This window comes from Citrobacter sp. KH_055_1, from assembly GCF_057838705.1.
Genome location: NZ_CM174473.1, coordinates 4654951 through 4712621 on the forward strand (window position 1 = coordinate 4654951; position 57671 = coordinate 4712621).

Sequence of the window (57671 nt, forward strand, 5' to 3'; positions counted from 1 at the left end):
AAGAAACGCATTTCATCCGGGCGATGGCGGTTCATAAACCACTCATCGTCGCGATACACGTTGGTCACGATATCCGGGTTCGCATTCACCACACCAAACAGATCGCTGGCAATGTCGCGATCCAGGTTATGCGAGAACACAAGATTCCCGTCAGTATCATGTACGCGCGCACCGTTGGAGGTGATCATGTAGGACTTAATGCCGAGATTGTCGCGAATTTGCCCTACATCAATATGATGACGGCCGGTCGCAAACACAAAATTCACACCACGAGCCGTCAGCAGTTTCAGCGTCTCTTTGGCATACGGGGACAGGGTATGGTCGGGGGAAAGCAGCGTACCGTCTAAATCAGATGCAACTACCTGATACATAAAAAATTAAACCTCTAAGCAAAGCGGTGTCCGCTGGATGAGTTATGCCTGTCGAAAAATTCAACAATGGCGTTGAGCGCGACTGAGCGCATTGCGTCCTTTTCAAAAAGGATCTCATGGTAGGCGCCTTTTATGACCAGCGGTTGACCTCCTTCTACAGGATGGCCCGCTGCAGCGCGGAGTTCACAAAAACGATAGTGCATGCGGTTATCCACCACACGCTCTTCTTCAGCCTGAATAAGCAACGTCGGGGTCGCATCATCTCCGGCCCCGGCCAACACCTGCTCCCCCGCCAGAATGCCTTCACGCACCCAATGATAGGTCGGACCGCCTACGCGCAACTGCGGATCATCAGCATAGAAGCGCAGATTACGCCGATAGCGCTGTCGGCTATGGGTGAGCGCATTCATCCCAAACGGCAACGCCCGCCAGCGACCGGTCCCCATGGCATAGCCTTCGCGAATGCGCGGATACCCTTCAGCCCAGTCAAGAATATGGCGCACCATCCAGTCAGGAAAGCGCATCACGATCCCGAACATCGGGGCGCTGAGGGCAATAGCATCACACTGATTAGGGTGGCGCTGCAGGAACAGCGTGGCAATAGCGCCTCCCATGGAATGCGCCAGTATATAGCGTTTTCTCCATGGACCTGGCTGCACTTCCTGCTGCCAGAAGGCGGTCAAATCGTCGACATAGTCATTAAAGTTATCCACATGGCCACGGTGCGGATCCGAGAGCATCCGCCCGGAACGCCCTTGGCCACGATGGTCGATAATGAGGACGTCAAAACCAGAATAAAACAGGTCATACGCCAGTTCAGCGTATTTTACGTAGCTTTCTATACGCCCGGGACAAACGACGATGACGCGATCGTTTTTTTCTGCACGAAAGCGAACAAAGCGTACGGGAACATTATCTACGCCAGTGAATTCCGCTTCCTCCCGCTGACGCCAGAAATCTGTCAGTGGCCCCATGGAAAAAGCGGCAAACGCGTTTTCTCTTGTTTCCCAGTCTTTTTGCTGCTGAAACATCGGGTATCCAGCCTCGTTGACCAAGTAAAATCGTTTTTTTTGCCGAGCCTGTTACAACGCATCGGCAGTAGCGTATTGTGGCATAAAAATAGACAAGTCGGGAGTTTCTCATGACCTTTGAATGGTGGTTCGCCTACCTGCTGACGTCCATTGTTTTGAGCTTGTCGCCAGGTTCAGGGGCGATCAACACCATGACAACCGCCATCAGCCATGGTTATCGGGGAGCAGCGGCGTCGATTGCCGGTTTGCAGACCGGGCTTGGCATTCATATCGTGCTGGTCGGTGTTGGGCTAGGAACGCTATTCTCACGGTCAGTGATCGCCTTTGAGGTACTGAAGTGGGCGGGGGCAGCCTATCTTATCTGGTTGGGCATTCAGCAATGGCGCGCGGCGGGTGCCATCGACCTGAACACCATCGCCAATACGCAATCACGCAGTCGCCTGTTCAAGCGCGCCGTCTTCGTCAACCTGACCAACCCAAAGAGCATTGTATTTCTCGCCGCCCTGTTCCCGCAGTTCATCATGCCGCAGGAGCCGCAGTTGATGCAGTACGTGGTGCTGGGCGTGACCACCATCGTGGTCGATATTATTGTGATGATCGGTTATGCGACGCTGGCTACCCGCATTGCGGGCTGGATTAAAGGGCCAAAGCAAATGAAGGCGCTGAACAAAGTGTTTGGTTCGCTGTTTATGCTGATAGGTGCCCTGCTGGCGTCAGCACGGCATGCCTGAGATCAGTGCCGGATGACGCTACCGCTTATCCGGCCTACTGGTAAGTTAACGCGAAATAATCAGATGAATGCCGAAGCCCGCGAATAACGCGCCGGCAAAGCCGTCAATCCACTTCGCCAGACGCTGATAGCCACGACGCATTTTCGGCAGCGCAAACAGGCTGGCGACCACGGTAAACCACGCCAGCGTCTCGACGATAATCAGCGCGAAAATACCCCAACGGGCAGCGGTACCGACGTTGTCGCCGACAAACAGCGAAAAGACGGAGCCAAAATAGATAATGGCTTTGGGATTCGCCAGGTTGGTCAGCAGACCTTTTAAAAAACTGCGACCGCTCTGCGCCAGCTCAACCTGCGGCGCAGGTGCCGCAACGTCCTGTTTTTTAAACGCGCCGCGCAGCATCTGATACCCCATCCAGCACAGATACAGACCACCGCCGACCATAATAATAGTGTGCAGCCAGGCCATTTTTTCGATGATCAGATGCAGACCGAGCAGTGCCACGCCCGCCCAGACCATGACGCCGCAGGTAATACCCAGCACACCCATCATCGCCTCTTTGCGCGAGCGGCTAACGGCCGTTTGCGAAACAAAGAAAAAATCGGGGCCAGGACTCATCAGCGCTACGATGTGTACCAACGCAACGGTAAAAAATAGCGTTAACATAAAAATGACTCGCGGGGAAATAGTTCAGAGAGTCACCATCCTGGCACTTTTTTGCCTGGCTGACTACTCTTCGTCGTCACCATCAACATGTGCGCGGATAAGTGCCATAAACTCTTTGCCAAAACGCTCAAGTTTACGCATTCCCACGCCGTTGACGCTCAGCATTTCGCTCGGTGACACCGGCATTTGCTCGGCCATTTCAATCAGCGTGGCGTCGTTAAAGACCACATACGGCGGGATATTCTCTTCATCGGCAATGGCTTTACGCAGCTTACGCAGTTTGGCAAACAGCTTACGATCGTAGTTACCGCCAAAGGATTTCTGCATTGCTCGTGGTTTAAGCGCCACAATACGCGGCACGGCAAGCTGTAGCGGCACAACGCCGCGCAGTACCGGACGCGCAGCTTCGGTTAACTGCAACGCGGAGTGGTGGGCAATATTCTGCGTCACCAGTCCGAGGTGAATCAGCTGGCGAATGACGCTCACCCAATGTTCGTGGCTCTGTTCACGACCAATACCGTAGACCGGCAGCTTGTCATGCGCCATCTCACGAATGCGCTGGTTATTCGCCCCGCGCAAAACCTCGACGACATAGCCCATACCAAAACGTTGGTTAACGCGGTAGATCGTCGACAGCGCTTTACGCGCATCCATTAAGCCGTCGTACTGTTTTGGCGGATCGAGACAAATATCGCAGTTGCCGCACGGCTCCTGACGCCCTTCGCCAAAATAGTTCAGCAGCACCAGACGACGACAGGTTTGCGCCTCGGCAAAGGCCCCCATCGCATTGAGCTTGTGACGCTCGATATCCAGCAGCTGTCCGGCGGGTTTCTCTTCGAGACAACGGCGGAGCCACGCCATATCGGCCGGATCGTAAAACAGCATCGCTTCCGCGGGCAGGCCATCACGCCCGGCACGCCCGGTTTCCTGATAGTAGGACTCGATATTACGCGGGATATCAAAATGCACCACGAAGCGCACGTTGGGTTTGTTAATTCCCATGCCAAACGCCACGGTCGCGACAACGATTTGCAGGTCGTCGCGCTGGAATTTCTCCTGCACGTCGGCGCGCACGTTGTTGTCCAACCCGGCATGATAGGCCCCGGCGCTGATCCCGCGGCTTTGCAGACGCGCCGCGGTGTCTTCAACCTTCGCGCGGCTGTTACAGTAAATAATGCCGGACTTTCCGCGTTGTTCCTGCACGTAGCGCATCAGCTGATCGAGCGGCTTAAACTTCTCCATTAGCATGTAGCGGATATTGGGACGGTCAAAGCTGCTGATCTGAATGAGGGGATCGTTAAGCCCGAGCAGACGCACAATATCCAGCCGGGTGGTGTCATCGGCGGTGGCCGTGAGCGCCACAAACGGCAGCGCAGGGAAACGCTGACGCAGCTGACCCAGCGCGGCATATTCCGGGCGGAAATCATGCCCCCACTGGGAAATACAGTGCGCTTCATCTACCGCCAGCAGTACCGGGTTCCAGTGCGCCAGATTATCAAGGAAGTTATCCAGCATCAGGCGCTCGGGCGCAATGTACAGCAGGCGGATTTGCCCGCTACGGCAGCCTGCCATCACCTCTTGCTGCTGTTCACGGCTCTGGGTGGAGTTCAGACACGCCGCCGCTACACCGTTTGCCAGCAGCTGATCGACCTGGTCTTTCATCAGGGAAATCAGCGGTGAGACAACAACGGTGAGGCCGTTCAGCAATAATGCGGGAATTTGATAACACAGGGATTTACCACCACCGGTTGGCATAACGACCAGGCAGTCGCGGCCAGAGAGCACGGTGTCGATGATTTCTTCCTGACCAGGGCGAAACTGTTGGTAGCCAAAGGTTTCCTGCAAAACCTGTTTAGCGCCCATTTCCAGATTCAACACTTCCGCCTGCGCCACATTAACCCCGTTAACCTTAAATAAAAACAGGCGCTATTTTCAGCGCCTGAGAGAGAAACTGCAATGATTAAAATACTCTCAATGCCGATCAGAAGATATCGTTGAGCATTACGCCCACGCCAACGCGCGTCTGATTAAAGTTATAGTCAATCAGCGACTCGCCATAACCACTGTAGACCTGGGTATAAAGACGAACATGTTTGGTGATGGGGTAGCTGACACCCAACTCAGCGCCGCCGTAGCCGGTATTCCAGTTGTACTGACCTTTCGCGCTTAACACGGCGTCACCGAGGTGGTAACCCAGTTTGAGCTGATAGTAGCCCATATATTTAGTGATATCAGGGTTATCGCCAGTGCTGCCGATGACGTACCACGGCTTCACTTCTACCAGCCAGTTACCGTTTTCTGCCATCAGGCGGGTATACAGGCGGTTCCAGCTGCGCGAGGTCGGTTCGGAACGACCGTTAGAGTCGTGGTTGTATCCCATTTCCACATCACGTAGCGTCCAGCCGGCAACGCGGTAATCGGTGGCGAAACCGAGGAATAGTTGTGGTTCGTAGTTAGTTTCGCGAAACGGTGCCGATTCTTCGCTATTAGAAAGCTGCCACCAGGATTTCTGGGTATAGGAACCACCAAGCACGGAGTTCGGGCCTAAAATCCCGCGCCACAGCGGAAACGCCAGGCTCAGCTGAAACTTCACCTCATCTTTACGCGCATTTTCAGACCAGCTATAGCTGCTGATGGCCTCTTTATTCATGTCGCTGGTATTGGTGTAGATGAGGTAGTTGGTGTCATAAGGGTAAAGCGTGAAAGGATTGTCATGCTCTTGCAGCATGTTGGCAATAATACTGCCGCGCACAGCGGGTGCATCATGAATCTCTTTCACCGTCGCTTCCTGCGCATACACGGTCAACGGCAGCATAACTGCTGGTAGTAACCATCCCAGAATCGCCCGCATCGGTCATGTTCTCCTGAACTAAAATATTGATGAATTGTAAGATTTTATTGATAGCATTTTACATACTTAGTGCGCTCTTCGTTAGTTATCCCGTCCCAAAGTAGAAAACAACAATTAAGAAGCATAATATCAACACCTCATTAACCATCGAGAGTTAGGGATTGTATGTCTGCCGTACTGACTGCTGAGCAAGCACTGAAATTAGTGGGCGAAATGTTTGTCTACCATATGCCGTTTAACCGGGCGCTGGGGCTGGAGCTGGAACGTTACGAAAAAGAGTTTGCCCAACTGGCCTTTAATAACCAACCGATGATGGTCGGCAACTGGGCGCAAAGCATCCTGCATGGTGGCGTGATTGCCTCAGCATTGGACGTAGCAGCCGGACTGGTGTGCGTGGGCAGTACGCTGACCCGTCATGAAACCATCAGCGAGGACGAGCTGCGCCAGCGGATGTCGCGCATGGGAACCATCGATCTCCGCGTCGATTATCTGCGCCCAGGCAGGGGGAATCGCTTCACAGCTACCAGCAGTTTGCTGCGGGCAGGCAATAAAGTTGCCGTTGCACGCGTGGAGCTGCATAACGAAGAGCAGCTTTATATCGCCAGCGCCACCGCAACGTATATGGTGGGGTAAGCGCCTGAAACAAGGTAAACTGCCGTTACATTTCTGAAATGAGTTTTCCCGATGGATGCTAAGCAAACGCGGCAGGGCGTATTACTCGCTCTTGCTGCCTATTTTATTTGGGGCATTGCACCCGCATATTTCAAGTTGATTTACTACGTCCCCGCAGACGAGATCCTGACGCACCGTGTGATTTGGTCATTTTTCTTTATGGTGGTGCTGATGAGCATCAGCCGCCAATGGTCAGGGGTCAAAACGCTGCTGCAAACGCCAAAGAAGGTTTTCCTGCTGGCGCTTTCCGCGGTGCTCATCGGCGGAAACTGGCTGCTATTCATTTGGGCGGTCAACAACCACCATATGCTGGAAGCCAGCCTCGGCTACTTTATTAACCCCCTGGTGAATATTGTATTGGGCATGATTTTCCTCGGTGAGCGCTTTCGCCGCATGCAGTGGCTGGCCGTGCTGCTCGCCGCCTGCGGCGTGCTGGTACAGTTGTGGACGTTTGGATCACTGCCAATCATTGCGCTAGGACTGGCTTTCAGCTTTGCTTTTTATGGCCTGGTGCGTAAGAAGATCGCCGTCGAGGCACAAACCGGCATGCTGATCGAAACCTTGTGGCTGTTACCGATTGCGGCAATCTATCTGTTTGGTATTGCCGACAGCCCAACCAGCCATATGGGACAGAACCCCATGTCGCTCAATCTGTTGCTGATTGCAGCAGGGGTCGTGACCACCATTCCACTACTGTGCTTTACCGGTGCAGCGACCCGTCTGCGTCTGTCCACGCTGGGCTTTTTCCAGTATATCGGGCCGACGCTGATGTTCCTGCTGGCGGTAACATTCTACGGCGAAGTACCGGGCGCAGATAAGATGGTGACGTTCGCCTTTATCTGGGTCGCGCTGGCGATATTCGTGATGGATGCGATTTATACCCTACGCAGAACGCGAAGGGGGTTGTGATTGCGCCTGATGGCACTGATTTTGTAGGCCGGATAAGACGGTTACGTCGCCATCCGGCATCTTTCTGCCTGATGGCGCTGCGCTTATCAGGCCTACGGGAGCGTTAATAATTCTCTGCTACAGCCAGTTCTTGCGCTTAAAGTACAAATACGGCGCCAGGCCCGCGAGCATCATAAAGACAATCGCTCCGGGATAACCGAAGCTCCAGTGCAGTTCCGGCATGAACTCAAAGTTCATGCCGTAGCTGGATGCCACCAGCGTCGGCGGCAGGAACACGACGGAAACCACCGAGAAGATCTTGATGATGCGGTTCTGTTCGATGTTGATAAAGCCCATCGCCGCCTGCATCAGGAAGTTAACCTTCTGGAACAGGGATTCATTGTGCGGCAGCAGGGATTCGATATCTCGCAGGATCTCGCGCGCCTGCTCCAGTTGACCGCCCGGCAGTCGCGCCTTACGCACCAGGAAGTTTAATGCGCGCTGGGTATCCATCAGACACAGACGAACTTTCCAGCCGATATCTTCCAGTTCCGCCAGCGTGGAGAGCGCTTCGTCATATTCATCGCCCTGACGCCCTTCCATAATCACGCGGCTGAGTTTTTCCAGATCGCTGTAGATATTTTCTATTTCATCCGCCAGCTGTTCAATTTTCGTTTCGAACAGATCGAGTAGCAACTCGTAAGCGTTGCCGTCGACCATCGACTGGCTGCGCGCACGCATACGGTACAGGCGAAACGCTGGCAGTTCGCGCTCGCGCAGGGTAAACAGACGACCTTCGCGAATGGTGAATGCCACGGTTGAGTTGCCCGCATGATCGTCGGCATCTTCATAGAAGAAGAAGGAGTGGATGTGCAGGCCGTCTTCGTCTTCAAAAAAACGTGCGGATGCTTCGATGTCTTCCAGTTCAGGGCGCGTAGCCAGGTTCTGGCCCAAGTCCTTTTGCACACGGTTTCGTTCATCGTCATCCGGCTCGACTAAATCGACCCAAACCGAACTGGCGAGATGATCAATTTCATCCGCCTCAAGACGTATTAAACGATTGTTTTCCAGTTGAAATGCGCTCAGCATGACCGGGACTCCCAATGCAAAAAATTATCGGACAGTTCGGTGGGCACACAGAAACAAATTGGGTTTCAGACCATTAAACAGCCTGACTCGGCGCGACGAGAAAAAACAGAAGGTCGCTGACAACCGCGAAGGCTATCAGCAAAAAGGGATAGCCTTAGGAGTTGATCCTGGATGACAGGATAATGAGCCAGTATCTACTGGGTGTGTCCAAGGCGAATGTCCTCTTAGCGTAATCGTGCGCGCATGTTACGCCAGCAAAATTTTGACGTCAACACGCAACAGATGGCGAAAAAGTAATAATTTCCCCTCATGCTGCAAGGTTAGCAGAACGGGGGGATTTATCTATGATTTCAGAATATTAACCGAAAGATTGCCGGATGGTGGCTTCGCCTTATCCGGCCTACAAATCATAATATTAAGCGACATGCAGGCCTGATAAGCGTAGCGCCATCAGGCGATCAAACGGTTTCTAGCCTGGCGTAGGCGGCAACCAGCCATTTGATCCCCTGCCCCTGGAACGCGACCTGCAAACGACTGTGTTCACCGCTACCTTCCAGGTTGACGATGGTGCCCTCGCCAAATTTGGCGTGACGCACACGCTGACCGAGCTTATAGCCGGTGTCGTTCTCCGCCATCGGCGTACCCATCCGTTGATGACTTACCGGACGGCTGACCGTGGCGCGCAGGCGAACCTCTTCCACGCAGGTCTCTGGTAATTCACCAATAAACCGGGATGGACGGTGGTAAACCTCTTTGCCGTACAGGCGACGCGTTTCGGCGTAGGTCAACGTCAGTTTCTGCATCGCACGGGTAACACCCACATAGGCCAGGCGGCGTTCCTCTTCGAGGCGCCCGCCTTCATCGAGTGACATCTGGCTGGGGAACATGCCCTCTTCCATTCCGACGATAAACACCTGCGGAAACTCCAGACCTTTGGCCGAGTGCAAGGTCATTAGCTGGACCGCATCCTGCCAGGTATCCGCCTGCCCTTCGCCCGCTTCCAGCGCTGCGTGGGAGAGGAACGCCTGTAGCGGCATCAAGTCTTCGTCTTCTTCGTTGTAGCTGAACTGGCGCGTTGCCGTCACCAGTTCCTCTAAGTTTTCGATACGCGTCTGGCCCTTCTCACCTTTTTCCTGCTCGTACATCATGCGCAGGCCGGAGTCTTTTATTACCCGGTCGGTCTGCACGTGCAGCGGCATATCGGCGGTTTCCTGCGCCAGTGCGTCGATAAGTTCCATAAAGCGCTGTAGTGCGCTGGCGGCACGCCCGGCCAGGGCTTTTTCCTGCAGCAGTTCACGACACGCCTGCCACATTGTCAGCTGGCGGTCGCGCGAGGTCTGCCGCACCACGTCCAGCGTACGATCGCCGATACCGCGCGTGGGGGTATTCACCACACGCTCGAACGCGGCGTCGTCGTTACGATTAGCTATCAGACGCAGGTAAGAGAGCGCGTCTTTGATTTCCTGACGCTCGAAGAAGCGCATTCCACCGTAAATACGGTACGGCATACTAGCCTGCAACAGCGCTTCTTCCAGCACGCGCGACTGGGCGTTGCTGCGATAAAGAATGGCGCACTGTGTCAACTGACCGCCATTGTCCTGCCAGGCTTTGATTCGGTTAACCACAAAACGCGCTTCATCGAGTTCGTTGAACGCGCAATAGAGTGAGATCGGCTCACCGTCGACGCCCTCGGTCCACAGCTTTTTGCCCAAACGCCCGTTATTGTTTTCAATCAGGGCGTTAGCCGCGCTAAGGATATTATTGGTCGAGCGGTAGTTCTGCTCCAGACGAATAGTTTCGGCACCGGGGAAGTCGTTGAGGAAGCGCTGGATGTTTTCCACCTGCGCCCCGCGCCAACCGTAGATTGACTGATCATCATCGCCGACGATCATCACCTTGCCGGTGTCACCCGCCAGCAGGCGGATCCAGGCGTACTGGATATTGTTCGTATCCTGGAATTCGTCCACCAGGATGTTGGTAAAACGTTCGCGGTAGTGCTGCAGAATGTGCGGTTTGTTGAGCCACAGTTCATGCGCGCGCAGCAGCAGCTCGGCGAAATCCACCAGCCCGGCGCGATCGCACGCTTCCTGGTAGGCCTGGTAAACCTTCTGCCAGGTTTGCTCGACCGGATTGCCGTAGCTCTGCAAATGGTGCGGGCGCAGCCCTTCGTCTTTCTGGCTGTTGATAAACCACATTGCCTGGCGCGCTGGCCACTGCTTCTCATCGAGGTTCATCGCTTTGATCAGACGCTTCAGCAGGCGCAGCTGGTCTTCGCTGTCGAGGATCTGGAAATCCTGCGGCAGGTTGGCATCCATATGGTGCGCACGCAGCAGGCGGTGTGCCAGACCGTGGAAGGTACCGACCCACATACCGCCCTGGCTGGTTCCCATGATTTGACCAATACGGTGGCGCATTTCTGCCGCCGCTTTGTTGGTAAAAGTCACCGCCATAATCGAGTATGGCGAGTTGTTTTCAACCGTCAGTAACCAGGCGATGCGGTGTACCAGCACGCGCGTTTTACCACTCCCCGCGCCTGCCAGAACCAGCATGTTGCTGCGTGGCGCAGCCACAGCCTGGCGCTGTTCGTCATTGAGGCTATCGAGCAGGTAAGAAACGTCCATTGGCACCGCCGGAATCAACAGGGCCCAGCCGGACCCCTGGGAATTTATACAGAGTTGTTGATGATTATATCAGTGAGGTCAGAGATGCCAACTGTGAAATTTCGATATGCGGCAGTAAACGGCTGTCAGCGGTTTGCATCAGGTCGGCATTTTCCGGCTTGATCCAGCAGGCCTGCATGCCACAGCGGATGGCCCCGGCGACATCTGTCGTCAGGTCGTCACCGACGTGCAGGATCTCACCCATGGGCATATTCAGTTTTTCCGCCGCCAGCAAATACATGTCGCTGAACGGTTTTGATCGCCCATCGGGGCCGGCACGCAGCACAAACTCAAAATATTCGCCCAGACCAAACAGCTCCGGCTGCGCGTTACCGTTGGTGATCGCCACCAGCGGCCACTTGCGGGCCAGTACCTTCAACGTGTCATGCGTAGATTGCGGGACGTCGATGCGGCTGCGCCATTTGGCGAAGTTCATCATCGCCGCGTTTGCCCCCATTTTCGCCTCTGCCGCCGACAGGCCAGCCTCCAGCATAGCGCGCTCTACGGCACGATGACGCCATTGGGTGACGTCATGGTAAATATCCGGCTCGGCGTCGCGCACAGCCTGGCGCAGGCGCTGCAGGTCGGTATTTTGTAAGGAGCTCAGCGCCGGGTGATAATTTTGCACAAACGCGAGCGCTTCCTGCTCGGTGCGCGTGATAACGGGACGGTTATCGTAAAGGGTGTCATCAAGGTCAAAGGTGAGCGCAGAAATACGCCCCAAAGGCCGGTAAAAACGCATTATTTCCCCCGTTTGGCGCGCGGATGCGCCGCATCGTACACTGAAGCCAGGTGTTGAAAATCAAGATGGGTATAGATTTGCGTGGTAGAGAGGTTGGCGTGTCCCAACAGCTCTTGTACCCCGCGCAGGTCGCCGCTCGACTCCAGCATATGCGTCGCAAACGAGTGGCGCAGTTTATGGGGATGCACATGGCTATTCAGCCCCTGCTTGATACCCCATTCGGCAAAACGTTTCTGCACGTTACGCGCGGAGATACGTTTGCCCAGTTTTGACAGAAAAAGCGCGTCTTCGTCACTGCCGAAAAGCCCGCGCAGATCCAGCCAGTGTTCAATCCAAGCCACCGCATTGCGGCCAATTGGCAGGCGGCGCTCTTTGCTGCCTTTACCCATCACCCACACTTCGCCGGTGTCGAGATCGAGATGTTTAATATCCAGGCCAACCAGTTCCGACAAACGCAGTCCCGCGCCGTACATCACCTCCAGCATAGCCCGGTCGCGCACGGCGAGGGGATCGTTGAGATCGATATCCAGCAGTCGGTTAACGTCATCCACATCAATATTTTTCGGCAGATGCCGCGGTGCCTTCGGCGCAGAAATACCTTTTGCCGGGTTGGCTTTCAGCTCACCCTGATTCACCAGCCAGTCGAAGAAACTGCGTAAGGCGGAGAGGCGCAATGCCAGGCTCGCCGGTCCCAGACCGTTGCGGCGACTGCGCACAGCAACACTGCGCACCCTTGCTGCATCACATTGTTGCCAGCTTTGCAGGCCGGTTTCTTCGGCTATCGCGATGATGGCATCCAGCTGACGCCGATAATTGAGTAACGTGATGGGACTAAGCTGACGCTCCACGCCCAGATAGCGTAAGAAGCGTGCAACGTCCTGAGAAAGCGGTGAGTCGGTCATACGCGTTCAATCCAGCGCTCCAGCAGTTCCGGCAACATCAGCGAGATTTCCTGCAATAGCTGCGTGCCTTGCCCTTGCTGGTAATGATTAACATCACGGCTGCTGAACAGCATGACGCCAAGGGAACCATCTTGCCCCAACATCGACATGGCTACCGAACCAATCGCTTTCGCCTCCGGCATCATCACCAGCAGTTCCGGGCCATTGAGCGGACCCAGATAGTGCTGTGACTGCCCGAGACGCTGAATACGCAGCGGCTCGAAGGCCTGACGACTTAATGCCAGATGGGTAAACTTTGAAGGGGCGCCAAGCCGCCAGCGATCCGGGAACAGACGAACCGTCGCGCCAGCCAGCCCCAGCTCACGTGCCCAGCGATGAAATCGCATCAGCATATCGTCGAGGCTGCTGGCCGCCGCCAGCCGTCCTTGCAGATTTAACAGGCGATAAAACAGACTTTCGTTGGCGTTAGCCTGTTCCATCAATAGCGTCATGTTCTCTTCAAGCACGTTGATGTGATTACGCGCTCGAGCCATATGCCATTCAACTAAAGAGATCGTACCCCGCACCGGGTGCGGGACGCGCATCGCTTCAACCGCTTGCGCATTACGGATAAAAAACTCAGGGTGACGTTGTAGATATTCGACGACCGCCCGATCGTCAAGCTCCATGAGCGTTTCCTGTAGTTCTTCCCCTGGTTGCTTCATAGATGAATAAATCCGTCGTAGACATGTGCCGCCGGGCCAGTCATATACAACGGATGACCCGGGCCTTTCCAGGCGATATCAAGGCGACCGCCCGGTAGTTCCACGCGCACTTCTTCTGCCAGCAGGCCCTGCTGAATACCAACAGCGACAGCAGCGCACGCTCCGCTGCCACAGGCCTGCGTTTCACCCGCCCCACGTTCATAGACGCGCAGCCGGATGTGTTCGCGTTTCACCACTTGCATAAATCCAATATTGGCGCGCTCAGGAAAGCGTTCATGGCTTTCCAGAACCGGTCCCAGCGTTTCCACCGTGGCCGTATCCACATCATCAACCTGAATGACGCAGTGTGGATTCCCCATTGATACCACGCCGCACAATACTGTCTGCTCGGCCGCCCGCATAATATAGGTCTTCTCTGCTTTATTGGCGCGAAAAGGCACCTGCGAGGGTTCAAAATTGGGCTCGCCCATATTGACCCGCACCAGCTCATCGTCCGTCACAGTTAATACCATGCGGCCATTCGCCGTACTGACGCGGATATCACGTTTATTGGTCAGCCCTTTCAGGCGTACAAAACGCGCAAAACAACGGGCACCGTTACCGCACTGCGACACTTCGCTACCATCAGCATTAAAGATACGGTAATGGAAATCCAGTTCCGGATCATACGGAGGCTCAACCACCAGCAGCTGATCAAATCCCACACCAAGATGCCTGTCGGCCAGGCGGCGGATCAGCTCAGGTGAAAAAAAGACATTCTGCGTTACCGCGTCGACGACCATAAAATCGTTGCCAAGGCCATGCATTTTAGAGAATTGCATCGTTCACTCCGTTCACGCGGGTACAGAGACTTCGCTTTAGTAGTTTACCTGGGAAGGCCCATCTCCCGTTGCTCGATCGTTTCGATCGGGCACTGTGGACTGCGATTGCGTTTCAACTGGCTTCGTCGGTGGCGGCGCGGTTTTATCTGCTGGCGGGAAATAGAGTGGACCTTTCAGACCACAGCCCGTCAGGCTGAACAGAGTAAGAAGTACAGCGAGTGCCTGAAACACGTTTTTCATTATGGATTGCCCGTAAAGTTCATACTTTCTGTTTTCTATCATCGCAGGAGAAGACGTAAAAGCAAGAGTTTGGCTAAAACTGCAACGTGAATTCTTTCAGGTTATACTCTCGCCATCATGAAAAAACGGAAAAACACCAATGAACGACAGTGAATTTCACCGCCTTGCCGACACCCTGTGGATGACCATTGAAGAGCGTCTGGACGACTGGGACGGCGACAGCGATATCGACTGCGAGATCAACGGCGGCGTGCTGACCATCAGCTTTGAAAACGGCAGCAAGATTATTATTAACCGTCAGGAGCCGCTGCATCAGGTGTGGCTGGCGACCAAACAGGGTGGCTACCATTTTAACTTGAAAGGTGACGAATGGATTTGCGACCGTAGCGGTGAACGCTTCTGGGATCTGCTGGAGCAGGCTGCAACGCAACAGGCGGGAGAAGCCGTGAGCTTCCGTTGAGGTTTTGTGCCGGATGCGCTTTGCTTATCCGGCCTACCCGTTTCGCGTCAATTGTAGGCCGGATAAGATGTTTACACCGCCATCCGGCACAATAATCACGAAAAATACTGCTGCAACATCGGCGTGTCATTATCCTGATTAGCCGGCGGGACCGGGTTAATCGGCTGGGTACGGAACGGGATAACCTGCGCGCGACCATCGGTTTTCACAATCTGATAGAACTGCGGCAGATTAAAGTTAATGAAGCTGGAGCCGTAGGTAAAGCGATCGTGCGACGAGGAGTAGAAGCGGCTAACATCGCGAACCAGCTCTTCTTTGCTGCCTTCGCAATGGTGATACACCTCGACCCGATTACTCTCGTCCAGAATGTAGATATTAAAGCCCTGTTCATCACCCGTTTCTTCGAAAAAGAACTGGATGATCCCTTCACTGGCAAAACCATCCACTACAGACGGTAATTTCACGTGATTGGTCTCAACCTGAACGGAAAGACCGTGCAGCTTGTTGTGTGAAATTGCGCCGTAGAATTCAATGGCGTTTTCCAGTTTCTGTACCGACACATTCAAACGCTCAAAGAACAGTCCCCACGTCTGCCCGGCAACGCGCAGCGCTTTGAAGCGACCGGTTTCATGGCGTGTACTGGAAAGGCGCAGCTCAATGCACTCGGACACCAGTTGCTGGACGCGTGTACGGATCAGGCCACGTAAATGCTGGCTATAACAGAAGACCTCGACGCTGTCCGGCGGTGCCGCATCTTGATGCATTTTGCCGAGAATCGTTTTTAACGCTTCAATCATCGCCTGCTCGCCGTTGAAGTGCAGCGTACGTACTTCGTTCCACGAGTTGCGGTACAGCAGGTCTACGCTACCGACCAGGCAATTTTGTTCTTCGCCAAAGCTGAAGACGTCCAGCTTACGGAAATCAAAATGCACCACCTGATTGCGGAATGCCGCCGTAGGGTCGTATTCAAGGTTGACGATAATCGCCAGATGGCGAATCTCGCACGGGCTGTACAGCGCTTTCGGCGTAGGTGCCGGCAAGCGCAGCGGGAAGTGGTGCGATACGTCAGCGACCATCTCCTGCAGCTTCGGCAGATCGACAATGCCGTTGCCCTTAATAAACAAATGCGTACGTGATGTCAGCAGACCGTTAAACCACGCCCACGCCACCAGTTTGTTCAGGTAGCGGTTATATTCCAGCGGCTGATGGCTGATGATCGAATCCATGTTGGGCGCACGGTTGTAGAGATACCAACCTGAACGGTTAGCACGACCCGGCGGCACATGGATAAAGGTCAGATACGGTTCCGAGAGGTCCGGTGAGATCTGCGGGTTCACCAGCGTCACTTTGCCCGGCAGGGCCTCAAACGCAGCGTACAGCTTACGAGTCAGCACGCCAATGTCCTGCGGGCTGGCGCTGACGCTGAGGTTGTTACGACGCGCGAAGCGGATCAGGTTACGGTAGCTCTGCATCATCGCATCGAGCAGTTCGTTGTGCGCTTCACGAACCTGGTCAATCTTCCAGTTGGCGCGGTTATCCAGCATGGTCAGACGGGCGTCGTCCCAGCCCCACTCTTTCACTAACTGACTTAGCACTTCACGACGCCAGCCCACGCAGGCGCGCTCGCGGCTCAGTTTCTCGCACACTTTTAAGTAGAAACATCGACGAACTAAATCGAGGCGCGTCGGATCTTCGATTGCCGTGAGGTACTCGGTCACGCGCTCCAGCATCATGCAGTACGGATCGAGACCAAAAGAGACGATCTCGCCGTCGTGCAGGCGCTGTTTAATGTCTTTCGCCAACAGGCGTGGATTGGGGTATTCCCAGGAATACGCTTCCAACAGCAGCGTTTTCAGCACCGCTTTGTACGGGGAGTCGATACTCTTGTACAACTGCCAAAGGCTGGCGCCAAAGTACTCTTCGGCGGAAAGCGAGCTGAGCCCACCCAGATCCAGCCATTCGTTTGGCGTTAACACCCCCTGTGCGTAGAGCGTCATAACGTAATCGTCGTAATGCTCTTCTTCGTCGCCCGGCACCATATTCCATAGAATACGTTTGCCCGCGAGGCGCACGGCGGTGCGATAAAATTCATCAAGCAACAGGATGTGCTGCGTTGAGCCACAGTCTTCACCACCCAGACTGCCGCTTTCATTGTGACGGAAACGGTTTTCATCAATCAGGAAGAAACTGACTTCCACGCCCAGCGAGGCGGCCCAGCTTTCCAGCAGGCTGCATTTACGCTGCAGCAACTGGCGCTCTTCGCTATCCAGCCAGGATTGATGGCAGACCCAGATATCCAGGTCAGAGGAACAGCTTTGCCCGACTGAAGAGGTGCTGCCCATCGAGTAAACGCCGGTAATCGGCAGTTCACCCTTCGGGGGGTCCTGCGGCGACATGCCGCGGTACAGCTCCAGCTCATTCAGGTAGTGACGTTGGGTTTCATCAGGCGTGTAAAAGCATATGCCTTTGGGAACGTTACCATCGAGGTAACCCGGCATCAGCGGATGGTGGTAGTGCAATAATGTCGGCAGCAGACTGTATACCTGCTGGAAAGCAGGGCCCATGGCAGCAAGCGCGCGATCGACACGCAGTTGATTTATGGCATCCAGTCTCTGTTTCAGAGTCTCAATATAGAGGTACAAGACGTATCGCCTGATTTTGCTATCCGTCATGGTGTCGACTGCTGCAGCGCATGCGCTTACCAACACTCTTCAGCAATTCGGATAAACCGTATGTCAAAAATAACCGTTACCTTTTTTTCTCCGCACTTTTTTTAGGGAGTACAGCCGAAAAAATGGTCTAAAACGTGATCAATTTAACACCTTGCTCATTGACCGTAAAGAAAGATGCGCTACATACAAGTGTAGCACCGTTCGTTGCGTGTAAATTCCTTCATACGGTCGGGAGGTATCTCGTCATTAATCACTGCCAGTGATGATGCAGCGCCTTTTCGTCTCACTACGTTTGAGCGTAACGCTGACATCCCTTTGATAAGGATGTTAGGATGGTTAATGATTGATAATGACGGTAACAAGCATGTTAGACAATGTTTTGAGAATTGCCACACGCCAAAGCCCCCTTGCGCTCTGGCAGGCACATTATGTCAAAGACGCTTTAATGGCAAATCACCCCGGTCTGGTCGTTGAACTGGTCCCTATGGTGACCCGTGGCGACGTGATCCTGGATACCCCGCTGGCGAAAGTCGGGGGGAAAGGTTTATTTGTCAAAGAGCTGGAAGTCGCGCTGTTAGAAAAACGCGCCGATATCGCCGTGCATTCCATGAAGGATGTGCCGGTCGAGTTCCCTGAAGGACTTGGGCTGGTTACTATCTGTGAACGCGAAGATCCACGCGATGCGTTTGTCTCAAATAAATTTAACTCACTGGATGACCTCCCGGAAGGCAGCATCGTTGGGACGTCGAGCCTACGTCGCCAGTGCCAATTGGCGAAGCAGCGCCCGGATCTTGTTATCCGCTCATTGCGTGGCAACGTGGGCACACGCCTGAGCAAACTGGATAACGGCGACTATGACGCCATTATTCTTGCCGTCGCCGGGCTAAAGCGTTTAGGGCTTGAGTCACGCGTCCGGACCGCGCTGCCGCCAGAGGTCTCTCTGCCAGCTGTCGGGCAAGGTGCTGTGGGCATAGAATGTCGACTTGACGATCTACGTACCCAGGCGCTGCTGGCCCCGCTCAACCATGAAGAAACCGCCCTGCGCGTCAAAGCGGAACGCGCCATGAACACCCGCCTGGAAGGGGGCTGTCAGGTGCCTATTGGCAGCTATGCAGAACTCATCAACGGTGAGATTTGGCTACGTGCGCTGGTCGGTGCACCTGACGGGTCGCAGATGGTGTGTGGAGAGCGTCGTGGTGCACCGCAGGATGCCGAACAAATGGGCATTTCCCTGGCGGAAGAACTGTTAGAGAACGGTGCGCGCACCATTCTGGCTGACGTTTATAACGGAGAAGCACCGGCATGAGTATTCTGGTCACCCGCCCGTCTCCCGCAGGGGAAGAGTTAGTGAGCCGTCTGCGCACACTGGGGCAGGTGGCCTGGAGTTTTCCGCTTATCGAGTTTTCGCCCGGTCGGGAACTGGCAACGCTAGCCTCCCGACTGTCGGCGCTCACGGAAAACGATCTGGTCTTTGCTCTCTCGCAGCATGCCGTCAACTTTGCCGATGCCGAGCTTTCGCAGCAGGGGGCAAACTGGCCCACTCTCCCGCGCTATTTTGCTATCGGTCGCACAACAGCGCTGGCATTGCATACCGTGAGCGGATGCAATATTCACTATCCGCTGGATCGGGAAATCAGCGAAGTCTTGCTACAATTACCTGAATTACAAAATATTGCGGGAAAACGCGCGCTTATTTTACGCGGCAACGGCGGTCGTGAGCTGATAGGCGAAACCTTAACAGCTCGTGGTGCAGATGTTGATTTTTGTGAATGTTATCAACGCAGTGCAAAACATTACGATGGTGCAGAAGAGGCGATGCGCTGGCATTCACGCGGTGTGACGACGGTGGTTGTCACCAGCGGAGAGATGCTGCAACAGCTCTGGTCTCTTATTCCGCCATGGTATCGCGAGCACTGGTTACTACGCTGTCGGCTGCTGGTCGTCAGTGAGCGTCTGGCGCACCTCGCCCGGGAACTGGGCTGGCAAGATATTAAGGTCGCTGATAACGCCGACAACGATGCGCTACTGCGCGCATTACAATAACTCTCATAATGGGATGCCATAATGACGGAACAAGAAAAATCCTCCGCCGTGGTTGAAGAGACCAGGAAGGCCGTGGAAACAACGCCACAGCCAGTCAAAGCAGAAAAAAAGAACCACAACAACACCGCACTGATCCTGAGCGCAGTGGCAATTGCGATTGCACTGGCGGCGGGCGTGGGTCTGTATGGCTGGGCGAAACAGCAGGCAACAACGCAAACAGCAACCAGCGATGCGCTGGCGACTCAGCTCATCGCGCTACAAAAAGCGCAGGAAAGTCAGAAGAGCGAGCTGGAAGGCATTATTAAACAGCAGGCCACACAGCTGGATGAAGCCAGTCGACAGCAGGCCGCGCTGGTCAAACAGCTTGATGAAGTCCAGCAGAAGGTCGCCACCATCTCCGGCAGTGATGCAAAAACCTGGCTGCTGGCACAGGCTGATTTCCTGGTGAAACTGGCCGGACGTAAATTATGGAGCGATCAGGACGTTACGTCTGCGGCAGCGCTGCTGAAAAGCGCCGATGCCAGCCTGGCAGACATGAACGATCCCAGTTTGATTACCGCCCGTCGCGCCATCACCGATGATATCGCCAGCCTGTCTGCGGTTTCACAGGTCGACTACGACGGCATTATCCTCAAGGTAAATCAGCTCTCTAACCAGATTGATAACCTACGCCTGGCGGACAACAACACCGACGATTCACCGATGGATTCCGACAGCAGTGAGCTTTCCAGCTCTATTAGCGAATGGCGCGTCAATCTGCAAAAAAGCTGGCAGAACTTTATGGACAGCTTTATTACCATTCGCCGTCGCGATGAAACTGCCGTTCCGCTACTGGCACCAAATCAGGACGTTTACCTGCGCGAAAATATCCGTTCTCGCCTGTTAGTGGCCGCACAAGCCGTGCCACGTCATCAGGAAGAAACCTATCGCCAGGCGCTGGAGAATGTCTCCACCTGGGTACGCGCCTATTACGACACCGACGATGCAACCACCAAAGCGTTTCTTGATGAAGTGGATCAGCTGAGCCAGCAAAGCATCAGTATGAACGTGCCGGACACGTTGCAGAGCCAGACCATTCTCGAGAAGCTCATGCAAACCCGCGTGCGTAATTTACTGGCACAGCCAACAACCTCTCCAGCCGAGGCTGAAACTGCACCTGCACCTGCACCTGCACCTCAGGCTGACACGCCGGCAACCGCGCCGCAGGGAGAATAATGATGCTAAAAGTATTATTGCTCTTTGTGCTGCTGATCGCCGGGATCGTCGTCGGCCCAATGATCGCCGGTCATCAGGGATACGTGCTGATCCAAACAGACAACTACAACATTGAAACCAGCGTGACGGGTCTGGTGATCATCCTGATCGTCGCCATGGTCATTCTGTTTGCGATTGAATGGCTGCTGCGCCGTATTTTCCGCACCGGTGCGCATACGCGCGGCTGGTTTGTGGGTCGCAAGCGCCGCCGTGCACGTAAGCAGACCGAGCAGGCTCTGCTCAAGCTGGCAGAAGGCGACTATCAGCAGGTTGAAAAACTGATGTCGAAAAATGCCGATCACGCGGAACAGCCGGTAGTCAATTATCTTCTGGCAGCAGAAGCGGCTCAGCAGCGTGGTGATGAAGCTCGCGCTAATCAGCACCTTGAACGTGCAGCTGAACTGGCCGGGAACGATACAATCCCGGTGGACATCACCCGTGTTCGCCTACAGTTGGCCCGCAATGAGGACCACGCCGCGCGCCACAGCGTCGACAAGCTGCTGGAAGTGACGCCGCGTCACCCGGAAGTTCTGCGTCTGGCTGAGCAGGCTTACATTCGCACCGGTGCATGGAGTTCCTTACTGGATATCATTCCTTCTATGGCCAAAGCACGCGTGGGTGATGAAGAACACCGTGCCATGCTGGAACAACAAGCCTGGGTGGGCCTGATGGATCAGGTTCGCGCCGATCAGGGTAGTGAGGGTCTACGCGCATGGTGGAAAAACCAGAACCGTAAAACCCGTCATCAGGTTGACCTGCAGGTCGCCATGGCTGAGCATCTGATTGAGTGCGACGATCATGATACGGCACAGCAAATCATCATTGAGGGTCTGAAACGCCAGTATGACGACCGCCTGGTACTGCCTATCCCGCGTCTGAAAACCAACAACCCTGAGCAGATAGAAAAAGTGCTGCGCCAGCAGATTAAAGCCGTGGGCGATCGCCCGCTTCTGTGGAGTACGCTTGGTCAGTCGTTGATGAAGCACGGTGAATGGCAGGAGGCAACGATCGCCTTCCGTGCGGCCCTTAAACAGCGTCCGGATGCCTACGACTACGCCTGGCTGGCCGACGCGCTGGACAGACTGCATCAACCAGAAGAAGCCGCCACGATGCGTCGTGATGGCCTGATGCTGACGCTACAGAACAACAATCCTTCGCAGTGATTCCCTCTTGCCCGGTGACACTTCGCTTACCGGGCAATCGTATACACAAAATCATTCAAGATGCATCAAGGCGGCAAGTCTGAGAATCCACAAGCGCTTACATAAGTAAGTGACTGGGGTGACAAATCTGTCAGGAACAGATTTGAACGCTGTTTGCGGCGGCCCCGTAGGGGTGAGGCCCAGGGATGGGCCGAATAACTCAGGCGTAGCCAACAAAGAGGCAGCTTGAAGGATGACGTGTATATGCATAAAAAAACGCCCGCTCTTTTGGAGCAGGCGTTAAACAGGTCTGTATGACAACATAAATGGGTGCTTCACTCAACGTTATGTCCATGGTGTTTGATGAGGCTAACGCGACATCTGTCAGTGGACGATAAGCACCGGAAACGGCTCTGCGTCATTCCTGAGTTTATGAGGCCAGATGGCGAACATAAGAGATGGAATGAGCATCTACACGCATATTATTGCACAAGGCATGCCATGATTGCACTGCAAAAACTAGTTATTCGGACTTTTTAAGACATCAGGTAATTCGGGACATGGCAGCGATATCACACAGGTCTTTCTTTGTGTAAGTGCCTGAAAGAAGAGAAAATCAGAAAACAAAAAACCCCGCCGAAGCGGGGTTCAAAATTGGTCGGCGAGAGAGGATTCGAACCTCCGACCCACTGGTCCCAAACCAGTTGCGCTACCAAGCTGCGCTACTCGCCGTTTTACTGCTTTTTGAATTTTTAGTTCAATTCTTTAAGTCGTGGTGCGAGGGGGGGGACTCGAACCCCCACATCCTAAGGACACTAACACCTGAAGCTAGCGCGTCTACCAATTCCGCCACCTTCGCATTTCACAACTTTAAATTAATGGGGTGGCTAATGGGATTCGAACCCACGACAACTGGAATCACAATCCAGGGCTCTACCAACTGAGCTATAGCCACCACTGCAAATCTTTTACGCGGTATTAAAACCACCGCAGCTCTGGCACCCTACTAAATGGTGCGCCCGACAGGATTCGAACCTGAGACCTCTGCCTCCGGAGGGCAGCGCTCTATCCAGCTGAGCTACGGGCGCTTAGCGCCGTTGCGGGGCTGAATATTACGGAGGTCTCGGTCTGCTGTCTAGTGCTTTTTTAAAATAAATTACCGTTTGGTCACGGAATGTGCGTTTTGTCGCTTATTCCTCCAGTTTTTGGCTTTCCCCATGCCGATTCAGACCAAAAACCTTATAAATGAGCGTCACAGCCAGTATGAAGCCCATACCCACAAACAGCGACATTCGGGTATCTTCATTAAAATACATGCCGATCAATACGCAAATCAGGAACGCCATCGTCAAATAATTCGCCCACGGGAACAGAATGGAGCGGAAAGGATGGCTGGCAATCGCCTCTTTGTGTGCCTGACGAAAACGTAACTGGCTAATCAGGATAACAAACCACGGCACCATCCCCGGCAATACACTGGCGCTATAGACATACACAAAGACACGCTGCGGATTCGGAATAACGTAATTCAGGCATGAGCCAATCAGCAAGATGGCGATAGAAATCGCTACGCCAGCAACCGGCACGCCATGACGAGAGACTTTTCCAACAACGGCAGGTAGTTGACGGTTCTTCGCCAGCGCGTACAGCATACGACCACAGCTATACATCCCGCTGTTGCAGCCAGACAGCGCGGCGGTCAGGACCACGAAGTTGATAATCCCGGCCGCAGCGGTAATTCCAATTTTGGCAAACGTGAGAACGAACGGGCTGCCGTTGCTGCCAATCTCATTCCACGGGAAGATAGTGACGATCACAAATATCGCGCCGACGTAGAAAATCAGGATACGCCACAGCACTTTCCCTACCGCGCTACGCAATGTGACCTGCGGATTTTTGGCTTCACCCGCCGTGATGCCGATCAGCTCCACCCCCTGGTAGGAGGCCACCACGATACATAACGCGGTCAGGAAGCCTTTCCAGCCACCGGCAAAAAAGCCGCCGTGCTCGGTCAAGTTGCCGAAACCAATCGCCTGGCCACCATTACCAAAGCCAAAGAAGATAACGCCGACCCCAATGACGATCATCACAATGATGGTGGTCACTTTGATCATCGCAAACCAGAACTCAATTTCACCGTACAGCCGAACCGCCGCCAGGTTTGCCAACGCCACTAACCCGACTGCAATCAGCGCGGGTATCCACTGTGCCATATCCGGGAACCAGAACTGCACGTAGACGCCAATGGCGGTAATTTCCGAGATCCCCACCGCCATCCACATAAACCAGTACGACCAGGCAGTGAGATAACCAAAGAAGGGGCTCATATAACGGTGGGCATACACCGCGAATGAACCGGCAACCGGCTCCAGAAACAGCATCTCGCCCATGGAACGCATAATGAAAAAGACGAACAGCCCGGCGACAATATAGGCCAACAGAACTGATGGCCCCGCCCATTTGAGGGTGCTGGCGGCGCCCATAAACAATCCAACGCCAATAGTGCCCCCAAGGGCAATTAATTCGATATGACGAGCCTCCAGCCCACGCTGTAGCTCAGGTTTACTTTCTGCCATAAATCCTCTTGTTGTGTTTGTATGCTTTCCGGTATGACCGGTTATCGTTATGGGTACATCGTTTTTTTGCCATAACAGGCCATACGGCGCCGACCGCTTGACGGTTGGCACCCAAAACACCACGGCACTATCATGATTGTTGCGAATGGTTTCCTAAAATCACTTAAATGGCAATTAAAGCATTCAAAAAATGAATAGATTGTTTGAGAAAGCAGCGATTATGTTGTGAATAAGTAGCGCACTCAGCAGAATGCGCTACATACCAAAGAAGGGAGGAGATCAGAGATTGCCGGTATAGTGCCAGCGCAGATAACGTAATAAGCGAAGTTGACGCGTGATACGGCTCGGCTGCGACAGCAAGCGGTACAGCCACTCCAGCCCGAGGTTTTGCCAGACTTTAGGCGCACGCTTTACATGGCCGGTAAAGACGTCGTAGGTGCCACCCACGCCCATATACAGCGCATCGGGATGAACCTGGCGGCAATCACGCATAAAGATTTCTTGTTTCGGTGACCCCATCGCTACGGTAACAATCTGCGCACCGCTGGCGTGAATCCGCTCGAACAGCGCCTGACGCTGCTGCGGCGTAAAATAGCCGTCCTGGCTGCCCACAATGTTCACGTTCCATTGTGTGCGCAGTTTTGCTTCCGTCTGCGCCAGCACCTCCGGCTTGCCGCCAATCAGGAAGACCGGCGTTCCTTCCCGGCCTGCTCGTGCCATTAAGGCCTCCCACAGATCGGCACCGGCCACACGTGAAACCTGGGCCTGTGGAAATTTTTTTCGCACGGAACGCACGACGCTGATCCCATCGGCGTATTTGAACTCAGCGGCATCGATCAGCGCGCGTACCTCAGGGTTATCTTCCGCTGTCAGCATCTTCTCAGCATTGATCGCCACCAGCGTCCCCTGCCTAAGATGCCCTTCTGCAAACAGGTAATTCAGCGCATGCTGCATATCGCGCCAGCCAATCAGTTGTAATCCGCGCAGTGAATACAACGGCGCAGTGGTGTTATCAGTCATTACTATCCTTCAACCTGTGTCCGGGGCAGCGATTTTATGCGTTTATGAATCAGTCCGGCACTGTCAAACAGCCAGAACAACAGTTTTGCCACCAGCAAACAGACACCAAAAATCACGAGGAAAAAGACCACTCGCGAGACAAACGAATCCAGTCCTTCACGTGCTAACACGATCATATTGAAAATGGCACCGAAACAGAAACTGTGCAAAATAGCCGACTTGTAGCGGTTTGTTTCCCGGTTACCTAACTCGTACAGCCAGTCGAACCATTTGATGATAAGCCCAACCACAATCGCGCCTAACGGGATAAACAACGCCCCGCCCATCACCACCAGCGAGCCAATTAATGTTGGCGAGATAGCCAACCCCGAGTGGTTGTTCAACACTTCCCAGGTAAAGTAGTTCGCCGAATTGAGTACGATGCTCGGTCGCCCAGGCCACAGCCAACTGGGGATAAACACATAGAAGTCACGCACGATCGGCGCCAGACCCTGGAACTCAATATTGTGGTAATTCTGCAGCAATAATGCCAGGTTTTCCCACGGCGAGAAGGTGTCGCGCGTCAGATACAGGAAAGTATAGAACGCTTCGTCTCCGCTGACGTTCATGCCGTAGCGCTTCAGCGCCAGCCAGAACATCCCCACAATGCCCAGCACGCCAGCGGCCGCCAGCATCCACAGCGAAATCCAGCCGCGAATAATGCCGATAAACAGGAAGATGGCAAAGGCGATGATGATATTGGCGCGCGTGCCGCCCACAATCATATAGGTCAGCAAGCCAAACGCGACGGTGCTTACCAGAAAAAACAGCCACGCTTTGCTGTCCTGACGCAGGAAGTACACCACCAGCATCGCTGGGATGAAGAAGTAGAAGAAGCGCTTCAACGCCACACCGGAAACTTCACTGGAGAAGATCTGGCTGTAGGACTGCAGTCTGAACAGCAGGAAGCCGTTGTGCATAAAGAATATGCCCACGCTCACTAGCGCAATCGCCATCAATATTATCCACGTCAGATGAGCCTCAACGCGGTTGATAGTAAACAGTGGCTTACGCGGTCTTTCCGCCGTTCGCCTGCGTAAACGGGTTTTATAGGTCACGTAATAGACAGCATAGAAACAGGCGGCTGACAGCAGCGCCTGCAGCAGAATTTCCGGCGGGGCCACCGCCACGTCGAAGCGGAATACCAGCACGCTAGTCAGCGGAAAGCCAAAGAAAAACGTCAATAAAAACAGCAATGAGAAGAACACATTGAAGTTAAAGCGTACCCGTCGGAACTCAAACCAGGTCAACGTGGCGATAAACAGTGTGGAGAGCAGCCACACCACCAGCAGACCGCTGAATTGCATCAGGCTCATACCGTTTCTCCGGAAGCAATTTTCAGCGCGTTATGCCACGGCTGTAGGTAATTCGGGCTAAAGAAGGTAATGGCGCTCTTATCGACCGAGGCCAGCTGACGCTGCGCTTCGCACACAATACCTTCATTGAGTTCATCGGTGGTAAACAATACCGGCAAGTTTTGCTCTGCCATATCCTGCCAGAAGGGGTTTTCGCGGTTAAGCACACACGGAATGCCGGCCTGGATCAACAGACACAAGGTGCCGATCCCCTGCTGACGAGCAAAAATAAAGTAGCCCAAATCGCACTGACGCAGTAACGCCAGATAAGCCTCAAATTCCAGCTTTTCGCTGAGAATGTGCAGGTTTTCCGCACGAAATAATGCCAGTCCAGCCTGACGAACGTCATCGATATACGCCGCATTATTGGCAGGGTAACCCATGGGCACAATCACGTTCACCGTATCGCCAAACTGCTGATGCACGGCGCGCAGCGCGGCAATATGTTCATTGCTGCGGTCGCCGGAGTTTCCCACCAGAATGGTCATTTTCCCGCTGCGTTCACGCCCGTCGCTCATCGTATTGAGCGATGGATCCATGCGCGTCGGGAAATACAGCAGCTCACCGCGCACGCGCGGATGCAGCCCAGCGAAATAGCGCAAATCACCCCGCGTGGCAAACACGCAGCCCACGCGGTTTTGCGCCAGCCGACGAAGCGGATAAAACAGGCGGAATTTCAGTCCACTGGAGACTTCATACAGATCGGCGCCCCAGATGTGCCAGTAAAACTGCTCGGGTTTAATTCCCCCACTCAGCAGTGCCAGCCATAAGCTGGTATTGAACTGACCGTGAAAGAAGAAACGCTGTTGACGATCCGCTTTCGCTTTCTTAATAACCGCCTCTGCCAGCGCCTTTTTCCCGCTATAGAAACTCAGCGATAACGCCGGGCAACTTTCGCTGAATCCCGCATCCTGACCGGCAACCATAAACACGCGCGCGTGCTCGCTCGTCGCAGCCAGCGAGTCGTTGAAAAACCGCAATACGGTTTGGTTATGGTGAGGGATATCCGATCCCAGAACGTGAATCAGTACTGTCATGCCCGCCTACGCCAGAGTAAAAATACGCCGCAACAGAGAGAAAAATAGACCACATAGGTTGCCATATATGCCTGGGCTGCTCCCAGAGCGCCATGCGCAGGGATCAGCCAGTGGGCAAATGCCGTCAATAACGTGAACTGGCTAATTTCAGCCAAAATATAAAACCGTAGCGACGCTTTCGCGATCACCAAATAGCCAAAAACGTAAGCCCCTACTTTCAGGACATCGCCCACCAGTTGCCAGGCAAATAGATCGCGCATCGCGGTAAATTTAGCCGAAAACAGCAGCCAGATAGCAAAGTCACGCAGCAGCCAGACGGTGAAACTCGCGGCAGCAACCGCCGGTAGCACAAACTTCAGCGACTTTACGACCTCGCGCGAAATGTCATGCTTTTCAGTTAAGCGCGACAGCGTCGGCAGCAAGTAAACGCTGAATGAGGCGGTGATAAATTGCAGATACGCATCGGAAATACTGCTCACCCCCTGCCAGATCCCCACGTCATCCCAGCTGTAATGGGCTGCCAGCAGGTTTCGCATCATTACGTACGCCACCGGCAGCGTCACGGAGGTGACCAACGCCATCAGCGTGAACTTGCTTAACTGCCCGGCCAGACCGTTATCCCAGCAGGGTTTCAGGTAGCGCAGTGGGATAGTTCCACGCTTAATCAACATCGCAGCAGCGGGGATCACTACCAGCGCAGGCACCAGCGCCAGCCCTAACAACGCACCTTCGTAACCCCCGAGACGATAGCAACCATAATAGGCCACCACGCCCACCAGGCTACCGACAATCAGCGATAGCGCATTGCCGGCAGCATCGCGAAAACCTTTCATCAGCGCCAGCAGCAGGTTCGCCCAGGCTATGCCCATCTGTACCAGTGCAACCAGCCGCACTAACCCTTGATAATGCGTATGACCAAATAAACCCTGGCTGATCGGCGCTGCTGCCAGCAGAAAAAGGGCGGCCATCAGCGTGGAGAATCCCAGCACCATCGCCGAAGAGGTACCGACCACACGGCGTAACTGCGCCGGATCGTCATGATGCTGTGCGACGTACTTCGTGACGCCGTTGAATATTCCGGCCCCCGCCAGTACACCGAGCACAGTAACCATCTGGCGGAAGTTACCCGCCTGCCCCACACCGGCCGGGCCAAATGAAACCGCCAGCAGTTTCACCACCAGCAGGCCCGCACCAATTTTTACCAGCGTACTGGCTGCCGTCCACAGGGACGCTTTAGCAAGCGACATATCAGGCGAAGTAGTTCAGTAAGGTCGTAATCACTGTGCGCTGGTTGACCGGCGACAGATTGTAAAACAGCGGCAGGCGCAGCAGACGTTCGCTCTCCTGAGTGGTGTAACGATCAACTCCGGCAAACTCACCAAATTTATCGCCAGCCGGGCAATCGTGCAGCGGGATATAATGGAATACCGCCATGATTTCGGCTTCTTTCAGGAAGTTGATCAGCGCACTGCGATCGTCGATATCGCGCAGCTTGATATAAAACATATGGGCATTTTGCACGCAATCCTGCGGGATGGAAGGCAGTTCAATACGCCCGGCGCGTGCCAGCGGTTCCAGCGCATCATAATAATTCTGCCACAGCGCCAGACGCTGCTGGTTGATACGATCCGCCGCTTCCAGTTGTGCCCACAGATAGGCGGCCTGCAGATCGGACATCAAATAGCTGGAACCAATATCTCGCCAGGTGTATTTATCCACTTGGCCACGGAAGAACTGACTACGGTTGGTCCCTTTTTCGCGGATGATCTCAGCACGTTCGATTAATTTTTTATCATTAATCAGCGTGGCTCCACCTTCGCCACCCGCGGTGTAATTTTTGGTTTCGTGGAAGCTAAAGCAGCCAATATGACCAATCGTTCCCAGCGCGCGGCCTTTGTAGGTCGACATCACGCCCTGAGCTGCATCTTCCACCACGAACAGGTTGTACTTAGCCGCCAGTGCCATAATGGTGTCCATTTCGCAGGCAACGCCCGCGTAATGCACCGGTACGATAGCGCGGGTTTTGTCGGTGATCGCCGCTTCAATCAGCGTCTCGTCAATGTTCATGGTATCCGGGCGGATATCGACAAAGACGACTTTGGCCCCACGCAGCACGAAGGCGTTGGCGGTGGAGACAAAGGTGTAGCTCGGCATGATCACTTCATCGCCAGCCTGGATATCAAGCAGCAATGCCGCCATCTCAAGCGAGGCGGTACAGGAGGGTGTCAGCAGCACTTTCGCGCTGCCAAAATGTTGCTCCAGCCACTGCTGGCAACGACGGGTAAAGCCGCCGTCACCGCACAGTTTTCCGCTGCTCATCGCAGACTGCATGTATTCAAGCTCGGTGCCCACCACCGGCGGTGCGTTAAATGGGATCATGTTGTCACCTGTATAACCAGTACGCGGTGCTTTCTACATTGGCACCGCTCTGTATGTAACGTTTAAGCGCGGCGATATTGCCCATCTGGGTCGCCACGCGCAATGTTGTTTTACCGCGAGCCTGCGCCCAGCACAGCGCAGCCTGCATCAGTTCTGCGCCCGCACTGCGACCAGCCAGTAGGCCAATACGCGCATCGGTCTCATTCAGTTCACGCAGTGAGACATAGCCACGAATATCGCCAGCCTGTGTGCGAAAAACGAGACACTGATGGTCGAACGTGCCCAGTACGGCATTTTCAATCCACTGCGCGTAGAAACGCGCGCTGGCATCGGGCGCATACCACGGCGCACGAAAACGGCTTTGCGCGAACGCCTGCCCCGCCAGCTGGCGTAACGCCGGGATATCTGCAGTTTGTGCGACCTGCGCGCTAGGATTGTCATAAACGCCCGTGACCGACAGCGCTAAATCCACTTCCCCTTCGACCAGCGAGAAACCCAGCTGCTGCAATGCATCTAACTCCTGGGCGTTCGCCGCAGGAATTTTCGCCTGTACCCGCTCCCAGGGCTGCAACGAATCCGCAGTCAGAACCGGCGCATGCGGGTCAACACGCACAATGGCGCTCTTCACGCCAAAGAACGTATTCTCCCAATTCAGCGGCTCAATACTGGCGCGGACGAGCACGGAGTAGCTCCAGCAGATATTGACCATAACCGGTTTTAGCCAGAGAACTGGCGGCACGCTTCACGCCTTCATCATCCAGCCAGCCGTTGCGCCAGGCGATTTCTTCCAGGCAGGCAATTTTAAAGCCCTGACGTTTCTCAACCGTCTGTACGAACATACTCGCTTCAATCAGGCTGTCATGCGTACCGGTATCCAGCCAGGCAAAACCACGGCCGAGCAGTTCCACCGTCAGGTTACCCGCGTCAAGATACATCTGGTTGATGGAGGTAATCTCCAGCTCTCCACGCTCGGAAGGCTTCACGCGTTTTGCGTACTCCACCACCTTACTGTCGTAGAAATAGAGTCCCGTCACCGCCCAGTTAGATTTCGGTTCTTTCGGCTTCTCTTCCAGCGAGACGGCGCGGAAATTGTCGTCAAACTCCACCACGCCGAAACGCTCAGGATCCATAACCTGATAGCCAAATACCGTCGCCCCTTCCGTTCGGGCAGCAACGTGGCGCAGTTTTGGACTAAATCCCTGCCCAAAGAAGATGTTGTCACCTAAAACCAGACAGGAAGGCTCACCGTTAAGGAACGTTTCGCCGATGATAAACGCCTGCGCCAGTCCGTCCGGGCTTGGCTGCTCGGCATAGTGCAACTCAATGCCAAACTCAGAGCCATCGCCCAGCAAACGCTGGAAATAGCCTTTATCTTCCGGCGTGGTGATAATCAGGATTTCACGGATCCCCGCCAACATCAGCACCGATAGCGGGTAGTAAATCATCGGCTTGTCGTAAATCGGTAATAGCTGTTTCGATACGCCACGCGTAATGGGGTGCAGGCGAGAACCCGACCCTCCCGCCAAAATGATACCTTTCATGCGTACCTCCTCCGGAAATTAACCCTTCAGACCTAAACGTTCACCCTGGTAGCTGCCATCCTGCACGGGCTTCCACCACGCCTCATTCGCCAGATACCATTGCACGGTTTTGCGCATGCCGCTCTCAAACGTTTCCTGCGGCATCCAGCCAAGTTCACGTGCAATCTTCGACGCATCAATGGAGTAACGTTGATCGTGGCCAGGACGATCGTCAACAAAGGTGATCAGTGAGCGGTACTGCGCAAGGCCCTGTGGCTTGTTGGGGGCCAGTTCTTCCAGCAGACAGCAAATCGTCTCGACTACGTCCAGATTCTTACGCTCGTTGTGCCCGCCGATGTTATATGTTTCACCCACGGCCCCGGTGGTCGCTACGCAATACAACGCGCGGGCATGATCCTCCACGTACAGCCAGTCGCGGATCTGCTGCCCGTTGCCGTATACCGGCAGCGGTTTGCCCGCCAACGCGTTAAGAATCGTCAGTGGGATCAGCTTTTCCGGGAAGTGGTACGGGCCGTAGTTGTTGGAGCAGTTGGTAATCAGCGTAGGTAAACCGTACGTACGTAGCCAGGCACGGACCAGATGGTCGCTACTGGCTTTCGATGCGGAATAAGGACTGCTTGGTGCATACGGCGTGGTTTCAGTGAAAAAATCATCCGTAGAATGGAGATCGCCATACACTTCATCGGTCGAAATATGATGGAAACGAAACGCCGATTTTTTCTCATCGGTTAATACGTTCCAGTAAGCGCGCGCCGCTTCCAGCAGGGTGTAGGTACCCACAATATTGGTTTCGATAAATGCAGCCGGACCATCAATGGAACGATCAACGTGGCTTTCCGCCGCCAGATGCATGACGCAGTCTGGCTGATACTGTTGAAAGACACCGTCAAGCGCAGCCCGATCGCAGATATCAACTTTCTCAAAGGCAAAACGGTCATTCTGTGCGACCGGCGTTAGCGACATCAGGTTGCCGGCATAGGTCAGTTTATCGACCACCACCACAGCATCCTGCGTCTCGTTAATGATATGCCGTACAACCGCGGAGCCGATAAATCCGGCGCCACCGGTGACCAGAATTCGTTTCATTATCGCCAGACTCCTTTGGTATCAACCACGTACTGCTGGTGTACCGCATCGCCTTTAATCGCTTTAAATTCATTATGGTCGACCAGCATCACCAGCACATCAGCGCTTGCCAGTGCGTCGTCCAGTTTCGCCAACATACACAGGCCATCCAGTTTTTTTGGCAGTTGATGAACATTCGGTTCCACCACCAGCGTTTCACCGCCGTGCCACTGGGCGATACTCAGCGCGATACCCATCGCCGGGCTTTCACGTAAATCGTCAATATTCGGTTTAAATGCCAGGCCAAAACAGGCAATTTTTACCTCGCTGGCGCGTTTGTTTGTCTTCGCCAGACAATCCGCTACGGCGGCTTTTACCCGATCAACAACCCAGTGAGGTTTGCCATCATTGACTTCACGGGCGGTGCGGATCAATTTCGCCTGCTGCGGGTTCTGCGCCACAATAAACCATGGATCGACTGCAATACAGTGACCGCCAACGCCGGGGCCAGGTTGCAGGATATTGACGCGCGGGTGTCGGTTCGCCAGGCGAATCAGTTCCCAGACGTTAATCTCCTGTTCGGCGCAAATCAGCGACAGTTCATTGGCAAAGGCGATATTCACGTCGCGGAAGCTATTTTCAGTAAGTTTACACATTTCCGCCGTGCGGGCGTTAGTCACCACACATTCACCTTCAAGGAAGATGTTGTACAGCTCGCTGGCGCGCGCGGAACAGACGGGCGTCATCCCGCCAATCACGCGATCGTTTTTAATCAGCTCGACCATCACCTGGCCCGGCAGCACGCGCTCTGGACAATAGGCAATATTGACGTCTGCCTGTTCCCCAGCCTGTTGCGGGAACGTCAGATCAGGCCGAATTTCGGCAAGCCATGCGGCCATCTGCTCGGTCGCCCCGACGGGTGACGTTGATTCGAGGATCACCAGCGCGCCTTTTTTAAGCACCGGTGCCACTGACTTCGCCGCCGCTTCGACGTACACCATATCGGGTTCATGCTCCCCTTTGAACGGGGTAGGCACAGCGATTAAATACGCATCCGCTTCCGTGGGTTTGGTGGTCGCCCGAAGATACCCCTCTTCTACAGCTGTTTTCACCACCGCACCGAGGTCGGGTTCAACGATATGGATCTCACCACGGTTAATGGTGTCCACCGCATGCTGATTAACATCTACGCCAATCACGTGTTTTTGACGGGAAGCAAAAGCAGCTGCGGTTGGCAGCCCGATATAACCCAGCCCAATGACAGAAATGGTCGTAAAACTCATAGCGATATCCGATTGTTTTTTAACGCGTCTAAAATGCGACCACACGCTTGCCCATCGCCATACGGATTATGGGCTCGGCTCATGGCCTGATATTCATCTTCGTCATGCAGCAAGCGCGTGACTTCTTCCACAATACGCTGCGGATCGGTCCCCACCAGCCGCACCGTGCCTGCAGTAATGGCCTCCGGGCGCTCCGTCGTTTCGCGCATCACCAGCACTGGCTTGCCCAGAGATGGGGCTTCTTCCTGGATACCGCCAGAATCGGTCAGGATCAGCCAGGCGTGGTTCATCAGCCAGACAAACGGCAGGTACTCCTGCGGCTCGATCAAAATCACATTGTCAACGTGACCCAGGATGCGATTAACCGGTTCGCTGACGTTAGGGTTCAGGTGCACCGGGTAGACAATCTGCACATCCTGATTCGCCGCTGCAATTTCTGCCAGCGCATGGCAGATTTGCTCAAAACCGCGACCAAAGCTTTCCCGACGATGACCGGTCACCAGGATCATCTTTTTATCCGCGCTCAGGAAAGGATAATGCTCGGCCAATTCGGCCCGCAGTTCATCGCTCGCCAGTACGCGATCGCGAACCCAGATCAACGCATCAATCACCGTATTGCCGGTGACAAAAATGCGGTTATCGGCAATGTTTTCGCGTAACAGGTTCTGCCGAGAGTTTTCAGTAGGTGCAAAATGATACATCGCCAGACGCCCGGTCAGCGTGCGGTTTGCCTCTTCCGGCCACGGAGAATAGAGATCGCCGGTTCGCAACCCGGCCTCAACATGTCCGACAGGAATACGCTGATAAAACGCGGCCAGACTGGTAGCAATGGTCGTTGTCGTATCACCATGTACCAGTACGACATCCGGTTTAAACTCAGCCAGAATCGGCTTTAACCCTTCAAGGATTCGGCAGGTAATTTCGGTGAGTCCCTGACCGGGCTGCATAATATTGAGATCGTAGTCAGGCACAATGGAAAAGAGGTTCAACACCTGATCAAGCATCTCCCGATGCTGCGCTGTGACGCAAACTTTCGCCTCAAAATCAGGATCTTTTGCCAACGCATGAACCAGAGGTGCCATCTTGATGGCCTCCGGTCGCGTGCCAAATACAGTCAGTACTTTCACATCGATTCTCTTCGGATTGGCAGCGAGGGCCCAGCCCCTCACTGCAACGGTATTGCTAAATCGGGCGGCGACGGGTTAACGCAACACCGGCACCGATCAAGGCCCCGACAATGCCCCACATAATCATCAGGAAGGCACGGCGCGGGCTATCACGTTTTACCGGTTCTTCCGGCGTCCGCAAATAACGATAGGTCTGAAAACGTGGGTCCAGAGTAGGACCGACGTTCAGCGTATTGAGCATGGCTCTGTTTTGGAAATAATCCAGATCGAACTCTGGACCAACGGCCTGCAAGTTTTCGAGTCGCGCCTGCAGCATAGGACGTCCGAGCAAAAACAGCTCAGAGTCCGGTAATTCATCCGCAGGTACATCGGTTGAAGAGCGAGAAATATTATGTTGCTCGGCTATTTTGAGCGCTTGTTCAATGTTGTGAGCGCGACGAGAAAAGAGTGATTTCGCCACCTCTTCCTGGCGTTTAACCTGCGCTTTCATCTGTACCGTGCGCGCAGCCCACGCGCCTTTTAACTCATCGTTCAGATGGCGTGCTGCACGCTGGCTGGCAAATGCCACATACTGGCGCAGCAGGTTGTTAGCATCTGGAGCCGTTTCCGCAATCAGCTTCACGCTGTCATTGGTGTTGCGCTGTACATCACCAGGTATAAACTGAATGTTATTAATCAGCTCATCCAACAAAGCCGCATCGGCTTTACTGTTGCCGACCATCCGTTGCTTAAAGTAATCGGTCTGCTGCCAAAACTCACGGCGCGTATCCCACGAGGCAACCTGCATGACAAATTCTTTATACGCTTCGTCCATCACCGACGGTTGATCCGCCGGAGCCAGGCTAGCCTTAATATCCAGGTTACGTAAAAACTGCTGCTGAGAGTAATAGCCCCCCAACATATTCACCGTAGGTCGGTCAGAAATGGCGGTCGCACTCCACTCCTGACGCGCAAAAAACGTATAGGCGAGAGCAACAAGCGCAAAGACGAGGGCCATACCGACAATCCACACCTTCCCTGCCCATAAGGTCCGAAACAACCCACGGATGTCCAGTTCATTTTCAGTGTTCACGGCACGCTCTCCCGGTAATGGCTGTGTCATCGCATCCTCATTTACTTGGTTAAGTTTGGTTTGTTTTCGCGGTTTCTTCGTAGCCTGCGTTTCATACGTTTGATAAATCTTGCCACCTTCCAGGCACGCTTGATGCAATAACCGTAGAAGAAGAATGCTAGCAAAAACAGCACCAGCATGACCCATTCAGGGACAAAATGAGAATATTCTGCCAGCACGCCAATGGCGGCCAGAATCGCAGCAGCCAGCGTAATCAGGACAAACGCTTGTCGGGAAGTAAACCCGGCACGCATGATCAAATGATGAATATGCTGGCGATCCGCAGAAAAAGGACTCATCCCCTTACGCAAACGACGGTACATGATGGCTACCATATCCATCAGAGGAATGGCGATAATCCACAGCGCAGTGACCGGGCTAATAGGATGGGTTTTACCCTGTGTGGTTTCCAGCAGGATCCAGATAACGGTGAAGCCAATTAGCGTACTGCCCGCATCGCCCATAAACACCTTGTAGCGACGACCTAACACACCGAGGTTGAGCAGAATATACGGCAGAATGGCGGCAATCATCGCGAAGCACCAGATTGCCAGGCTAGTTTGTCCATCAAACCAGAGGATCAGGCCCATTGCGGCAAAGGATACGCTGGACAGCCCGCCAAGCAGGCCATCAATACCATCAACCATATTGAAGGCGTTAATTGCCGCCCAGACGGCGAAGAGCGTCAGGAAATAGCCGAACGGACCGAGGACCATCTCCCAAGGGCCAAAGATGTAGCCCAGACTGCTGAGATAGAGTTTACCAACCACCATCATAATGACGCCGATGGCCGCCTGAATTGTGGCGCGAATTTTTACGCTGATATCATAACGATCGTCCAGCGCGCCAATAAAAACCAGCACACCGGCACAGGCGAGGTAGAGAGAAGCATGTGGGATGTAATAATCTGCGATTAAGAACATAAAGCAAATACCGGCGTAAACCGAGATCCCCCCAACCAACGGTATCAGCCCCTGATGACGTTTACGATAGTTGGGCTTATCCACTAAACCGATCTTTTTTGCGACCTTACGCGCAAAAAAAAGGAACAGTGTCGTGAATAGAAAAATACTGATGAGATCAGTACTTGCTGTCAGTAAATTCACAATGCGTGCTCTCAGAGAAAATTATTAGCAGAAGTATAACCACGAAGACCTTTATTCAGAAGGGAAACTCCGTTCCGAAATGCCTGTTTTGTATAATTATTAATCACACAACACGAATGACGTATCGAGCGCAAAATAAAGGTGAGTGACATCACTATTGCTTATGTGTCGCTTAGGTTACAGGCATAAAAGCAAAACGCCACGTAAAACGTGGCGTTTTCAGAGGATGCCCGACTTAAGAGCGCTTCATCATATCGAAGAAGTCGTCGTTGGTCTTGGTCATCGCCAGCTTGTTAATGAGGAATTCCATCGCGTCGATTTCACCCATCGGATGAATGATTTTGCGCAGGATCCACATTTTCTGCAGCTCTTCCTGAGTGGTGAGCAGCTCTTCTTTACGGGTACCGGAACGGTTGTAGTCGATAGCCGGGAAGACGCGTTTTTCAGCAATCTTACGCGAGAGGTGCAGTTCCATGTTGCCGGTACCTTTAAACTCTTCATAGATAACTTCATCCATTTTAGAGCCGGTATCGACCAGCGCAGTCGCGATGATGGTCAGGCTGCCGCCCTCTTCCACGTTACGTGCCGCACCGAAGAAACGCTTCGGACGGTGCAGGGCGTTGGCATCAACACCACCAGTCAACACTTTACCGGAAGCCGGTACCACAGTGTTGTAGGCACGCGCCAGACGGGTGATGGAATCAAGCAGGATGATAACGTCTTTCTTGTGCTCAACCAGACGTTTCGCTTTCTCGATAACCATTTCCGCAACCTGAACGTGGCGAGATGCGGGTTCGTCAAAGGTGGAAGCAATCACTTCACCTTTAACCAGACGCTGCATCTCAGTCACTTCTTCCGGACGTTCGTCGATCAGCAGTACCATCAACACGCAGTCTGGGTGGTTGTACGCGATGCTCTGTGCAATGTTCTGCAGCAGCATGGTTTTACCGGCTTTCGGTGGTGCCACAATCAGACCACGTTGGCCGCGACCGATCGGAGACGCCAGATCCAGGACACGAGCCGTTAAGTCTTCTGTAGAACCGTTACCACGTTCCATACGCAGACGTGAGTTTGCGTGCAGCGGGGTTAAGTTCTCGAACAGAATCTTATTACGCGCGTTTTCCGGCTTGTCGTAGTTAACTTCGTTAACTTTCAACAATGCAAAGTAACGCTCACCCTCTTTAGGAGGACGAATCTTACCGGAAATGGTGTCACCAGTGCGGAGGTTGAAACGGCGGATTTGGCTAGGGGATACGTAGATGTCGTCTGGGCCTGCGAGGTAGGAACTGTCTCCAGAACGAAGGAAACCAAATCCATCCTGCAATATCTCCAGCACACCGTCACCAAAGATATCTTCGCCACTCTTTGCGTGCTGCTTCAGGATGGCAAAAATAATGTCCTGCTTGCGCATACGAGCCAGGTTTTCCAGGCCCATATTTTCGCCGAGAGTGATCAGCTCAGAAACCGGCGTATTCTTTAATTCGGTAAGATTCATAATGGTGTGAGTTCTTAAACTTGGGGTAAATCTCGAACTTAATGTTGTGAATGGTATGGCAGGGTCATCCATGCCTGTTTACGGCCATCGACTCATGTCTGTTCGCTGTCTGGTCACAGGAAAGTACGCAGAACTGAAACGACAAGACGGATTGAGCGACAAGCCAGGAATCTGTCCACTTCTCGCGCGAGAAACAACGGGAAGCATTGGATAAACAAGATTCAAACTTAATAAGGTATGTTTAATACGAAGTCAACACTAACTTAGCACGACTCAAGTCGGGCGTCCAGTCATCCGAAGAATTTTGGAATCAGGTCGCCCGAACTTGATAATTCCATCTTACGCCAGGTTAGCGTCGAGGAACTCTTTTAGCTGACCTTTGGACAGTGCGCCGACTTTTGTCGCCGCAACTTCGCCGTTTTTAAACAGCAGCAGGGTCGGGATACCACGGATACCATATTTCGGTGCGGTGCCTGGGTTTTGGTCAATGTTCAGTTTCGCAACCGTCAATTTACCCTGATACTCGTCAGCGATTTCATCCAGAATTGGAGCGATCATTTTGCACGGACCGCACCACTCTGCCCAGAAATCAACGAGGATAGCTCCGTCCGCTTTGAGTACATCCGTGTCAAAACTGTCGTCTGTCAGGTGAATAATTTTATCGCTCATAATAACTCCACAGGAAAAAGCCTGGTGTGTTGGTGTAGCATTAACCAACTAAAGGTTGACTTTATTTCACCGTATACGCTTTCGTAAAGCAATAGTAAGCTGATATTCTACCACACTATGAGCAAAACACATTTAACAGAACAGAAGTTTTCCGACTTCGCACTGCACCCACAGGTGATAGAAGCCCTTGAAAATAAAGGGTTTCATAATTGCACGCCCATTCAGGCACTGGCCCTCCCGCTAACGCTGGCAGGTCGTGATGTCGCAGGACAGGCGCAAACCGGAACCGGGAAAACGATGGCGTTTCTGACGTCAACGTTTCATTATCTTCTCTCTCATCCCGCGATTGCCGATCGCAAGGTGAACCAACCGCGTGCGCTAATTATGGCGCCAACGCGTGAGTTAGCCGTGCAGATCCATGCCGATGCGGAACCGCTGGCGCAAACTACCGGTCTGAAATTAGGCCTGGCTTATGGCGGCGACGGTTACGACAAACAGCTGAAAGTGCTGGAAAGCGGCGTCGATATCCTTATCGGCACCACGGGCCGTCTCATTGACTACGCAAAACAGAACCACATCAACCTGGGTGCCATTCAGGTCGTGGTACTGGATGAAGCCGATCGCATGTACGATCTGGGCTTTATTAAAGATATCCGCTGGCTGTTCCGTCGGATGCCGCCAACCAACCAGCGTCTGAATATGCTGTTTTCCGCGACCCTCTCTTACCGCGTTCGCGAACTGGCGTTCGAACAAATGAACAACGCCGAGTACGTAGAAGTCGAACCGGAACAGAAGACGGGCCACCGTATCAAAGAAGAGCTCTTCTATCCTTCAAACGAAGAGAAAATGCGTTTACTGCAAACGCTGATCGAAGAAGAGTGGCCAGATCGCGCCATTGTTTTTGCAAACACCAAGCACCGTTGCGAAGATATTTGGGGCAGCCTTGCCGCTGACGGCCATCGCGTCGGTCTGCTGACCGGTGACGTGGCACAGAAAAAACGTCTGCGCATTCTGGAAGAGTTCACCCGTGGCGATCTCGACATTCTGGTTGCAACCGACGTTGCCGCGCGTGGTCTGCATATTCCGGCTGTTACGCATGTATTTAACTATGACCTGCCGGATGACTGCGAAGACTACGTACACCGTATTGGTCGTACCGGTCGTGCAGGCGCAAGCGGACACTCCATCAGCCTGGCCTGCGAAGAGTACGCGTTGAATTTACCTGCTATCGAGACCTATATCGGCCACTCGATTCCGGTCAGCAAGTATAACCCGGATGCACTGATGACCGATTTGCCGAAGCCGCTTCGCCTGACGCGAACGCGCCCTGGTAATGGCCCACGCCGCACCGGTGGTGCTCCGCGTAATCGTCGTCGTTCAGGTTAAGAAACGTTATGCCATACACAAAATCATTCAGCCTGTATCAAGGCGGTGAGAAAACGCAGCCAACACAGATACAGGTTGAAGGATGAAGTGTATGAATTCTACCTCGTTGTATGCAGCAATCGATCTCGGCTCCAATAGTTTTCATATGCTGGTTGTACGCGAGGTAGCGGGAAGCATCCAGACGCTCACGCGGATTAAACGCAAAGTGCGTCTGGCCGCTGGCCTGAATAGTGATAATGCGCTCTCTGCTGAAGCCATGGAGCGCGGTTGGCAGTGTCTACGGCTGTTTGCAGAGCGCCTGCAGGATATTCCTCAGCCACAAATTCGCGTGGTTGCCACGGCGACACTGCGTATCGCCACCAATGCCGACATTTTTATTGCCAAAGCGCAAGAGATCCTCGGCTGTGCCGTTCAGGTTATTAGCGGTGAAGAAGAAGCCCGGCTGATTTATCAGGGGGTTGCCCACACCACCGGCGGTGCCGATCAGCGTCTGGTCGTCGATATCGGCGGAGCCAGTACCGAACTGGTCACCGGCTCAGGTGCACAAACCACCTCCTTGTTTAGCCTGTCAATGGGCTGCGTCACGTGGCTCGAACGGTACTTTACCGATCGAAATCTGGCGCAGGAAAACTTTGACGAGGCAGAGAAGGCAGCGCGTGAAGTCTTGCGTCCTGTCGCTGACAATCTACGTTTTCACGGCTGGAAAGTGTGTGTCGGGGCTTCTGGCACCGTACAGGCACTGCAGGAAATCATGATGGCGCAGGGCATGGACGAGCGCATTACGCTGGCAAAACTTCAGCAGTTAAAGCAGCGCGCCATTCATTGCGGACGTCTTGAAGAGCTGGAAATCGAAGGGTTAACGCTGGAACGTGCGCTGGTGTTCCCCAGCGGGCTGGCAATCCTGATCGCCATTTTCACTGAGCTCAATATCCAGTGTATGACCCTTGCTGGCGGCGCATTACGTGAAGGTCTGGTCTATGGCATGCTGCATCTGGCCGTGGACCAGGACATTCGCAGTCGCACGTTGAGAAATATTCAGCGTCGATTTATGGTCGATACCGATCAGGCGCATCGTGTCGCTAACCTGGCAAGTAAGTTCCTCGATCAAGTAGATAAAAAGTGGCATTTGGAAGCTATCAGCCGCGAACTACTGATTAGTGCCTGTCAGTTGCATGAAATTGGACTTAGCGTCGATTTTAAGCAAGCGCCGCAGCATGCGGCCTATCTGGTGCGCAATCTCGATCTTCCGGGATTTACCCCCGCACAGAAAAAACTGTTAGCCACGCTGTTACTCAACCAAACCAACCCGGTCGATCTCTCTTCGCTCCACCAGCAAAACGCGGTGCCGCCGCGTATTGCGGAACATCTTTGCCGTTTGCTCCGTCTGGCGATCATTTTTGCCAGCCGTCGCCGGGACGATTTAGTTCCGGAAATTCATCTCGAAGCAAAGAATGAACATCTTACGATAACACTGCCTGAAGGCTGGCTGGTGCATCATCCGCTGGGTAAAGAGCTTATCGATCAGGAAAGCCAGTGGCAAAGCTATGTCCATTGGCCTTTAGAAGTGCACTAACCCTCAAGTATTGCCGGATAGCCTACGTTTATCCGGCCTACAAAAACCTACTTCTCTTTTGCTTTCGCCATCATTGCCCGAATATTCGCGATGCTGGCTTGCCCTTTCTGCATCCGCTCCTCAGCGCTGACCACTTTTCGCTCCTGCTCCCAGATAATATCGTCCTGCGGTAATTCCAGCAGAAAACGACTCGGCTCCGGGCGCACCAGTTCACCGTACTGACGACGCTCTTTACACAGTGTAAAAATCAGTTCTTTCTGCGCGCGAGTGATGCCAACATAGGCCAGACGACGTTCTTCATCGATGTTATCTTCATCAATGCTGCTCTGATGTGGCAAAAAGCCTTCTTCCATGCCCACCATAAACACGTACGGGAACTCCAGCCCTTTGGAGGCATGTAACGTCATGAGTTGTACCTGATCCAACTCTTCTTCACTCTCGCCACGTTCCATCATGTCGCGCAGGGTAAAGCGGGTAACAACCTGGGTCAGCGTCATCGGTTCATCAATATCACTACCTTCCAGCATTTCCGTCATCCAACTGAAGAGTGTATTGACGTTTTTCATACGCATTTCGGCAGCTTTCGGGCTGGGTGAGGTTTCATAGAGCCACGATTCGTAGTCAATGCCGTGGATCAGATCGCGCACAGCCGCAATCGGGTCACGCTCGGCCAGGCGCTGAATTTCACCCAACCACTGTGTAAAGCGGGTCAGCGACTCATAGCCGCGCCCGGTTAGCGTCTGGCTAAGCCCCATATCAAAGCTGGCGGTAAACAGGCTTTTATTACGCGTCATCGCCCACTCGCCCAGTTTTTGCAGCGTCGCTGGACCAATTTCACGTTTTGGCGTATTCACAATACGCAGAAATGCGCTGTCATCATCCGGGTTACTCAGTACCCGCAGATAGGCCAGCAGATCTTTGATCTCCGGACGGGAGAAAAACGACGTGCCGCCAGAAATTTTGTACGGGATGCGGTTCTGCATCAGGAATTTTTCGAACACCCGCGACTGATGATTACCGCGGTACAGAATCGCGTAATCTTTATACTGCGTCTTGTTAACAAAGTGGTGGGCAATCAGTTCGCCGGTCACGCGCTCTGCTTCATGTTCTTCGTTATTGGCGCTTAATACCTTAAGTTCGACACCGTAACCCAGCTCGGAAAAAAGTCGTTTTTCAAAAACATGTGGGTTGTTGGCAATGAGGATGTTTGCCGCTTTCAGGATACGTCCGGAAGAACGGTAGTTCTGTTCCAGCTTAACCACCTGCAACGCCGGGAAATCTTTGCTCAGCAGCACCAGGTTTTGCGGACGTGCACCGCGCCAGGAATAGATAGACTGGTCGTCATCGCCCACCACGGTAAAGCGCGCACGGCTACCCACCAGCAGTTTTACCAGCTCGTACTGGCTGGTGTTGGTATCCTGATATTCATCCACCAGCAGATAACGAATCTTGTTCTGCCAGCGTTCACGGACCTCTTCATTGCGCTGAAGCAGCAGCGTAGGCAGCAAAATCAGATCGTCAAAATCGAGGACGTTACACGCTTTCATGTGCGCGTCGTACAAACCGTAGCAGTGGGCAAAAATACGATCGCGCTCGCCTTTGGCGCTGGCTGCCGCCTGTGAGGGCGTCATCAGATCGTTTTTCCAGTTGGAGATCGTCGAGATCAGCTGTTGGAGGATCAACTTATCGTCTTCGATGAGCCCTTCGGTCAACTCCTTCAGCAACGCCACCTGGTCGGTGTCATCGAACAATGAAAAGTTCGACTTCATGCCCAGCGCTGCGTATTCACGCTTGATAATGTCCAGCCCTAGGGTGTGGAAGGTGGAGATCATCAGCCCGCGCGCCTCTTTACGGCCCAACGTCTGCGCCACACGCTCTTTCATCTCACGCGCGGCCTTGTTGGTAAAGGTCACCGCCGCAATATGCCGTGCCTGATAGCCGCAAACGCGGATTAGGTGCGCAATTTTGTTGGTGATCACGCGGGTTTTGCCGGAGCCAGCACCCGCCAGCACCAGGCAGGGTCCGGTGACGAATTCGACGGCTTGTTGTTGTCCGGGGTTTAAACGCATAAAGATCACTCAATGAAAGTCGGGAGGGGAGATTTAGAGCATGGTAGTATAGCCAGCCTCAACTACCCCACTCAAGGCACGATCATGGCAAAAACAGCAGCAGCACTGCATATCCTTGTTAAAGAAGAGAAACTGGCACTGGATCTTCTGGAGCAAATTAAAAATGGTGCCGACTTCGAGAAGCTGGCGAAGAAACACTCCACCTGCCCGTCAGGTAAGAAAGGCGGCCATCTGGGTGAATTCCGTCAGGGCCAGATGGTTCCGGCGTTTGATAAAGTGGTCTTCTCCTGCCCGGTGCTGGAGCCAACAGGCCCGCTGCACACCCAGTTCGGTTACCACATCATTAAAGTGCTGTACCGCAACTAATAGAAAGCCCGGAGTATAAACCTCCGGGCTTTTTTGCCTGATGACGCTTCGCTTATCAGGCCTACTAAATTCTATAAATATGACATTCTTCTATGCATTTCGTCTTAGCGGAAGGCGGCAAGGAAGTTCATCTCCAGTCACATAGATAACTATGTGACTGGGGTGTACGAATGTAGCCAACGCATCAACAAGTTGAAAGACGACGGGGAGTTAGCCTGCGACAGCGATACGCTTCATGTCAGTCATGTAGCCGCGCAGTTTCTGGCCAACTTCTTCAATCGCATGGCTACGAATAGCATCGTTGACGTCACGCAGCTGAGCATTATCTACCGCACCTTCAGCAATGGCTTTGCCCAGGTCACCAGTTTGCAGCGTGGTCATGAACTCTTTCAGCAGCGGTACGCAAGCGTAAGAGAACAGGTAGTTACCGTACTCAGCGGTATCGGAGATTACCACGTTCATTTCATACAGACGCTTACGGGCGATAGTGTTGGCAATCAGCGGCAGCTCATGCAGTGATTCGTAGTAAGCCGACTCTTCGATGATGCCGGAATCCACCATGGTTTCGAATGCCAGCTCAACGCCCGCTTTCACCATCGCGATCATCAGAACGCCTTTATCGAAGTACTCCTGCTCGCCGATTTTACCGTCGAACTGGGCAGCGGTTTCGAACGCGGTTTTACCGGTCTCTTCACGCCAGGTCAGCAGTTTCTTATCGTCGTTAGCCCAGTCAGCCATCATGCCGGAAGAGAATTCGCCGGAGATGATGTCGTCCATATGTTTCTGGAACAGCGGCGCCATGATTTCTTTCAGCTGTTCGGACAGCGCGTAAGCACGCAGCTTAGCTGGGTTAGACAGACGGTCCATCATCAGGGTGATGCCGCCCTGCTTCAGCGCTTCGGTGATGGTTTCCCAGCCGAACTGAATCAGTTTTTCCGCGTATGCCGGATCAGTTCCTTCTTCCACCAGCTTGTCGAAGCACAGCAGAGAACCGGCCTGCAGCATACCGCACAGGATAGTCTGCTCGCCCATCAGGTCAGATTTCACTTCCGCGACGAAAGAGGATTCCAGCACACCCGCACGGTGACCGCCGGTTGCGGCTGCCCAGGCTTTAGCAATTGCCATGCCTTCGCCTTTCGGATCGTTTTCCGGGTGAACCGCGATAAGCGTCGGTACGCCGAAACCGCGTTTGTACTCTTCACGCACTTCGGTACCCGGGCACTTCGGCGCAACCATCACGACGGTAATGTCTTTACGGATCTGTTCGCCCACTTCCACGATGTTGAAACCGTGGGAATAGCCCAGCGCAGCGCCGTCTTTCATCAGCGGCTGTACGGAACGCACCACGTCGGAGTGCTGTTTGTCTGGCGTCAGGTTAACCACCAGGTCAGCCTGCGGAACCAGCTCTTCGTAGGTACCGACTTTAAAGCCGTTTTCGGTCGCTTTACGCCATGAGGCGCGCTTCTCAGCAATCGCCTCTTTACGCAGTGCGTAGGCGATATCCAGACCGGAGTCACGCATGTTCAGGCCTTGGTTCAGACCCTGAGCGCCACAGCCGATGATGACCACTTTTTTACCCTGAAGGTAGCTCGCGCCATCGGCGAATTCATCGCGGCCCATAAAGCGACATTTACCCAGCTGTGCCAGCTGCTGGCGCAGGTTCAGTGTATTAAAGTAGTTAGCCATGATGGTGTACTCCGTGATGTTGTGTGTCTTATTGTTCGGTTCGCTTTTGCGAGAATGAACCCACTATATGACAGGAAATTTATTGCGGAAATTGATATATTCACAACGTCACGTTGCAATTTATGCAATGTAAAATCGTGGAGTGCGAGCCGTGGATTTACGCGATCTAAAAACCTTCCTGCACCTGGCGGAAAGCCGCCACTTTGGCCGCAGCGCGCGGGCGATGCACGTCAGCCCCTCCACGCTTTCCCGGCAGATTCAGCGACTCGAAGAGGATCTTGGCCAGGCGCTGTTCGTGCGGGATAACCGCACGGTCACGCTGACCGAAGCGGGCGAAGAGCTGCGCATTTTTGCCCAGCAGACGTTATTGCAGTATCAGCAACTGCGCCACACCCTCGATCAGCAGGGACCCTCGCTGTCGGGCGAGCTGCATATCTTCTGTTCGGTCACCGCCGCCTACAGCCATCTGCCGCCAATCCTTGATCGCTTTCGCGCAGAACACCCGTCGGTCGAAATTAAACTGTCTACCGGCGATGCCGCCGATGCGATGGAAAAAGTGGTCACCGGAGAAGCGGATCTGGCAATAGCCGGGAAACCGGAAACCCTGCCTGGTGCGGTGGCATTCTCTATGCTGGAAAATCTGGCGGTGGTGTTAATTGCTCCGGCATTGCCGTGCCCGGTACGCAATCAGGTGTCCATCGATGATCCCGACTGGTCCACTGTGCCGTTTATCATGGCCGACCAGGGCCCGGTACGCCGCCGCATTGAGCTGTGGTTCCGCCGTCATAAAATCAGTAATCCATCAATCTATGCCACGGTCGGCGGTCACGAGGCGATGGTCTCGATGGTGGCGCTGGGCTGCGGCGTGGCGCTGCTGCCGGAAGTGGTGCTGGAAAACAGTCCGGAGCCGGTGCGTAACCGCGTGATGATTTTAGAACGTAGCGACGAGAAAACGCCGTTTGAGCTGGGCGTTTGCGTACAAAAAAAGCGGCTGCATGAGCCGCTGATTGAGGCATTCTGGAGCTTGCTGCCTGGCCACTAATGCCGGATGGCGGCACAAGCGCCTTATCCGGCCTACCCTGCCAGAAAGAACCTGAACGCCGGGTTATGACTCTCATCATGGCAGTCGTAGCCCAGTTCGTTGATCCGCGTTTCAAAATCCGGCTCATGATCGCCCAATTCAAACGCCGCCAGCACGCGACCATAGTCGGTGCCGTGACTGCGATAATGGAACAACGAGATATTCCAGTGGGTCCCTAAGGTATGCAGGAATTTCAGCAGCGCCCCTGGCGACTCGGGGAACTCAAAGCTGTAAAGACGTTCCTGTAGCGGTTTCGAGGGGCGTCCACCGACCATATAGCGCACGTGTAGCTTGGCCATTTCATCATCGGACAGATCCACCACGCTGTAACCGCCGTCGCTAAGCAACTGGAGGATTTCTTTGCGCTCTTCCAGACCGCGGCTCAGGCGTACGCCGACAAAAATGCAGGCATCTTTCGCATCGGCAAACCGGTAGTTAAATTCGGTCACCGAACGTCCACCCAACAGCTGGCAGAATTTCAGGAAACTCCCCTTTTCTTCCGGGATTGTCACCGCCAGCAGCGCTTCACGTTGTTCACCCAGCTCGCAGCGTTCAGACACATAGCGCAGGCCGTGGAAATTGACGTTGGCACCGGACAGCACGTGCGCCAGACGTTCACCACGAATATTGTGCTGGGCGATGTATTTTTTCATCCCCGCCAGCGCCAGTGCACCAGACGGCTCCGCCACCGCACGCACGTCTTCGAACAAGTCTTTCATCGCCGCGCAGATTGCATCGCTATCAACGGTGATAATGTCGTCGAGGTATTCCTGACACAGGCGGAAGGTTTCATCACCGATGCGTTTCACCGCCACGCCTTCAGCAAACAGGCCTACGCGCGGCAGATCGACCGGGTGGCCCGCATCCAGTGCCGCCTTCAGGCAGGCTGAGTCTTCGGCTTCCACGGCAATAACTTTGATTTGTGGCATCAGCTGTTTAATCAGCACCGCCACACCCGCCGCCAGACCGCCGCCGCCAACCGGAACAAATATCCGATCGAGATGCGCATCCTGCTGCAGCAGCTCAAGCGCCAGTGTGCCCTGCCCGGCAATCACCATCGGGTGATCGAATGGCGGAACCCAAGTGAAACCTTGTTGCTGTGCCAATTCAATCGCTTTGGCTTTCGCTTCATCAAAATTGGCACCGTGCAGCAGCACTTCGCCACCGAAACTGCGAACGGCATCGACTTTGATATCCGCGGTAGCCGTTGGCATGACGATCAGCGCCTTCACCCCAAGGCGCGCAGAGGAGAAGGCCACGCCCTGAGCATGGTTTCCTGCCGACGCGGTGATCACGCCCTGCGCTTTTTGCGCTTCAGTCAGGCCCGCCATCATCGCGTAGGCCCCGCGCAGCTTGAAACTGTGTACCGGCTGTCGGTCTTCGCGCTTCACCAGGACCACGTTATCGAGGCGCGAAGAGAGTTTTTCCATTTTTTGCAGCGGCGTAACCTGCACCGCTTCATAGACCGGCGCACGCAGCACCGCCCTGAGATATTCTGCCCCCTCAGGGGAGCCGGACAGGGGTTGTGAATCAGCCATGGTATTAGCCCCCCAGCTTCGATTTATCGCGCACCGCGCCTTTGTCAGCGCTGGTTGCCAGGCTGGCATAGGCACGCAGCGCGAAGGAGACCTGACGCTGGCGATCTTTTGGCGTCCAGGCTTTGTCACCGCGAGCATCCTGCGCTTCACGACGGGCCGCGATCTCCGCATCGCTCAACAACAGCTCAATGCCACGATTCGGGATATCAATCGCAATCATGTCGCCATCTTCAATAATCGCGATGTTACCGCCGCTCGCCGCTTCCGGAGAAACGTGACCGATAGACAGACCTGACGTCCCGCCGGAGAAACGACCGTCGGTGATCAAGGCACAGGCTTTACCCAGCCCCATGGATTTCAGGAAGGTGGTTGGGTAGAGCATTTCCTGCATCCCTGGTCCGCCTTTCGGCCCTTCGTAGCGAATCACCACCACATCACCAGCAACCACTTTGCCACCGAGGATGGCTTCAACGGCATCGTCCTGGCTTTCGTAGACTTTCGCCGGGCCGGTGAATTTCAGAATGCTGTCATCCACGCCTGCGGTTTTTACGATACAGCCGTTTTCCGCAAAGTTACCGTACAGCACCGCCAGACCGCCGTCTTTGCTGTAAGCGTGTTCCAGCGAGCGGATACAGCCTTCAGCGCGATCGTCATCCAGCGTGTCCCAGCGACAATCCTGCGAGAACGCCTGGGTGGTACGAACGCCCGCCGGGCCGGCGCGGAACATGTTTTTCACCGCCTCATCCTGGGTCAGCATGACATCATAGCGATTCAGGGTTTGTGGCAGGGTCAACCCCAGCACGTTTTTCACATCACGATTCAATAACTCGGCACGATCCAACTCGCCTAAAATCCCCAGCACACCGCCCGCGCGGTGAACATCTTCCATATGGTATTTCTGGGTGCTCGGCGCGACTTTACACAGCTGTGGCACTTTGCGGGACAGCTTGTCGATATCACTCATGGTGAAGTCGATTTCAGCTTCCTGTGCAGCCGCCAGCAGGTGCAGAACGGTGTTCGTGGACCCCCCCATGGCGATATCCAGTGTCATGGCATTTTCAAACGCCGCCTTGTTGGCAATATTGCGCGGCAGCGCAGAATCATCATTCTGTTCGTAATAGCGTTTGGTCAGCTCAACGATACGTGAACCCGCATTGAGGAACAGCTGTTTACGATCGGCGTGGGTGGCCAGCAGCGAACCGTTACCCGGCTGCGACAGGCCCAGCGCTTCGGTCAGACAGTTCATCGAGTTAGCGGTGAACATCCCCGAACAGGAACCACAGGTCGGACAGGCGGAGCGCTCAATCTGATCGCTTTGCGAATCAGAGACTTTCGGGTCCGCACCCTGAATCATCGCATCCACCAGATCGAGTTTGATTATCTGATCTGAGAGTTTGGTTTTACCGGCTTCCATCGGGCCGCCGGACACAAAGATCACCGGGATGTTCAGGCGCAGGGAAGCCATTAACATCCCCGGGGTGATTTTGTCGCAGTTAGAGATACAGACCATCGCATCGGCGCAGTGGGCGTTCACCATGTACTCCACCGAATCGGCGATCAGCTCACGTGACGGCAGGGAATACAGCATGCCCCCGTGGCCCATGGCGATACCGTCATCCACGGCGATAGTATTAAACTCTTTGGCTACGCCGCCGGAGGCTTCGATCTGTTCGGCAACCAGCTTACCGAGATCGCGCAGATGCACGTGGCCCGGCACGAACTGGGTAAACGAGTTTACGACGGCGATAATCGGCTTACCGAAGTCATCGTCAGTCATCCCGGTGGCGCGCCACAGCGCGCGGGCTCCCGCCATATTGCGGCCATGTGTTGTTGTGGCGGAACGATACTTAGGCATGCTTTATTTACTCCCGTCTGACTATTTAAATGGGACGGTGCGTGCCGTCCCAAATTTATACTTAGTGATTAACCTGATCCAACCAGCCGTATTTATCTTCCGTTTCACCGGTGAAGAGGCCAAAGAAGGCCTGCTGAATGCGCTTGGTGACCGGGCCACAACGGCCTTCACCCACCTGGATACCGTCAACGCTGCGCACCGGGGTAATTTCTGCCGCCGTACCGGACATGAACACTTCATCGGCCAGATACAACGACTCGCGAGACAGCACCTGTTCACGCACTTCGATATCGAGGTCTTTCGCCAGTTTGATAATCGCATCACGTGTGATGCCCGGCAGCGCGGAAGAGGTAAACGGTGGAGTAAACAGAATGCCGTCTTTAACTTCAAACAGGTTTTCACCCGCGCCTTCGGAGATGTAGCCGTTCACATCCAGCGCAATACCTTCCTGATAACCATGACGACGCGCTTCGCTACCCACCAGCAGTGAAGACAGGTAGTTACCACCCGCCTTGGCGGCGGTAGGAATGGTGTTGGGTGCGACACGGTTCCAGGAAGAAACCATCGCGTCGATCCCCTGATCCAGGGCATCAGCACCCAGGTAAGCCCCCCACGGGAACGCAGCAATGATCACATCCGTGGTGTATCCCGCCGGTGGGTTAACGCCCATGCCGACATCGCCAACAAACACCAGCGGGCGGATGTACGCACTGGTCAGGTTATTTTTACGGATCACTGCACGGCAAGCTTCCATCAACTCATCAACGCTCTGAGAAACCGGAAAACGATAAATTTTGGCTGAATCACGCAGACGCTGCATGTGCTCGCGATGACGGAACACCACCGGCCCTTTGTGAGAATCATAGCAACGGATACCTTCAAATACTGATGTACCGTAGTGCAGCGCATGGGACATCACGTGAACCTTCGCGTCTTCCCAACGAATCATCTCGCCATTAGACCAAATGAAATCAGCTTTTTTCGTCGTCATTTCTCTTCCTTTTGCGCTCAGGCGCGAATTTGTTGTGATGTGGTTGTGCTCTGGCAGATAGCAACATGTGCAACATCGACCAGTTTACTTAACTGACTAAACAGTAAGTCGACCGACCGTGGGCTGGCAACGGTCAATTCAATATTTATATTCTGCGCATCGCTGGCAGCATTCATATTCATGGAGCACACCTGAAAACCACGATGGCGTACCACGCGCAAAACACGTTCTAACGTTTCCGGATTGAAACGAGCCTCAACGGCGACCTGATGTTGCATCATGATGATTTCTCCAGCATTTCTGAGTTACTGGCACCAGGAGGTACCAGAGGCCAGACATTCTCAACTTCGTCGATTGAGACATGAAGCAGGTATGGCCCATTACTGTTCAGCATGGTGTCGAGAGCCGCTTCAACCTGGTCTTTACGGGTGATGTGTTGGCCAGGGATGCCGAAGGCGCCGGCCAACATAAGGAAATCGGGATTATCGGTCAGGGTAGTTTCGCTATAGCGTTCCTGGAAAAACAGCTGCTGCCATTGTCGCACCATGCCTAACCGCTGGTTGTCGAGTAAGACGATTTTCAGCGGCAACTGCTTGCGTTTCACGGTGCCCAGCTCCTGCACATTCATCATGAAGGAGCCGTCACCGGAGATACAGATGACCGTATCATTCGGACGGGCCACCTGCGCCCCCACTGCTGCAGGTAAGCCAAAGCCCATCGTCCCCAGGCCGCTGGAGGTGATGAAGTTCTCCGGGCGAGTGTAGGTCATGTGTTGTGCTGACCACATCTGATGCTGACCAACATCCGTCGTCACCACGCTATCCTTATGTTTCCTTTCGGACAGCTGTTTTAACAACAGCGGAGCGTAAATAGCCTCCCCCGGATGATCATAGCGCCAGGCATGTTCTGCACGCATGTCGGCGGCATACTGGCACCATTCGTTGATGGCCAGCGGTTGTTGCAATGCAGGTAACAGCGTATTTAAATCGCCTTGCAGCGCAACGTGTGCCAGGCGCAGTTTGTTCATCTCGGCCGGATCGATATCCATGTGGATCACGCTGGCATTGGGGGCGAAAGTGTTCAGCTTGCCAGTCACCCGGTCATCAAAACGCGCACCGACGGCGATCAGCAAATCGCACTCCTGCACCGCAAAGTTTGCCGCTTTGGTGCCATGCATGCCCAGCATACCCAGATAGTACGGGTAATCTGCATCCACCGCGCCAAGGCCTTTCAACGTACAAACCACCGGCACATGCGTTGCGGCGATAAACTCACGCAGCGCTGGAACTGCCTGCGCCATCCCTACGCCACCACCTACGTACAGCACGGGTTTCTGTGCCTTCGCCAACATCTTGCGGGCTTGTTCAATCTCAGCATGTGGGAAAGCAACTGCGTTTTCGACGGTGGTGAAATAGGGCTCCAGCGTACCACTGGCTAACTGAATGTCTTTCGGGATATCAACCAGAACCGGACCCGGACGACCAGAGTTCGCCACGTCGAAGGCCTCGGCCATGATACGCGGCAACTCTTCCAGCGACTGCACCAGGAAACTATGTTTGGTACATGACAGCGACATGCCGAGTACATCCACTTCCTGGAACGCATCGGTGCCGATAAACGGGGAAGATACTTGACCAGTGATCGCCACAACGGGAACGGAATCTAACAGCGCATCTGCCAGGCCAGTGATCAGATTGGTTGCACCAGGACCGGAAGTCGCGATACAGACACCGGTTTTACCGGTTGAGCGGGCATAGCCAATAGCCGCCATCGCCGCCCCCTGCTCGTGTCGACACAACAGGTGTTCTACGCCGCCGTCGTACAACGCATCGTAAACCGGCATAATTGCGCCACCGGGATAGCCAAAGACGGTTTTCACCCCTTGTGCACGCAACGCATGTACCACCCACTGTGCCCCATTCATAGTTACATCCCCGCCGTAAATCTTGAGAAACAGAATTTTATGCTAGTGTTCACTTTCTGCTCCTCGTTTAAGTTTTTAAGGTCAAAAAAAACCCCCGAACCTTTCGGTGCGGGGGTCTTAGTTCGTTAAGGCTTGTTTTTTAAGCCTTTCCTCGTCCAAGTGCAGCCCCGCACGGTGGGATAATAATCACCACCACGCTAATCACGACCAGGCTAATCACTCGTAGAAGGGCTGTCATTTTTGTATTTTCTTGCATCTTGTTCGAAGGAATACCTAAAGAGTTACCATAGAGTTTCACTATGGCACAAGATATTTCTGCATTCATTTTTCTGACACGGTTAACGGTTTCTATAAATCGCGTTGTTTTTTATACAAAAAATAGAAAATGAAAATATTTCACGTTATTCAGTAAACACGATCATGTTTTCCCTCTGCAGGCGGCACTTTGAGCGGCGCTTGTGAGCGTTGTTCCAGAGGTTACGTAAAATATTAACCCTTGCATAAAAATACATGAATCAGCATCTAAAAGTATCAATCAAGCAAGATATCGTCGCCATCTATTAAGACATAATGCCTGCATCAGGAGGGGTTATGTCACTGTCGATAGTCCACACGCGCGCCGCATTAGGCGTCAATGCACCACCCATTACTATTGAAGTCCATATTAGTAATGGCTTGCCCGGTTTAACCATGGTTGGACTACCCGAAACCACCGTGAAAGAGGCTCGAGATCGAGTTCGCAGTGCGATTATTAATAGCGGGTATGAATTTCCGGCCAAGAAGATAACCATCAACCTTGCCCCGGCAGATCTGCCTAAAGAAGGAGGGAGATATGATTTACCTATCGCCATTGCGCTTCTGGCTGCGTCAGAGCAGCTTACAACACATAATCTCGATACTTATGAGTTAGTCGGTGAACTAGCGCTTACAGGTGCTCTACGTGGCGTTCCCGGAGCAATATCCAGCGCAACTGAAGCAATTCGCGCAGGTAGGCGAATTATTGTCGCAAAAGAGAACGCTGCAGAAGTGGGGCTAATACACGGCGAGGGCTGCCTGATTGCCGATCACCTGCAAGCCGTGTGCGCATTTCTCGAAGGTAAGCATGAATTAGAAAGGCCTGTTTGCGTAGAGATTCCACCTTCAGGCTCATCTGATGACCTCAGTGACGTCATCGGCCAGGAACAGGGCAAGCGAGGGCTGGAGATTACCGCTGCAGGCGGCCACAATCTCTTGCTCATCGGCCCGCCGGGTACGGGAAAAACGATGCTTGCCAGTCGCCTTCGCGGATTGTTACCACCGTTAAGTAATGATGAGGCTCTGGAAAGCGCGGCAATTCTCAGCCTGGTCAATTCCGACACCATACAAAAACAGTGGAAGCAACGCCCCTTTCGCTCACCCCATCACAGCGCGTCCTTAACCGCAATGGTAGGAGGAGGATCGATACCGGCACCGGGTGAGATTTCTCTGGCACATAACGGCATATTATTCCTGGATGAATTGCCCGAGTTTGAACGCCGTACGCTGGATGCCCTGCGTGAGCCTATTGAATCCGGACAGATTCATTTATCACGCACCCGGGCAAAAATAACCTACCCGGCACGCTTTCAATTGATAGCAGCAATGAATCCAAGCCCAACAGGGCACTATCAGGGAAACCACAACCGTTGTACCCCAGAGCAAACGCTACGTTACCTCAATCGCTTATCTGGCCCTTTTCTCGACCGCTTCGATTTGTCCCTCGAAATACCCCTTCCACCGCCCGGTATACTCAGTCAGCGAGCAGCAAAGGGAGAAGACAGTGAGACGGTGAAGAAACGGGTTATGGCCGCGCGTGAGCGCCAGTATCAGCGGCAAAATAAGTTAAATGCGCATCTGGGCAGCCAGGATATACATCAATTCTGCGTCTTACACAGGGATGACGCACGCTGGCTGGAGGAAACGTTAGCACATCTTGGATTGTCCATCCGCGCATGGCTGCGCTTGATAAAGGTCGCTCGCACAATTGCGGATATTGAGCAATGTGACCAGATCACCCGTCAACATTTACAGGAAGCCGTTGGCTATCGGGCAATAGACAGGTTGTTAATCCATTTACAGAAACTACTGGCATAAAAAAAGGGCTTTCGCCCTTTTTTTATTAATCCTCTGACTCGGTGTAATCTTCCGCACCTTCTACCTGAGGTTTGCCGCCAGACAGCGTGTGGAAACGTTTTGGACGCTTAATACGCGTCATGTATTTAGACCACACACGTTCCGCTTCGGTAACCGGCTCTCGTTCACCACGGCATACCGCCACAAACAACTTCTCTTCTTCAGTTACCGGCTCACGCTTGCCCAGATCCAGCTCATTAAAGGCATAACCGTGACGCTCAAGCAGCTGTGCCTCTTTAATGGTGAAATCACCATGACGGGAGAATCCGCGGGGGTAATATTTATTGTCGAAATATCGATTAGTCGTCGTAAAGCTTTCCGCCATCCTGCACGCTCCTAATTCTTTGGCCGAGCTATTTATGGCGCGGAGTATTAGTTACGCTTGACAGAGCGTCAAACAAAAGATTTAAATCATAACGACAAATAATTTTATGGAGTGAGTTGTGGATACGGAATTGTTAAAGACTTTCCTGGAAGTTAGCCGAACGCGCCACTTTGGCCGGGCAGCTGAAGCGCTCTATTTGACCCAATCGGCGGTCAGTTTTCGCATCAGACAACTGGAAAATCAACTGGGTGTGAACCTCTTCACCCGACACAGAAACAATATCCGTTTAACCGCTGCGGGTGAAAAATTATTGCCATATGCTGAAACGCTGATGAATACGTGGCAAGCAGCACGTAAGGAGGTCGCAAATACCTCACGCCATAATGAGTTCTCTATCGGTGCCAGCGCTTCCCTTTGGGAATGCATGCTCAATGGCTGGCTGGGTCGTTTATATCAGTCGCAGGTGCCGCAAACCAGCCTGCAGTTTGAAGCCAGGATCGCGCAGCGCCAGTCGCTAGTAAAGCAACTCCATGAACGACAGCTTGATCTGCTGATTACTACTGAATCCCCAAAAATGGACGAATTTAGCAGTCAACTACTGGGGTATTTCACGCTGGCGCTCTATTGCAGCGCTCCATCACAAACAAAAGATGAACTGAATTATCTGCGTCTGGAGTGGGGACCTGATTTTCAACAACACGAAGCGGGATTAGTTGCCGGCGACGAAGTACCAGTGCTAACCACCAGTTCTGCTGAGCTAGCAAGACAGCAACTTCCTGTACTGAAGGGTTTTAGTTGGCTTCCCGTGTGTTGGGCGAAAACAAAAAGCGATCTCCATATAGTTTCTGACAGCACGACACTTTCACGTCCGTTGTATGCGGTCTGGCTACAAAATAGCGATAAACATACGCTTATCTGCGATCTGCTGAAAACGAATATTCTGGATGATTAAAATGGACGCTGGCAAGGATGCCGGAAACAGGA

The 57671-nt window shown here is 53.7% G+C and carries 53 protein-coding genes and 4 tRNA genes (1 of these 57 running past the window's edge); 14 read left to right on the forward strand and 43 right to left on the reverse strand.

The genetic code is table 11. The annotated features are described in order from the left end of the window. Positions 1-371, reverse strand: partial view of a sugar/pyridoxal phosphate phosphatase YigL gene (yigL, locus tag AC3ITF_RS21850; RefSeq protein WP_096758916.1) — the 5' end (the start) only. Its footprint begins 430 nt before the window's first position; the window shows 371 of its 801 coding nt (coding positions 1-371); the start codon lies at positions 369-371; its stop codon lies off the left edge, out of view. Positions 372-385: 14 nt separating this feature from the next. Then, positions 386-1402, reverse strand: a complete 1017-nt coding sequence (pldB, locus tag AC3ITF_RS21855; RefSeq protein WP_096758917.1) for a lysophospholipase L2 — start codon at positions 1400-1402, stop codon at positions 386-388. A gap of 110 nt (positions 1403-1512) precedes the next feature. Here pldB and rhtB point away from each other — a divergent pair, with 110 nt between their 5' ends. Beyond that, positions 1513-2133, forward strand: coding sequence for a homoserine/homoserine lactone efflux protein (rhtB, locus tag AC3ITF_RS21860; RefSeq protein WP_096758918.1), 621 nt, complete (start codon positions 1513-1515; stop codon positions 2131-2133). A gap of 45 nt (positions 2134-2178) precedes the next feature. On the opposite strand, the gene rhtC is transcribed toward rhtB, so the two are convergent. From rhtC to pldA, 3 genes are all read right to left on the reverse strand, one after another. Then, positions 2179-2799, reverse strand: a complete 621-nt coding sequence (gene rhtC, locus AC3ITF_RS21865; protein ID WP_096758919.1) for a threonine export protein RhtC — start codon at positions 2797-2799, stop codon at positions 2179-2181. 63 nt (positions 2800-2862) lie between these two features. Next, positions 2863-4692 carry an ATP-dependent DNA helicase RecQ gene (recQ, locus tag AC3ITF_RS21870; protein ID WP_115259840.1) on the reverse strand — a complete coding sequence of 610 codons (1830 nt, stop codon included), beginning with the start codon at positions 4690-4692 and terminating at the stop codon, positions 2863-2865. A gap of 88 nt (positions 4693-4780) precedes the next feature. After that, the gene (pldA, locus tag AC3ITF_RS21875; RefSeq protein WP_489176013.1) at positions 4781-5650 is read right to left on the reverse strand and encodes a phospholipase A; all 870 of its coding nucleotides are present in this window, start codon (positions 5648-5650) and stop codon (positions 4781-4783) included. 165 nt (positions 5651-5815) lie between these two features. On the opposite strand from pldA, the gene yigI reads away from it, so the two are divergent. Both yigI and rarD read left to right on the forward strand, forming a co-directional pair. Beyond that, entirely contained in the window at positions 5816-6283 is a 468-nt protein-coding gene (gene yigI / locus AC3ITF_RS21880; RefSeq protein WP_005133301.1) for an acyl-CoA thioesterase YigI, read from the forward strand. A 51-nt stretch (positions 6284-6334) separates the two neighbouring features. Further along, positions 6335-7231 (forward strand): EamA family transporter RarD, encoded by an 897-nt coding sequence (gene rarD, locus AC3ITF_RS21885; protein ID WP_096758922.1) that lies wholly within the window; start codon positions 6335-6337, stop codon positions 7229-7231. A 117-nt stretch (positions 7232-7348) separates the two neighbouring features. On the opposite strand, the gene corA is transcribed toward rarD, so the two are convergent. From corA to lptM, 8 genes are all read right to left on the reverse strand, one after another. Beyond that, a complete protein-coding gene (gene corA / locus AC3ITF_RS21890; protein WP_096758923.1) occupies positions 7349-8299 on the reverse strand; it encodes a magnesium/cobalt transporter CorA in 951 nt (316 codons plus the stop codon). Between the two features lie 154 nt (positions 8300-8453). Continuing rightward, entirely contained in the window at positions 8454-8510 is a 57-nt protein-coding gene (gene ysgD / locus AC3ITF_RS21895) for a YsgD/CorL family protein (RefSeq protein ID WP_212723238.1), read from the reverse strand. Positions 8511-8757: 247 nt separating this feature from the next. Further along, positions 8758-10920, reverse strand: coding sequence for a DNA helicase II (gene uvrD / locus AC3ITF_RS21900; RefSeq protein WP_096758924.1), 2163 nt, complete (start codon positions 10918-10920; stop codon positions 8758-8760). Positions 10921-10984: 64 nt separating this feature from the next. Next, on the reverse strand, positions 10985-11701 hold the full coding sequence (yigB, locus tag AC3ITF_RS21905; RefSeq protein ID WP_096758925.1) for a 5-amino-6-(5-phospho-D-ribitylamino)uracil phosphatase YigB: 717 nt from the start codon (positions 11699-11701) through the stop codon (positions 10985-10987). After that, the gene (gene xerC, locus AC3ITF_RS21910; protein WP_115259842.1) at positions 11701-12603 is read right to left on the reverse strand and encodes a tyrosine recombinase XerC; all 903 of its coding nucleotides are present in this window, start codon (positions 12601-12603) and stop codon (positions 11701-11703) included. Before xerC ends, yigB begins: the two co-directional genes overlap by 1 nt. After that, a complete protein-coding gene (locus AC3ITF_RS21915) occupies positions 12600-13307 on the reverse strand; it encodes a DUF484 domain-containing protein (protein WP_115259843.1) in 708 nt (235 codons plus the stop codon). The genes xerC and AC3ITF_RS21915 overlap by 4 nt, the downstream gene beginning before the upstream one ends. Next, positions 13304-14128 carry a diaminopimelate epimerase gene (dapF, locus tag AC3ITF_RS21920; RefSeq protein ID WP_003017933.1) on the reverse strand — a complete coding sequence of 275 codons (825 nt, stop codon included), beginning with the start codon at positions 14126-14128 and terminating at the stop codon, positions 13304-13306. Before dapF ends, AC3ITF_RS21915 begins: the two co-directional genes overlap by 4 nt. 36 nt (positions 14129-14164) lie before the next feature. After that, entirely contained in the window at positions 14165-14368 is a 204-nt protein-coding gene (gene lptM / locus AC3ITF_RS21925) for an LPS translocon maturation chaperone LptM (RefSeq protein ID WP_115259844.1), read from the reverse strand. A gap of 139 nt (positions 14369-14507) precedes the next feature. On the opposite strand from lptM, the gene cyaY reads away from it, so the two are divergent. Further along, complete coding sequence (cyaY, locus tag AC3ITF_RS21930) at positions 14508-14828, forward strand: iron donor protein CyaY (protein ID WP_096758930.1); 321 nt, start codon at positions 14508-14510, stop codon at positions 14826-14828. A gap of 95 nt (positions 14829-14923) precedes the next feature. Here the strand turns inward: cyaY and cyaA are convergent, their stop codons facing one another. Beyond that, on the reverse strand, positions 14924-17470 hold the full coding sequence (gene cyaA / locus AC3ITF_RS21935) for a class I adenylate cyclase (RefSeq protein WP_096758931.1): 2547 nt from the start codon (positions 17468-17470) through the stop codon (positions 14924-14926). A gap of 394 nt (positions 17471-17864) precedes the next feature. On the opposite strand from cyaA, the gene hemC reads away from it, so the two are divergent. From hemC to hemY, 4 genes are read left to right on the forward strand one after another with little or no spacing between them, the layout of a single operon-like run. Next, positions 17865-18806: a hydroxymethylbilane synthase gene (hemC, locus tag AC3ITF_RS21940; protein ID WP_135912796.1), complete on the forward strand. Its 942-nt coding sequence runs from the start codon at positions 17865-17867 to the stop codon at positions 18804-18806. Continuing rightward, positions 18803-19543 (forward strand): uroporphyrinogen-III synthase, encoded by a 741-nt coding sequence (gene hemD, locus AC3ITF_RS21945; protein WP_489176014.1) that lies wholly within the window; start codon positions 18803-18805, stop codon positions 19541-19543. Before hemC ends, hemD begins: the two co-directional genes overlap by 4 nt. Positions 19544-19564: 21 nt before the next feature. Continuing rightward, positions 19565-20758 (forward strand): uroporphyrinogen-III C-methyltransferase, encoded by a 1194-nt coding sequence (gene hemX, locus AC3ITF_RS21950; protein ID WP_489176015.1) that lies wholly within the window; start codon positions 19565-19567, stop codon positions 20756-20758. Positions 20759-20760: 2 nt separating this feature from the next. After that, positions 20761-21960 carry a protoheme IX biogenesis protein HemY gene (gene hemY / locus AC3ITF_RS21955; protein ID WP_489176463.1) on the forward strand — a complete coding sequence of 400 codons (1200 nt, stop codon included), beginning with the start codon at positions 20761-20763 and terminating at the stop codon, positions 21958-21960. A 634-nt stretch (positions 21961-22594) separates the two neighbouring features. Here hemY and AC3ITF_RS21960 read toward each other — a convergent pair. From AC3ITF_RS21960 to trxA, 20 genes are all read right to left on the reverse strand, one after another. Continuing rightward, positions 22595-22671: transfer RNA gene (locus tag AC3ITF_RS21960), tRNA-Pro, on the reverse strand. A gap of 41 nt (positions 22672-22712) precedes the next feature. Beyond that, positions 22713-22798: transfer RNA gene (locus tag AC3ITF_RS21965), tRNA-Leu, on the reverse strand. 20 nt (positions 22799-22818) lie between these two features. Beyond that, a tRNA-His gene (locus AC3ITF_RS21970) sits at positions 22819-22894 on the reverse strand. Between the two features lie 56 nt (positions 22895-22950). Beyond that, a tRNA-Arg gene (locus AC3ITF_RS21975) sits at positions 22951-23027 on the reverse strand. 102 nt (positions 23028-23129) lie between these two features. Next, positions 23130-24515, reverse strand: a complete 1386-nt coding sequence (thrP, locus tag AC3ITF_RS21980) for a bifunctional threonine/serine APC transporter ThrP (RefSeq protein WP_115259850.1) — start codon at positions 24513-24515, stop codon at positions 23130-23132. Positions 24516-24794: 279 nt separating this feature from the next. Further along, positions 24795-25535, reverse strand: a complete 741-nt coding sequence (gene wecG, locus AC3ITF_RS21985) for a lipopolysaccharide N-acetylmannosaminouronosyltransferase (RefSeq protein WP_137363065.1) — start codon at positions 25533-25535, stop codon at positions 24795-24797. A gap of 2 nt (positions 25536-25537) precedes the next feature. Next, the gene (gene wzyE, locus AC3ITF_RS21990; RefSeq protein WP_096758937.1) at positions 25538-26890 is read right to left on the reverse strand and encodes an ECA oligosaccharide polymerase; all 1353 of its coding nucleotides are present in this window, start codon (positions 26888-26890) and stop codon (positions 25538-25540) included. Then, positions 26887-27966 (reverse strand): TDP-N-acetylfucosamine:lipid II N-acetylfucosaminyltransferase, encoded by a 1080-nt coding sequence (locus AC3ITF_RS21995; RefSeq protein ID WP_489176016.1) that lies wholly within the window; start codon positions 27964-27966, stop codon positions 26887-26889. The genes wzyE and AC3ITF_RS21995 overlap by 4 nt, the downstream gene beginning before the upstream one ends. Next, positions 27963-29213 (reverse strand): lipid III flippase WzxE, encoded by a 1251-nt coding sequence (gene wzxE, locus AC3ITF_RS22000; RefSeq protein ID WP_117343790.1) that lies wholly within the window; start codon positions 29211-29213, stop codon positions 27963-27965. Before wzxE ends, AC3ITF_RS21995 begins: the two co-directional genes overlap by 4 nt. 1 nt (position 29214) lies before the next feature. Further along, on the reverse strand, positions 29215-30345 hold the full coding sequence (rffA, locus tag AC3ITF_RS22005; protein WP_096758940.1) for a dTDP-4-amino-4,6-dideoxygalactose transaminase: 1131 nt from the start codon (positions 30343-30345) through the stop codon (positions 29215-29217). A gap of 4 nt (positions 30346-30349) precedes the next feature. Then, positions 30350-31027, reverse strand: a complete 678-nt coding sequence (gene rffC, locus AC3ITF_RS22010; RefSeq protein WP_115259853.1) for a dTDP-4-amino-4,6-dideoxy-D-galactose acyltransferase — start codon at positions 31025-31027, stop codon at positions 30350-30352. Then, on the reverse strand, positions 31005-31886 hold the full coding sequence (gene rfbA / locus AC3ITF_RS22015) for a glucose-1-phosphate thymidylyltransferase RfbA (RefSeq protein WP_137363068.1): 882 nt from the start codon (positions 31884-31886) through the stop codon (positions 31005-31007). The genes rffC and rfbA overlap by 23 nt, the downstream gene beginning before the upstream one ends. A gap of 18 nt (positions 31887-31904) precedes the next feature. Further along, positions 31905-32972: a dTDP-glucose 4,6-dehydratase gene (gene rffG / locus AC3ITF_RS22020; RefSeq protein WP_489176017.1), complete on the reverse strand. Its 1068-nt coding sequence runs from the start codon at positions 32970-32972 to the stop codon at positions 31905-31907. Beyond that, positions 32972-34234: a UDP-N-acetyl-D-mannosamine dehydrogenase gene (wecC, locus tag AC3ITF_RS22025; RefSeq protein ID WP_146716620.1), complete on the reverse strand. Its 1263-nt coding sequence runs from the start codon at positions 34232-34234 to the stop codon at positions 32972-32974. Before wecC ends, rffG begins: the two co-directional genes overlap by 1 nt. After that, complete coding sequence (gene wecB, locus AC3ITF_RS22030; RefSeq protein WP_146716619.1) at positions 34231-35361, reverse strand: non-hydrolyzing UDP-N-acetylglucosamine 2-epimerase; 1131 nt, start codon at positions 35359-35361, stop codon at positions 34231-34233. The genes wecC and wecB overlap by 4 nt, the downstream gene beginning before the upstream one ends. 55 nt (positions 35362-35416) lie before the next feature. Then, complete coding sequence (wzzE, locus tag AC3ITF_RS22035; RefSeq protein WP_489176018.1) at positions 35417-36463, reverse strand: ECA polysaccharide chain length modulation protein; 1047 nt, start codon at positions 36461-36463, stop codon at positions 35417-35419. Positions 36464-36474: 11 nt separating this feature from the next. Further along, the gene (wecA, locus tag AC3ITF_RS22040) at positions 36475-37578 is read right to left on the reverse strand and encodes a UDP-N-acetylglucosamine--undecaprenyl-phosphate N-acetylglucosaminephosphotransferase (protein ID WP_135912806.1); all 1104 of its coding nucleotides are present in this window, start codon (positions 37576-37578) and stop codon (positions 36475-36477) included. Positions 37579-37813: 235 nt separating this feature from the next. Continuing rightward, entirely contained in the window at positions 37814-39073 is a 1260-nt protein-coding gene (gene rho / locus AC3ITF_RS22045; protein WP_096758948.1) for a transcription termination factor Rho, read from the reverse strand. Between the two features lie 78 nt (positions 39074-39151). Further along, the gene (locus AC3ITF_RS22050; RefSeq protein ID WP_102191218.1) at positions 39152-39280 is read right to left on the reverse strand and encodes a rho operon leader peptide; all 129 of its coding nucleotides are present in this window, start codon (positions 39278-39280) and stop codon (positions 39152-39154) included. A 132-nt stretch (positions 39281-39412) separates the two neighbouring features. Next, positions 39413-39742, reverse strand: coding sequence for a thioredoxin TrxA (gene trxA / locus AC3ITF_RS22055; RefSeq protein WP_001280776.1), 330 nt, complete (start codon positions 39740-39742; stop codon positions 39413-39415). Positions 39743-39859: 117 nt separating this feature from the next. On the opposite strand from trxA, the gene rhlB reads away from it, so the two are divergent. Both rhlB and gppA read left to right on the forward strand, forming a co-directional pair. After that, the gene (gene rhlB / locus AC3ITF_RS22060) at positions 39860-41128 is read left to right on the forward strand and encodes an ATP-dependent RNA helicase RhlB (RefSeq protein ID WP_096758950.1); all 1269 of its coding nucleotides are present in this window, start codon (positions 39860-39862) and stop codon (positions 41126-41128) included. 91 nt (positions 41129-41219) lie between these two features. After that, positions 41220-42701: a guanosine-5'-triphosphate,3'-diphosphate diphosphatase gene (gppA, locus tag AC3ITF_RS22065; RefSeq protein WP_115259859.1), complete on the forward strand. Its 1482-nt coding sequence runs from the start codon at positions 41220-41222 to the stop codon at positions 42699-42701. Between the two features lie 47 nt (positions 42702-42748). On the opposite strand, the gene rep is transcribed toward gppA, so the two are convergent. Beyond that, positions 42749-44770 (reverse strand): DNA helicase Rep, encoded by a 2022-nt coding sequence (gene rep, locus AC3ITF_RS22070; protein ID WP_117343783.1) that lies wholly within the window; start codon positions 44768-44770, stop codon positions 42749-42751. A gap of 84 nt (positions 44771-44854) precedes the next feature. On the opposite strand from rep, the gene ppiC reads away from it, so the two are divergent. Continuing rightward, entirely contained in the window at positions 44855-45136 is a 282-nt protein-coding gene (gene ppiC / locus AC3ITF_RS22075) for a peptidylprolyl isomerase PpiC (RefSeq protein ID WP_015960967.1), read from the forward strand. A 210-nt stretch (positions 45137-45346) separates the two neighbouring features. Here ppiC and ilvC read toward each other — a convergent pair whose 3' ends face one another. Next, complete coding sequence (gene ilvC / locus AC3ITF_RS22080; protein ID WP_096758953.1) at positions 45347-46822, reverse strand: ketol-acid reductoisomerase; 1476 nt, start codon at positions 46820-46822, stop codon at positions 45347-45349. A 151-nt stretch (positions 46823-46973) separates the two neighbouring features. Between ilvC and ilvY the strand changes: the two genes are divergently transcribed. Further along, a complete protein-coding gene (gene ilvY / locus AC3ITF_RS22085) occupies positions 46974-47864 on the forward strand; it encodes an HTH-type transcriptional activator IlvY (RefSeq protein ID WP_115259861.1) in 891 nt (296 codons plus the stop codon). Between the two features lie 32 nt (positions 47865-47896). On the opposite strand, the gene ilvA is transcribed toward ilvY, so the two are convergent. The 6 genes from ilvA to ilvL all read right to left on the reverse strand — a co-directional run bounded on the left by ilvA (position 47897) and on the right by ilvL (position 54449). Further along, positions 47897-49441 carry a threonine ammonia-lyase, biosynthetic gene (gene ilvA / locus AC3ITF_RS22090; protein WP_096758955.1) on the reverse strand — a complete coding sequence of 515 codons (1545 nt, stop codon included), beginning with the start codon at positions 49439-49441 and terminating at the stop codon, positions 47897-47899. A gap of 4 nt (positions 49442-49445) precedes the next feature. Continuing rightward, complete coding sequence (ilvD, locus tag AC3ITF_RS22095; RefSeq protein WP_137399132.1) at positions 49446-51296, reverse strand: dihydroxy-acid dehydratase; 1851 nt, start codon at positions 51294-51296, stop codon at positions 49446-49448. A 61-nt stretch (positions 51297-51357) separates the two neighbouring features. Then, a complete protein-coding gene (locus tag AC3ITF_RS22100; protein WP_096758957.1) occupies positions 51358-52287 on the reverse strand; it encodes a branched-chain amino acid transaminase in 930 nt (309 codons plus the stop codon). A gap of 17 nt (positions 52288-52304) precedes the next feature. Then, positions 52305-52568 (reverse strand): acetolactate synthase 2 small subunit, encoded by a 264-nt coding sequence (gene ilvM, locus AC3ITF_RS22105; protein WP_096758958.1) that lies wholly within the window; start codon positions 52566-52568, stop codon positions 52305-52307. Next, the gene (ilvG, locus tag AC3ITF_RS22110) at positions 52565-54211 is read right to left on the reverse strand and encodes an acetolactate synthase 2 catalytic subunit (protein ID WP_489176019.1); all 1647 of its coding nucleotides are present in this window, start codon (positions 54209-54211) and stop codon (positions 52565-52567) included. Before ilvG ends, ilvM begins: the two co-directional genes overlap by 4 nt. Before the next feature lie 139 nt (positions 54212-54350). Further along, positions 54351-54449, reverse strand: a complete 99-nt coding sequence (gene ilvL / locus AC3ITF_RS22115) for an ilv operon leader peptide (protein WP_001311244.1) — start codon at positions 54447-54449, stop codon at positions 54351-54353. A 353-nt stretch (positions 54450-54802) separates the two neighbouring features. Between ilvL and AC3ITF_RS22120 the strand changes: the two genes are divergently transcribed. Then, on the forward strand, positions 54803-56323 hold the full coding sequence (locus AC3ITF_RS22120; RefSeq protein ID WP_115259865.1) for a YifB family Mg chelatase-like AAA ATPase: 1521 nt from the start codon (positions 54803-54805) through the stop codon (positions 56321-56323). 25 nt (positions 56324-56348) lie between these two features. On the opposite strand, the gene maoP is transcribed toward AC3ITF_RS22120, so the two are convergent. After that, the gene (gene maoP / locus AC3ITF_RS22125; protein ID WP_096758961.1) at positions 56349-56687 is read right to left on the reverse strand and encodes a macrodomain Ori organization protein MaoP; all 339 of its coding nucleotides are present in this window, start codon (positions 56685-56687) and stop codon (positions 56349-56351) included. A 118-nt stretch (positions 56688-56805) separates the two neighbouring features. On the opposite strand from maoP, the gene hdfR reads away from it, so the two are divergent. Beyond that, complete coding sequence (hdfR, locus tag AC3ITF_RS22130) at positions 56806-57639, forward strand: HTH-type transcriptional regulator HdfR (RefSeq protein ID WP_096758962.1); 834 nt, start codon at positions 56806-56808, stop codon at positions 57637-57639. Positions 57640-57671: the final 32 nt, after the last annotated feature.

Excerpts from the sequence above, each read along its gene's own strand:
- rffG (WP_489176017.1), bottom strand. The coding sequence starts at position 32,972 with ATGAAACGAATTCTGGTCACCGGTGGCGCCGGATTTATCGGCTCCGCG.
- hemY (WP_489176463.1), top strand. The coding sequence starts at position 20,761 with ATGCTAAAAGTATTATTGCTCTTTGTGCTGCTGATCGCCGGGATCGTC.
- rffA (WP_096758940.1), bottom strand. The coding sequence starts at position 30,345 with ATGATCCCATTTAACGCACCGCCGGTGGTGGGCACCGAGCTTGAATAC.
- wecG (WP_137363065.1), bottom strand. The coding sequence starts at position 25,535 with ATGACTGATAACACCACTGCGCCGTTGTATTCACTGCGCGGATTACAA.
- rarD (WP_096758922.1), top strand. The coding sequence starts at position 6,335 with ATGGATGCTAAGCAAACGCGGCAGGGCGTATTACTCGCTCTTGCTGCC.
- ilvG (WP_489176019.1), bottom strand. The coding sequence starts at position 54,211 with ATGAATGGGGCACAGTGGGTGGTACATGCGTTGCGTGCACAAGGGGTG.
- dapF (WP_003017933.1), bottom strand. The coding sequence starts at position 14,128 with ATGCAATTCTCTAAAATGCATGGCCTTGGCAACGATTTTATGGTCGTC.
- rfbA (WP_137363068.1), bottom strand. The coding sequence starts at position 31,886 with ATGAAAGGTATCATTTTGGCGGGAGGGTCGGGTTCTCGCCTGCACCCC.
- hemD (WP_489176014.1), top strand. The coding sequence starts at position 18,803 with ATGAGTATTCTGGTCACCCGCCCGTCTCCCGCAGGGGAAGAGTTAGTG.
- AC3ITF_RS22050 (WP_102191218.1), bottom strand. The coding sequence starts at position 39,280 with ATGCTTCCCGTTGTTTCTCGCGCGAGAAGTGGACAGATTCCTGGCTTG.
- ilvD (WP_137399132.1), bottom strand. The coding sequence starts at position 51,296 with ATGCCTAAGTATCGTTCCGCCACAACAACACATGGCCGCAATATGGCG.
- gppA (WP_115259859.1), top strand. The coding sequence starts at position 41,220 with ATGAATTCTACCTCGTTGTATGCAGCAATCGATCTCGGCTCCAATAGT.
- yigI (WP_005133301.1), top strand. The coding sequence starts at position 5,816 with ATGTCTGCCGTACTGACTGCTGAGCAAGCACTGAAATTAGTGGGCGAA.
- wzyE (WP_096758937.1), bottom strand. The coding sequence starts at position 26,890 with ATGAGCCTGATGCAATTCAGCGGTCTGCTGGTGGTGTGGCTGCTCTCC.
- thrP (WP_115259850.1), bottom strand. The coding sequence starts at position 24,515 with ATGGCAGAAAGTAAACCTGAGCTACAGCGTGGGCTGGAGGCTCGTCAT.
- wzxE (WP_117343790.1), bottom strand. The coding sequence starts at position 29,213 with ATGTCGCTTGCTAAAGCGTCCCTGTGGACGGCAGCCAGTACGCTGGTA.
- trxA (WP_001280776.1), bottom strand. The coding sequence starts at position 39,742 with ATGAGCGATAAAATTATTCACCTGACAGACGACAGTTTTGACACGGAT.
- ilvC (WP_096758953.1), bottom strand. The coding sequence starts at position 46,822 with ATGGCTAACTACTTTAATACACTGAACCTGCGCCAGCAGCTGGCACAG.
- yigB (WP_096758925.1), bottom strand. The coding sequence starts at position 11,701 with ATGCGTTTTTACCGGCCTTTGGGGCGTATTTCTGCGCTCACCTTTGAC.
- lptM (WP_115259844.1), bottom strand. The coding sequence starts at position 14,368 with ATGAAAAACGTGTTTCAGGCACTCGCTGTACTTCTTACTCTGTTCAGC.
- uvrD (WP_096758924.1), bottom strand. The coding sequence starts at position 10,920 with ATGGACGTTTCTTACCTGCTCGATAGCCTCAATGACGAACAGCGCCAG.
- rho (WP_096758948.1), bottom strand. The coding sequence starts at position 39,073 with ATGAATCTTACCGAATTAAAGAATACGCCGGTTTCTGAGCTGATCACT.
- ppiC (WP_015960967.1), top strand. The coding sequence starts at position 44,855 with ATGGCAAAAACAGCAGCAGCACTGCATATCCTTGTTAAAGAAGAGAAA.
- hemC (WP_135912796.1), top strand. The coding sequence starts at position 17,865 with ATGTTAGACAATGTTTTGAGAATTGCCACACGCCAAAGCCCCCTTGCG.
- rhtC (WP_096758919.1), bottom strand. The coding sequence starts at position 2,799 with ATGTTAACGCTATTTTTTACCGTTGCGTTGGTACACATCGTAGCGCTG.
- rep (WP_117343783.1), bottom strand. The coding sequence starts at position 44,770 with ATGCGTTTAAACCCCGGACAACAACAAGCCGTCGAATTCGTCACCGGA.
- AC3ITF_RS21915 (WP_115259843.1), bottom strand. The coding sequence starts at position 13,307 with ATGAAGCAACCAGGGGAAGAACTACAGGAAACGCTCATGGAGCTTGAC.
- AC3ITF_RS22100 (WP_096758957.1), bottom strand. The coding sequence starts at position 52,287 with ATGACGACGAAAAAAGCTGATTTCATTTGGTCTAATGGCGAGATGATT.
- AC3ITF_RS22120 (WP_115259865.1), top strand. The coding sequence starts at position 54,803 with ATGTCACTGTCGATAGTCCACACGCGCGCCGCATTAGGCGTCAATGCA.
- ilvA (WP_096758955.1), bottom strand. The coding sequence starts at position 49,441 with ATGGCTGATTCACAACCCCTGTCCGGCTCCCCTGAGGGGGCAGAATAT.
- cyaY (WP_096758930.1), top strand. The coding sequence starts at position 14,508 with ATGAACGACAGTGAATTTCACCGCCTTGCCGACACCCTGTGGATGACC.
- hemX (WP_489176015.1), top strand. The coding sequence starts at position 19,565 with ATGACGGAACAAGAAAAATCCTCCGCCGTGGTTGAAGAGACCAGGAAG.
- rhtB (WP_096758918.1), top strand. The coding sequence starts at position 1,513 with ATGACCTTTGAATGGTGGTTCGCCTACCTGCTGACGTCCATTGTTTTG.
- wecC (WP_146716620.1), bottom strand. The coding sequence starts at position 34,234 with ATGAGTTTTACGACCATTTCTGTCATTGGGCTGGGTTATATCGGGCTG.
- corA (WP_096758923.1), bottom strand. The coding sequence starts at position 8,299 with ATGCTGAGCGCATTTCAACTGGAAAACAATCGTTTAATACGTCTTGAG.
- rhlB (WP_096758950.1), top strand. The coding sequence starts at position 39,860 with ATGAGCAAAACACATTTAACAGAACAGAAGTTTTCCGACTTCGCACTG.
- wzzE (WP_489176018.1), bottom strand. The coding sequence starts at position 36,463 with ATGACACAGCCATTACCGGGAGAGCGTGCCGTGAACACTGAAAATGAA.
- pldA (WP_489176013.1), bottom strand. The coding sequence starts at position 5,650 with ATGCGGGCGATTCTGGGATGGTTACTACCAGCAGTTATGCTGCCGTTG.
- ilvL (WP_001311244.1), bottom strand. The coding sequence starts at position 54,449 with ATGACAGCCCTTCTACGAGTGATTAGCCTGGTCGTGATTAGCGTGGTG.
- xerC (WP_115259842.1), bottom strand. The coding sequence starts at position 12,603 with ATGACCGACTCACCGCTTTCTCAGGACGTTGCACGCTTCTTACGCTAT.
- AC3ITF_RS21995 (WP_489176016.1), bottom strand. The coding sequence starts at position 27,966 with ATGACAGTACTGATTCACGTTCTGGGATCGGATATCCCTCACCATAAC.
- pldB (WP_096758917.1), bottom strand. The coding sequence starts at position 1,402 with ATGTTTCAGCAGCAAAAAGACTGGGAAACAAGAGAAAACGCGTTTGCC.
- ilvM (WP_096758958.1), bottom strand. The coding sequence starts at position 52,568 with ATGATGCAACATCAGGTCGCCGTTGAGGCTCGTTTCAATCCGGAAACG.
- maoP (WP_096758961.1), bottom strand. The coding sequence starts at position 56,687 with ATGGCGGAAAGCTTTACGACGACTAATCGATATTTCGACAATAAATAT.